Genomic DNA, 56,962 nt, shown 5'->3' on the forward strand with positions numbered 1-56,962 from the left:
GAGAGCGTCACCCAGCGGTCGTCGGCGGTCCGGTAGGCGTTGCGCGGCGCGGTCCGCGGGGACCGGTTGCCCCGGCGTTTCTGCAGGATACCGAGCTGGTCGTACTCGATGACCTGCGGGCCGAGGATACCGAACAGGGGTTCGTACAGGCTCAGGTCCACCACCTGGCCACGGCCGTCGGGTCGGCTGTCTCGCCACCGCAGCGCCGTGAGCGCGGCGTAGGCACCGGTCAGTGCCGCCACGCCGTCGGCCAGGCCGAAGGGCGGCAGCGTAGGCGGACCGTCGGCGGCTCCGGTGATCGCGGCGAACCCGCTGAACGCCTCGGCGAGGGTGCCGAAGCCGGGACGGTCGGCGTACGGGCCGGTCTGGCCGAACCCGGTGACCTTCACCATGACGAGCCCCGGGTTGTCGGCCGCGAGCTCCTCGTAGCCCATTCCCCACGAGTCCAGCCGGCCGGGCCGGAAGTTCTCGATGACGACGTCGGCCCAGCGGCAGAGGTCCCGGGCGATCTCGCGATCGTCGGGCTTGTGGAGGTCGAGCGCGATCAGGTCCTTGTTGCGGGAGATCACCTTCCACCACAGCGGTACGCCGTCCCGCGCCTTGCCCCAACGGCGGGCGTCGTCGCCGCGGGGGTGCTCGACCTTGACGACGTCGGCGCCGAAGTCGCCGAGGATGGTGGCGATCAGCGGACCGGCGTAGAGCGAGGCCATGTCGACGACCCGCAGCCCGGCCAACGCGGCCGGGGCGCCCTCGGGTTCCGCGGCGCTCACGCTCCGGCCTCGGCGATGATGTCCCGGGCGCGATAGAGGATCGGGTAGTCGACGAGCTCGCCGTCCACGCCCACGGCGCCCTTGCCGTGCGCTTCCGCCTCGTCGAACGCCGCCACCAGCCGGCGTGCGCGTTCGACCTGCCGGGTGCTCGGCCGGTAGACCTCATCGATCACCGGGAGCTGGGACGGGTGGATCGCGTGCTTGCCGAGAAAGCCCAGGCGGCGGGACTCCGTCGCCTCACGGCGCAGCGCGTCGAGGTCGTCGTACCTCGGGTACACCGAGTCGTGCGGCGGCTCCAGCCCGGCCATCCGCGAGGCGAGGACCAGCTGGCTCTTGGCGAACAGCAGCGTCTCGCCGGTCACACCGTCCTCGTGCGGCCAGTCGACGCCGACGTCCAGGGAGAAGTCACCCGCACCGAAGCAGAGCCGCTTCAGCCGGGGCGCCGCGGCGGCGATCTCGAACACCTGCCGTACGCCCTTGACGGTCTCGACCGTCGCCATGATCTCGATTTCGCCGACGGGCAGGCCGGCGCGGCGTTCGAAGGCCTCGATCAGCCGGTCGACCACCTGGATGTCGGCGGCGCTGGTCGTCTTGGGCAGGTTCACCCCGGTCAGGCCCGGGCGAACGACCGCCTCAAGGTCGTCCACAAGGTAGGGGCTGTCCACGGGGTTCACCCGGACGTGCAGGCGCGCGTCGACGCCGAACTCGTCGATGGCCCCGGCGACGAGCGTCCGGCTCCCGGCCTTCTCGCCCGGCGGCACGGCGTCCTCGAGGTCGAGAATGAACGCGCGAGCGGGCAGTTGCGGGATCTTAACGAACTTCGCCTTCTCGGTCCCCGGGATGAACAGCATGGTGATCGGCAAAGGTGCCGTCTTCACGTGGATGACTCCTCGTGCGGGTCAGAGCTGGTTGGGTGGGTTGGCGGCGGTCCAGCCGTCGTAGCGACCGGTGTCGCCGCCGAGCAGGACGGTCAGGTCGCGGGCCGCGCGCAGCAGCATCGGCAGCATCGCCTGCCGCGCCGCGGCGTCGAACCGCGAGCTCGGACCGGCCAGCGTTAAAGAGCCGTAGACGCCACCGCGGTCGAACAGCGGAGCGGCGATCGCACCGACGCCCGGCGTGCGGTCGCCGTCCGTGGACAGATATCCGGTCTTGCGGATCTGCCCCAGGTGGTCGTGCACCGTCTGGTGCCGAGCTTCTTCGAGCCCGGCGAACGCCGCGGTCGTCGTCTCGGTGTCCGCGAACGCCAGGATGGCTTTCCCGGAGGGGCCCGCGGACAGCGGCATGGAGCTCCCGATGGGCAGACTCCGGCGGAGTGAGTGCTGACTCTCCAGGCCGGCGACGCAGACCCGCAATGTGCCGAAGCGACGCTGCAGGCTCACCGTTTCGCCGGACGCCTCGCGCAGCTCGTGCAGCAGCGGGAAGAAGTGCAGCCGCACCTGGTCGGGCAGGCTCGCCGACATGCTGATCCCCACCAAGGTCGGTCCGACCGAGTACTTCTTCGTCTCGGTGTCACGGACGAGCCATCCCCTCGTGACCAGCAGTCCGAGCAGGCGCGAACACGTCGTCTTGTCCAAGCCGGTTCTCCCGGCGATTTCCAGGAGTCCCATGGGTCCCGACGCACGGGCGACGTGCTCCAACAGGATGAGGGTGCGATCTGCGGCTTGGCTCACTGTCTACGCCCTACTCTCATAGAGTGAGAATGCTTCTCGTAGATTGAGAGGGAGCCTAAGTTGCGAAGTCTGTCCGGTCAATACCTGGTTTGTCCGATGGCGGGCCTGCCACGGCTGCCGTCGCTTGATCGTCTGCAACGTGTAGGTCAGTCCCGCGCGAGCCGACCCGGATACACGCCGCCCGCCCCCTGGCCGCCTGCCGCACACCGCAGGCCGCCCCCCTGACGACCGGGTTCGGCGGGTTCGCGCTGGATGGGCCTGCGCTTCAGACCGCGTCGAGCAGGTGGCGTGAGGGCCCGTAGCCGATCTTCCAGCTCGCGCAGTAGCCGATGAGGCCGTCGGCCGTGCATCGGACCGCGATGCCGACCCAGCGGATGTCCGGGGTCGGCGAGTCGTCGTAGAAGTTGAAGCCGACCGCGGCCGCGAATTCGTCGGAGCCGCAGGTGCATTCGACGACGTACCGGGCTTCGGCCTCCTCGTCCGTCGCCGGCCAGTACTCCTCGCTTTCCAGCATGGAGATGGTCCGGTCGCGGCCGGCGCAGGTGCGGCGCACGCACGTGGACGACCGTGCGGCGACAGGAGCGGCCGGGGACGCGGGCAGGCGCCCTTCGGTCGCCCGCCGAACCGGCCCTGACCGAAAGTGGCCGGGGAGAACCCGGCGTCGCGGCAGGAGTGCGCTGTGCTCCTGATCTGTGATCAGGGCCAGTGGCCGATCACCGTCCCTGCCGTGGCGGTGATGGCCGCGCGGCGGGGAGCAGACGATCATTCCCTTAATGATCTTGGGACGGTAGCGTCGCCTGTGCCGATTCGGCGCCTCCTGGGACACGTTGCCCGGCCGGGTGGCGGCGTCCCCTGTGGAGACCCCCATCGAAGATGAGGAAAGACGCACCGTTGAAACGACTTTCCAGGTCAGTGGTGGCCGTGGCGGCCACCGTGTTCGCCTGTACCTTCTCGGCTCAGTCCGCCTTCGCGGATGGTTCTGACCCGGCCAGTGTGGTTCCGGTATCGGGTACCAGTGCACTGCCGGCGGGTTGCGGGATGCCCGAGGGCGACGGTTATGTACTGAACCCGAACACCGAGGTTCAGCCCATGGTGGCCCGGGACCCGAAGCGACCGGGGCATCTCGTGGCGGTGTACCAGCAGGACCGGTGGAACCGGTACGGCAGCAACGGAGCCGTCACCGCCGTGTCCGACGACTACGGCGCGACGTGGCACCCGTCGGCGGACCAGCCCGCGTTCTCCCGGTGCAACGGCGGTACCGCCGCGGGCGGCGGGGACTACGACGTCACCACGGACCACTGGGTCACGGTCACGCCGTCCGGTACGGCGGTGGCCGCGTCGTTCTCGCTGTCGCGTACCGGCGAGGTGACGGCGATGCTGGTTTCGCGGTCCGGTGACGGCGGCGAGCACTGGGACGCCCCGGTGACCCTGCAGCGGGACGACGACCCGGAGTTCTTCAACGACCGCCCGTCGATCATCGCCGACCCGTACCACCCGGGCGTGGTCTACGCGGTCTGGGACCGGGTCGACACCCAGGCGAACGGAGACTGGGTCCAGCCGGTCTACCTGGCGAAGTCGACCGACGACGGGCGCACCTGGACCACGAAGAAGGTGTACGACTTCCCCACCGACAGCGGCGTCATCGGCACCGTCCTGGAACCGCTGGCCGACGGGACGCTGCTGATCGGCATGCACCAGGAGACCAACACCACCGCCGCCACCCAGGTCATCCGCTCGACCGACGGCGGCGCCACGTGGTCGGCGCCGACGCTGAACGTGGCGGCCCCGTTCACCGTGGGCACCAAGATCCCGGACCCCGACAACTCGGGTGACGCGGTGCGCAACGCCACGCTGCCCCTGCTGGCGGCCCGGCCGAACAGCAAGGTGGTGAACGCGGTCTGGCAGAGCCAGAGTGCCGACGGCACCTTCCACGTCGCGTACGCGCGGTCTTCGGATGACGGGAAGACCTGGTCCGGCCCGGTCCGCGTGGACAAGACGCCCACGGGTTCGGCCGCGGTACCGGCGATCGCCGTGTCCCCCGGAGGCACGGTGGCGATCACGTACTACGACTTCCGCAACAACACCTCCGCCGCCACCCTGCCCACCGACTTCTGGGCCGTGACCTGCGGAAATGACTGCACGAAGCCCGCATCGTGGCGCGAGCGGCACATCGAGGGCCCGTTCGACGCGCGGACGGTGCCGTCGACGAGCTCCGGCCGGATGATCGGCGACTACACCGGCCTGGTCTCGACCGGCTCCGCCTTCGTGGCCGTGTACGGCGTGGCCACCGGCAACACCACCGACCCGGTCGACATCCACAGCGCGACCTTCTACAACTGACAGTGATGATGTAGATGAGCGCCTCCCGATTGGGTCTGACCCTCCAACTGACTGACTTCGGGTCCTCAACCGGATCTGTCGGCCCGGATCGGGAGGCGCTCATCTGCACTCACCGGACGTGGCGTAGTGACCTCATAGGAGCCTGGCCAGAGGCCCCATCACTGTCTTGTCCAACGCCTGGCTGGTGCGTGCCGCCCTTCCCGATCGATGAGAACAGGACGGCCATGCCCACCATTACACCCCATGAGGTCCAGGTCACCGGCGGCGTCGACATTCACAAGGACACCCACACCGCAGCCGCGATCGATTCGGCCGGCCGGATGCTGGGATCGGCGCAGTTCCCCGCTACCGGCGCCGGATACGCGGCGTTGCTGACCTGGCTTCAGGCGTTCGGGGTCCTGGTGCTGGTGGGCATTGAGGGCACCGGCGCCTACGGAGCCGGGCTGGCCCGCTACCTGTCCGGGCAAGGCGTGGCGATGGTCGAGATCGACCGCCCCGACCGCAAAGCCCGCCGATGGCAAGGCAAATCCGACCCCGTCGACGCCGAGGCCGCCGCCCGCACCGCGCTCGCCGCCCACCGCACCGGGCGACCCAAGACCCGCGGTGGCCAGGTCGAAGCGCTTCGCAACCTGCGGGTCGCCCGCCGCAGCGCGATCGCCGGGCGCGCCGACGCCCAACGGCAGATCAAAGCCTTGATCATCACCGCACCGGACCAGCTACGCACCCGGCTGCGCAAGCTGAAGAACCGGGAATTGATCAAGATCTGCGCCACGGCCCGCCCCGACCCCACGCTCGCCGGCGACCCCGCCACCGCAGTCATGCTCGCCCTGCGCGCCCTGGCCCGTCGCCACCAGCAGCTGACCGTCGAGATCACCGACCTGGACGAACTCATCGAACCCCTGGTGACCGCGATCAACCCCACCCTGCTTCAACTCAACGGCGTCGGCCCCGATATCGCAGGCCAACTGCTGGTCACCGCCGGCGACAACCCCGACCGGCTCCGATCCGAAGCCGCCTTCGCCATGCTCTGCGGCGCCGCCCCCCTGCCCGCTTCCTCCGGCCGCACCCACCGACACCGGCTCAACCGAGGCGGGGACCGGCAAGCCAACTCAGCGCTGCACCGGATCGTGGTCTGCCGTCTGCGCTGGGACCCCCGCACCCGCGCCTACATGCAACGACGCACCAAGGAAGGCATGTCCAAACCCGAGATCATGCGCTGCCTCAAACGCTACATCGCCCGCGAGATCTACAAGATCATCTGCCCGCCAAGTCCCAACGACGTCACCGCCTCAGCGGCTTGACATCCATAGGAGCATCCGGACGACGCGGACTCGCCGGCGCGCCGGAAGCGCCGGCGAGTCACCGGGCGTCGAGCGCCGTCTCTCGCCTAATGAGGTTTCCAGGGGACGACCTTGTCGATCGGGCCGCCGATCCCTCTGTCCGGCAGTCCGGGAGGGCAACGAAGGTCCGAAATCTCGACGCGAGGAGCTGTCGAGGAGAGACGGGATGTCAATCGGGCGCACATGCGCACCGTCTTCTCGGTGTATCCCCCACCGAACCCGTTGTCCCCTCCTCCACGTTCGGTCGTCGTGACATCGTAGGTCTGAACGCTTTCGGAGAAGTGGCTCTGGAGCAGGGTCATCCGAGCCACGAACGTCCGTTGTGTCAGGTTCTTCTTCGCGAGTTCGTAGTTGGCGTGAGCATCGGCTGACGATGTTGACCAGTAGCCCAAGAACCTCGCGGCCCGTTCGATGTCGCCGCGGGCCAGCTTGGTCGCGCCGGCGATGGCCTCGTCATCGGCGGATGGCGAGGAGCACCCGCACAGCGCGGCGGTGGCGAGCAGCCACGCGAGCCCGCCCGCCACCGCCCCGAGGTGTTTCATTCCGACTACATGCCCATCGTCCGCAGCGTCGCACTGAACACTCTGGAGTAGGTCGTCGCTCCAGCGATCTTCGGATGGAATGATTGGGCGGAGACGGCCGGAAGTCCGGGAATTCCAAGGACGGGATCGCCCGTATCGCCCGGCGTCTGATCAGTCACGACCCCGTGGATCGTCTCCGGATCACCGCAGATGGCCTGTCCGGCGAACGAACTCCGCGGATCGGCGAAAGTGACCGGTGCGCCGTCCGCGGTGGCGTCGGCGGCGGCTCCACTCATCTGCTCATCCAGCAGGTCGGCCATTTGGTTCATCCAGGGAGCCTCGGCCGTACCGATTCCGACGATGCACTGGCCGTTGTCGTCCAGCAGCCGGGGGTAACCCATGAACAGGATCTTCGCGTTGGGTGCCTGGCGATGGATTTCCAGCAGAACCGTCTTCATCGCATCGCGCACGGGACCGTTGATGCGTGCCGGCTCAGCCGAACTGAGTGGCTCCGTGTCGCCCGAGAGAGTCGAGTCCTGGCAAACCTCCGGCCCCGCCTTGTAAATGCACTGTTTGACGATATCGGTGAAGCGTGCGTTGTTCCCGCCGATCGAGATCGTCACCAGCGTGGTGTTGACGTCCAGATACCCCTGGGACAGCTGAGGGAGCTCACCGTACTCATCCGATCCTCCGGAGATGCCTGCGACATCGCCGGAGAGAACGTTGCCGGTCTTCGCACCAGAGCAGGCGATGAGGTGGTAATCGAGTGCCGGGTCCCAGTGATCGGATCGATAACCCACGCTGTCGCCGTCGTCCGCGAGGGTCCCCTGCCGGGACCATGCGTTGGGCGAACGGTGACAGGCGTCCCGCCAGGGTGCCTTGTCAGGGCCGTCGACATCGGTCTCCTTGTAGTAGTCGCTGGGGTTGCTCTGCGCGGACGCTCCCTCGCCGGAGGAGTAGGAGTCACCCAGCGACACCACGACGTTCTTCGGCTTGGCCGACAGTGGCTGGATCGCGATGGAGTCCCACGCGAGGTCTTCGATACCGCTGCCGTCCTCGGTCTCGTTCTCCAGCGTGACCTTGGGCGTGCCGGCGAACTTGAAGACTCCCAGGGACACCCACTTGTTGACCTGGGTGCGTTGCTCGACCACTCGGTGTGAGTGCAGAACGTCGTTGAGCACGTAGTCGGCCTGACGGGTGTGGGCGCCGTAGTCCGGAGTGTGGATCATTACCCGGGCCCAGCCGTTGACCGCCTGGTTGAGGGTCCAGCTGCCTTTCACCGCGAATATGCTCCCGGACGGGCGGGTGTGAACGAGCCAGAAGTGCCCACCGCTACCACCGCCGAGCTGGTGCAGATCGATCTTGGAAGAGTACGTCGCGGGGTTGGTGTTGTTCGGGTCGAAGTCGAACGTGAACGTGCCGGAGCTCGCCACCGACGTGCCGCATCTCGGGATGTAGGTGCCGCCGGCCACGTCATCGATCACCAGCGCTCCCGAAGGCAGGCCCGCATGCTGGTCACATTGCGGCGGGTAGTGGGTGCCGTCGGGCTGTTCCGGATAGCCCGGATCGAAGCGGATCAGTTCGTGGCCGCACGTGTCGTCGCAGTCGCTCTTCCAGGTCGATGATTCATGGTAATAACAGTGCAGGTCGTACAGACCGTTGTACGTGTGCGCGCAGGGGCCGGCCGGCTCGCCCGACATCTCGGGATCGGTCGGCGGATATTTCTGCCCCGGCTCGCAGTCATCGGAGGCGTCGCAGAACTGGTTCACCGGCGGTGTCGCCTGCAGCCGTTGGGTTTCGGTGTTCCACCACGCCGGGCGGAAGCCCGGCCCGTCGGGTGTGTCGATCGACCAGGAGGCGAACCCCAGGACCTTCTCGGGATAGGTCCAGCGTTCCGGATGCGCCGCATCGGCCCAGGAATTGTTGTAGAGGAATGGAGCCCGGTCGGGATCGTACCGCGGATTGGCCGGATTGTTGAACCATCCCAGTCCCCAGACGCCGTGGTTCTCCGCGGCTTCCGCCTGCGTGTGAAGACCGCTGTTGTACGCCCAGGTGGCGAAGTACCAGTTCTCGATACGCGTGGGATCGGCGTTGTTCACCGTCATGATCGGGTACAGCTGGTTCCACTTGTCCGACACCAGCTTGAGACCGGCGGCGATGTTGGCGGCATAATCCAGGGCGATCGCTCGCTGCTGCGTGAGCGGCAAGGCCGTTTCACCGGGCTTCTCGTGGCCGGCCATTCGCATACCGTCGGTCATCTGGGAGATGCCGTAACCACAGTCGACGGCTTCACCCCAGTGAATGGTCCAGTCGGTGATCTCACCGGTCTTGTCGTCTCTCGTGAGGCCGTAGAAGTTGCCGATCAGCGGATTGCTGTACGCACCCGACTCCGAGTAACGGTCCGCCTGCCACAGATTGGATTCCTGGGAGAGGATTCCGAGGAAGATCTGCGGTGGGACGTGGCCGCCGCCGGAGAGCGCCGGGACAGGGAACATTCCCTGAGGTGTGTAGCTCGGCAGCCCGAACCCTCGATAGTTCGCCGGGCGGGTCACGTTGAGTTGCCCGAGCACCGCGAGATCGACAGCCCACTCGACCTGACGTGCCGTCGGTTGATAGGCCTGTGACTTGACGTCGTTACGCGGCACCGAACACCACCGGTCGTCGTCCACGGGGTTCGACGACGATCCCGCGACCGCGCGTCCCATCTTTCGATCCGGTGCCGCACCGGCCAGGCGGACGGGCTTGCGGCCGTCGGCGTACCGCCCGCTCACCCGTTCCCCGGGCCGCACGTCGAAACCCACCGTCTTCCCGGTCGCCGGGACGACCGCCCGCATCCGTACGATCTCCGGGCGGTCGGCCTCGACCGGAGCGCCCACCTCGCGCATGGCCGCATAACTCGAATCCACACGTGTCAGGACGAGACCGCCGCGGGTCGACACCTGAGCGGTCGTCGACACGTTCAGATGCCGCACGGCCGACGGCAGGGCGGCGAGGTTCGAGGGGCTCCCGGTAATGAACACCTTTCCGCTGGTGCCCGCCTGCAGCCCGACCTTGCCGAGGGCACCGTTCGCGAGCGTCGAGGTCTTCTTTCCGACGGTCCGCTGGACCCGGACCTGGTTGTTCAATCGGTCCAGATAACTCACGCCGCCTTGCCCGTCGGCCCGCAGGTCGAACGGAACGTTGGCGGTGGCCGCCAGTGGCGTCATCTTTCCGGTTGCACTGAACCGGGCGAGAAGGTTTCCGTACGCCGCCGTGATGCCGCTATCGGTCGGTACGGCCGACGTGACCTGACCTTTGATCTTCAGCGCCTTGCCGGTCCGGGCGGTCGCCGCGTCAAGACGGACCAGCCGGGTGGCACCGAGATCCTCATCACCTTCCTGAGTAAGAATGGCGGACTCGCCCGTCCCACACCCCGGATTGAAATAAGACAGACTCGTGGTGATCGGGAGTTTCCTCACCGCCCCCGACCTCATGTCCACTACCGCCGTAAAGGCTCCCCGGCGGGCGAGTTCCGCCGTGTTCGTGAACGTCCGCGGGGCGTACACGACGACAGCCCGTCGCCCGGAGGCCGTGAGGCAGGCGTTTCCGATCCACTGATCGACGTCAAGCCCGGGCTCCGCCAGCGTGGCGACGGTGCGCCAGGTGTAGCCGCTGGACGCGTCCGCCGCCAGCAGGTGCAGCCCGGTCGCATCACCGGCCGTGGTCCACGTGACGTCGCCCGAGGTGCGCCATCCCTTCGGTAACACCGAGTCCCGCTGCCGCGCGTCGATGGTGCTGCCCAAGACGGACGGCGTCGCCTTCTTCCCCGCACCGGTGGGCTTGGGCGTCGATGCCGTGGCCAGCGTCACCGGCAGGCAGAGCGAACAGACCATGCTCAGGCAGACGAGTAAGATCCAGCGTCGATGAAGTTTCATTTGGCACCTTTTCGGCCATGCAAAATGAGGCGGACGTCAGGCCGCCGGCATCATGCACTTCCAACGGGAGGACCGTTCCAATAAGGAACGGCGATTCGGCCAGCGCCGGCGCGGATCGATATCTGGCGGGATCACGGCAGCAGACAAAGGCCGTACGACAACGGAGGGAGGGACTAGGCCGGTGACTTCACGAATCCGACCATGACGGCAACAGAGTGTGGGCCGACTTCCGCAGAAGACACCCTTTGGAATTCCTACCTTTCAAACGGATAATCGAGTATCTCCGGGTTAAGAAAAGCGGTCAAACTACACTACGCTTCCATTCGTTACTCTCGGCAATCAGATTGTCCAGCTCTGCATGACTTCGCAGGTAACTGCTTTTAGTGGGTAGGACCAACTGGGGCCGTCGTCCACATCAGGACACGGTTCGGGAAACCATTGGAAGCCGTGACGGTCCCGACCGCGAAAGGGAATCAGCCGACCGGGAACTCGGGGCCGAGCGGATGTCGGTGAGTGGGCGGCACGCAGCGCCCGCCGCCCCATGAAAGGACGGCGGGCGCGATGGGTGGAGCGGGCGCGTCAGGGGGCGTCGACGATCAGGGCGAGGCTCGCCGGCGGCACGGCCGCGGGGCTCGCGTAGTTGGCGTCGGCGGCGGCTCGTTCCGCGGCGTTCGGTGTCGCGTTCGTGCAGGACACGCCGCCGGTCGAGCCGGACATCAGGGACGAGCACGGGCCGGGCTTGTTGTCCGGCAGGCCGAGGCTGTGGCCCAGTTCGTGTGCGGCGATGCGGATCGTGTTGTAGCCCTCACTCACCGCCTCGCGGCCGAAGTAGACCGTGCTGCGCCGGCCGCCGGGGCGGGCCGGGCCGAGTGTCGTCTCCGGCCAGCCGTCGTAGGCGATGATCTTGATTTCGGCGGTCTGGCCTGCGGTGGCCTCGACCAGGCGCACGTTCTGGACGCTGGCGTTCCAGGAGTTCGCGCCGGCGACGACGGCGCTGCGGAACTCCGCGGCCTGGCTGTCGTCGTAGTGCAGGACGATCTGTGTGAGGGGGGGTGGCGCGGCGTGGGCCGACGGGACCACGACCGCGGAGACGGCGAGTGTGGCGGCGCAGGTCAGTGTGCGGACGGGGATGCGGTGGGCCATGGCGGGGGCCTTCCTCGGTGGGAGATGAAAGTGCCGGATCCCAGGGGCAAGGTCCGCCTCAGACTATTCATGACACAGGCCCGTAACAAGCAGCAAAGGCAAGCGTCACCGGATGCGGTCAGGGGCCGGTCCCGTCGAGCCGCGGGACTACTCGCCGGTGTGAGTGCCGCGGCGGCGGCGCCAGGCCGCCGCCGCGGTGTCGTCGTCACTGGCCAGCACGATGCGCAGGAACTGCCGGGACACCGGGCTGGGCCGGCGCGCACAGGAGGCGGCGAGGGCGATCTCGTACGTCGGCGGGCGCGGGCGTACCGGGACGAACCGCAGGTCCTTGACGTCCTCGGTGATCGGGACCGGCACGAATGCGATGCCGACCCTGAGGCGTACGAGGTCCAGGATGCTCGACATGTCGGCCGTCTCGAACGTGGTGTGCCGCTGCTGGATCCCGGCGGTGACGAACGCCCGGTCGACCACGCCGCGTACGCCCCAGCCGGGCGGGAAGTCGATGAACGTCTCCTCGATCACGTCGTGGAGATCGATGGACCGGGCCCCGGCGAGGCGGTGGCCGGGCGGACACGCGAGCACGACCTCACCCGTCGTCAGCGGGTACAGGTCGATGCCGGGCACCGCGCCGATGGTGATCAGCACGGCCAGGTCCATGCTGCCCTCGCGCAGCCGCTCGATGTGGCCCACGGTCCCGCGCGCCTCGGGCGCCCGCAGCCGGATGTCCACCAGGGGGAACCGCTCGCGGAACACGGCCAGTGACTCGCGGATGTGATCGGGGGTGACGCCGAACAGCACGCCCAGCTCCAGCGTGCCGCGCAGTCCGCCGCCGGCCTCCTGCACCGCCTGCCGCGCGTGCCGTGCGGCGGACAGCACCCGCCTCGCCTCGGGCGCCAGCGCCCGCCCCGCCTCGGTGAGGGTGACGCGCTGCTTCGTGCGGTCGAACAGCGGCGCCCCGAGCTCACGCTCGAGCGACCGCACCGACGTGGAGACGCCCGACTGCACGATGTGCAGGCGTTCGGCCGCCCGGGTGAAGCTCCGCTCCTCGGCGACGGCCAGGAACACCTCGAGTTTCCGCGTGTCCATGTGGTCCCGTCATCTCTGATTCAGATCGAGCCATCCGACTTTGATGTTGGACATCGATGGACAGGGGGGCGAAACATTGGAGACGGCACAGGAACTCGTCGCCCGGGGTCACGGCGGGGCAGACCGGCGCACACCCTGATCCACCTGGAGGAACATGTCCACCCTACTCATCCGCTCCGGCCATGTGACCAGCCTCGATGAGTCGATCGGCGAGATTCCCGACGGCGACGTACTGATCGACGGCGACACGATCAAGGCGGTCGGCCGGGGGCTGGAGGCGCCCGGCGCCAGGATCGTCAACGCCGCCGGGAAGATCGTCGTTCCCGGCCTGGTCGACGCGCACCGCCACGTCTGGCAGAGCGCGATCAGTGGCGAGACGTCCCCGGAGAACTGCCTGGGGACCGTGCTCGCCGAGCTTCCCGACCGGTACGGGCCCGAGGACGTCTACGCGGGTGTGCTCTGGGGCGCCCTGCGGGCGATCGACTCCGGGGTCACGACGGTCGCCGACTGGTCCCACATCATCACGACACCGGCCCACGCCGACGAGAACGTGCGGGCCCTGCGCGACTCCGGGATCCGGGCGCTGTTCCTGTACGGGCCGCCGATCGGCGAGGACGTCATGAAGTGGTTCGTGCAGAGCACGGTGCCGCACCCGTCCGACGTCCGGCGCGTACGGTCCGAGCTGCTCGGCGACGACACCGCGCGGGTCACGATGGGCCTGGCCCTGCGGGGGCCGGAGTCCTCCACCCCGGAGGTCACCGCGGCCGACTTCCGGCTGGCACGCGAGCTGGGCGTACCGATCAGCATCCGCTCCGGGCTCCCGGCGTACCTGGCCCGGTCGCGGACCATCGAGACCCTCGACCGGCTCGGCCTGCTCGGCCCCGACGTGCACCACGCCCACGGCACACGGCTCTCCGCCGCCGACCTGGACCGGATCGCGGCCACCGGCGGCTCGGTCGTCGCGTGCCCGACGGCCGACGTGTCCATGGCCAGGGCGACCGGGACGAATCGGTTCCCGATCACCGGCCGCGCCATCGCGCACGGGCTGCTGCCGGCCCTCGGCACCGACATGGCGGCAGGCGGTGCCTCCGGGCTGTTCGCGGAGATGCGGAGGGCCCTCGCGAGCGAGCGCGAGCGCGCGATCGTCGCCAGGTCCACGCACGGCGAGACGCCGGTCCATCTCACCGCCCGGGACGCGCTCCGGCTCGCGACCGTCGCCGGCGCGGCGGCGCTGGGCCTCGCCGACCGCATCGGCACCATCAGCCCCGGCAAGCGCGCCGACCTGGTGATCGTGGACGGCCCGATGGCGTCTTGGCGGGATCCTGCCGCCGTCGTACTCGAGTCGGACGCCGCCGACGTCGACACGGTGATCGTCGACGGTGTGGTGGTGAAGCGGGCCGGCCGCCTGGCCGGGCCTGTGGCGCGCCGGGCGGCGGCCCTGCGGGAGGCGTCGCGGCGGCGGCTGTCCGCCTGGACCGGACTCGTCCCCGCATGAGACACGCCCCTGTGGTCACCCTCCCCGACGCAGGAGGGCTCATGACCGAGCGAAGCGAGGGAATCAATAGACGCGCCCCTGTGGTCACCCTTCCCGACGAAGGAGGGCTCATGACCGGCCGGGTGCCGGCCGGGACGGGTCAGGCCGGTTTGACGGCGCTGACGGCGCGGGTGCTCATCCACGGTCCGCCCCACCACATGCGCCACCCCAGCGGGCGGAGGCGGACGTCCGCCAGGCCCAGCTCCGTCAGGCGGCGCCGGTACGCGTCGGCCGCCGAGATATCGGCGATCAGCAGCCGCCCGCCGGGCCGCAGCACGCGTACGGCCTCATCGATGGCGCGCGCCCGGCCGTCGGCGCCCTTGATGTTGTGGACGGCGAGGCTGGAGACGATCACGTCGAACGACGCGTCGCCGAACGGCAGCGCGGTCATGTCACCGGTCCGCAACTCGACCCGGTCGCGGACGCCCTCGGCCTCGGCGTTGCCCTCGGTGACGGAGATCGCGTTGCCGGACTGGTCGACGCTGCGCCACAGGTCGACGCCGACGGCGCGGCCCTTCGGGAGTCGCTCCGCCGCCAACAGCAGCACCGCTCCCCTGCCGCAGCCGAGGTCGAGCAGCCGCTCGTCGCCGCGCAGGCCGAGATCATCGAGAAGCCCGTGCCAGACCGCGAACTTCCCTCGCCAGGTCGCGTGGAGGTACAGCGCCACGCTGACCAGATTGAACGCGGCGACCGCGAACGGAATCCAGCCGAACTCGATGCCCACGCCGAACGTCACGCCGATCCCGGCGAACACCGTCCCGACGACCGCGCACGCCAGACCGAACAGCGCGTACGGCGCGTCCACACCGTACGATCCTCGTCTCCGCACCATGATCACGAACGGCACCGTACTGAGAACCGGCACCGGGCGCACCCGGCACGGCTCCGGCCGTCACCGAATCGAGTTTGTTGCCGTGTGACAATAAACGAGGCATGCCGGGGTCATCACGCGCCGGTACGCCCATAGAATCGGTCCGACCGCGCCGGATGACACTCGTCGCCGGCGCGCCCCCATACCCGCTGTGGGCTCGCGGTGTGAGCCCGCCAGGACAGGAGTCGCGATGGCCGCCCAGGCACCGGTACGCCCCTACCGCATCCTCCTCGTCGAGGACGATCCCGCGGACGCGCTGCTGGTCGAGGAGGCCCTGCTCGACGGCTCCGAGGGGGATCGGTCTCTCGTGCAGGTGCCCGACGGCGTCGCCGCGCTGGAGCACCTGCGCGATCCCGGCCAGCCGCGCCCGGACCTCATCGTCCTCGATCTCAACATGCCGCGCATGAACGGCTCCGAGGTGCTGAAGATCCTCAAGCAGGAGCCCGCGCTCAAGGCCATCCCGGTGGTGGTCCTCACCACGTCCGCGGCGGATGAGGACGTCGCGACCGCGTACGCCACCCACGCGAGCGCGTACGTCGTCAAGCCCGTCAACCTGGACGACTTCATCAAGGCGGTGCGCAACATCGACACCTTCTACCGGGAGTTCGCCGAGCACCTGCCCAACGACCCGTCCGCCGGCGGCTGAGGCTCAGTCCTCCTCCGCCGTCTCCGGCTCGCTCGCCTGGGCCGGCAGGGTGAAGGTGATACTGGCGCCGGGCTCGTGGGCGGGGTCCACCCCGATGGTGCCGCCGTGGAACTCGACGACCTTCTTGCACACGGCCAGGCCGATCCCGGTGCCCGGGTAGGCCTCTCGGGTGTGCAGGCGCTGGAAGATCACGAACACCCGCTCGGCGTACTCGGGACCGATCCCGATGCCGTTGTCGGTGACGGCGAAGTGCCACATGTCGCCGTGCCGCTCCGCGGTCACCCGGATCTCCGGCGTCCGGTCGGGTGAGCGGAACTTGACGGCGTTGGACAGCAGGTTCTGCAGCAGCAGGCCGAGCTGCCCGGGGTCTCCGGTGACGGTGGGCAGCGGGTCGTGGGACAGCCGGGCGCCGGCCTCCTCGATGGAGAGGCTCAGCGTGCTGACCGTCGTGGCGTACACCTCTTCGAGGTCCACGTCGACGCGGGCCTCGTGGACCCGGCCGACGCGGGAGAACTGCAGCAGGTCGTTGATCAGCGCCTGCATGCGGTTGGCGCCCTCGATGGCGAAGTCGATGTACTGGTTGGCCCGCTCGTCGAGCTGTTCGCTGTAGCGGCGCCGCAGCATCTGGCTGAAGCTCGCGACCTTGCGCAGCGGCTCCTGCAGGTCGTGCGACGCGACGTAGGCGAACTGCTCGAGCTCGGCGTTGGAGCGCCGCAGGTCCTCGGCCTGGTCGGCGAGCTGGTCACGGGCCTCGCTGGAGAAGGCGAGCTCCTCGGTGAGCCGCTGCCGCATCGCCTCGACGCCGGTGGCCAGACGCCGCAGGTCGGCCGGGCCGTGGCCGGTGATCGGATGGCCGAAGTCGCCGTTGGCGACCTGCCCGGTGTCGGCGGCGAGCCGCTCCAGCGGCATCGTGATCCCGCGCCGCAGGCCGACGAACACCAGCACGGCGATCGCGAGGATCACCACCGCGATGCCGAGGAAGACCGCGTTCCGCTCGGTCCGCACCGTGTGGAGGTCGGCGCGCCCGTCGGCGCGTGCCTGCGTCAGGTGCCGCTGCTGGGCGGTCATCGCCGCGCGCAGCGCGTCGAACTCGGCCTTGCCCTCGGCCGCCCGCTCGCTCGCCGGGCGCGTCACCGCGTCGCCCTTAGCGGTGGAGAGGGGGTCGGCGATCCGCGTCCGCCAGATCTCCGCCCGTTGCGTCACCAGTGCCAGGTCGGCGCGCTCCCGCGGGGTCACGGACAGCGCCCGCAGCGCCCGCAGCGCGGTGGCCTCCCGTGCGCGGCCCTCGTTGTAGGGATCGAGGAAGTCCGAGCGGCCGGACAGGCCGTACCCGCGGATGCCGGTCTCCTGGTCCAGCATGGCGGCCTCGTAGCGGATCGAGGCGACGAGCGCCGACGACTGCCGGTCGACCAGCTGGTCGGTGACCGCACCCTCGTGGCTCAGCACCCAAACGCCCAGGACGCCCAGGATCGCCAGCACCGCCAGGGCGGCGCCCACGCCGATCTGCAGCCAGCGCCGGGTGGTCAGCCTCGACCGTGCCGCCGGATCGGGAGCCGGCCGGTCCGCGCCGGACCTCGGCGCGGTGGTCTCCTCCGCGGGCGGGGCGCCCGCTCCCGCGACGGGCTCCGCAAGGGAGGACGAGCTGGATTCGGGGGGCATGAACGCTTCGCTTCCAGCGGCCTCAGCCGCGCGCCCCCACCGCGGCGTCGCCGTCGCGGACGGCCTGGACGGCCGCCTCGGCGGTGTCGTAGATCGGCAGGACCCGGACCAGCTGGGTGATCTCAAAGACCTTCCGCGCCTGCGCGGACGGCGCCGCGATCGCCAGCGAGCTGTCGTGCGGGCGGAGCCGGTGCACCACGCCGACGAAGACGCCGAGGCCGATGGAGTCGACGAAGTCCACGCCGCTCAGCTCCAGCACCAGGCGGTGGTGACCCTCGTCGATGAGACGGATCAGCAGGTCGCGCACCTGTGGAGCGGTTGCGACATCGAGCGCCCCGGCGAGCGTCACGCTCACGATGCCGTCGTCCGTCACGATGTGCTCGACGCTGAACTCCATGCCGTCCTCCAATGGCTCCCGGCACCTCACTGACGATCCGCGCCGCGCAGGTGTTCCCGGGGAGGTCGCCCCGAATCGTTCTCCGGCGACATCTTCTTCTCGCCTGGTCACACATTATGACCGCCAAGCCGATGCGCCGCGACGGGTCGAGTGCCGCAGCTCATGGCCGCCTCCGCGCGCACGGGGCGAGACGGCACGGCCCGAGGAGGTAGGCGCCGGTTCCGGGCGCGAACGGGCCAGGCCGCCCCGCCTGGAGAGGCGCCCTACCCGGAGAGATCGCGAATACACGGAGAAGGCAGGTCCCGTCACCTTACGTGACGAACCGCCGGCCGGGGAGTCGGTGGTAATCCCACGGTGGGTCGAGGGGAAACTCTTCCCGAGGTTCCTGATCAACGGAGTCCCCGGTAGACCCAGTCCGGCAGTATCTCGACCAGGTAGAGCCATGGGCCGGGCGCGATCGCGGGTCCGGCCCGTCCCATGTCGCCGCGGCCGTTGCGCGCGGCCACGACACCGCCCGTGATCGCGCAAACGGTGTCGACGTCGCCGAGTCCCTCCGCGGCCGTCCAGAGCGCGTCGGTGAGGCTGTGCAGGTGATGCGCCGCGCACCACAGGGCGAACGGGACCGTGTCCTCGGCGCGGATGCGCTGCCCGTTGCCGAGGATGTCGGCGGCGCGCCAGGCGGGGGTGTCGCCCGGCAGGTCCGCGGCGCGCAGGATCCCCTCCCGGGTCGGCCCCGCGGGCGTGTGCGCCGCGACCGCACCGAGCAGGTCTGCTCCATAGAGCGCACCCTCCCGGTACGTGGGCATCGGCGGCCGGCCCGGCTTCTCTCTCCACCGGGCCTCGTGGTCGGTCCAGCCGGCCACGGCGAGGGCCGCCGCCACGGCCACGGCGACGGCACCCGCGATGCCCTCGGGGTGGGCGTGGGTGACGTGCGCGGACCGTCTCGCCTGCTCGACGGTGGCGTCGAGGTCCGGGCCGAACCAGGCGCCCAGCGGAGCGGCCCTCATCGCCGCGCCGTTGCCGAGGCTGCCCTGCCCGTCGAACAACGCCTGCGCCGCCGTACGCCACGCACCCGGCTCGGCGCCCAGGCGCGGGAGCAGTTCGTGCATCCCGGCGCCGTACCCGCGGCCCGGATCGGCGGCGTACGTGTCGGCGAACGTACGGGCCAGCTCTTCTTCGACGATCTCGCCGTGCCGCAGGAGCACTCGTACGACGCCGAGCGCCATCGCGGTGTCGTCGGTCCAGTGCCACACCCCGTCGGGCCCGTGGTTCTGGCCGGGCCCGGGTCCATCGGGAAGGCTCCGCGCGGCGATCTCCCGGCGGGCCTCGGCGCCGGACCGGAAGAACCACCGCTGGCCGAACGCGTCTCCCAGGGACAGCCCCATGACGCAGTCGAGGACCGCACGGGAATTCACGATCATGACCACAGCATTCCAGACGTCCGGGACGACGCGGCATCGCGGCGAGCCGTTCGCACGCCGCCGGTTCCTGCGGACCGGCGGCAGGGCGCCGCGGCCCGGCCGGGCGTCACGCGGGGTGGGCCAGCGGCTCGCCGCGCAGATGGCGGGCGACGTCCTCGGCGAGGATGGTGGCGGCGTTGACGGCGGTCTGGCGGCTGGCGCCGGCCAGGTGCGGCGTCAGGGTCACCCCCGGCGTGGACAGCAGCCGCGACCCGGCCGGGATCGGCTCTTCGGGGAACACGTCGAACGCGGCGCCGAACAGGTGCCCGCCCTCGATCGCGTCGCAGACGGCGTCGTAGTCGAGCAGGGCGCCGCGGGCACAGTTGACGATGATCCCGCCGGCCGGCATGGCGGCGATCTGCGCGGCGCCGATCATTCCGGTGGTCTCCGGCGTGACGCGGGCGTGCAGCGAGATGACCTGCGAGCGGGCCAGCAGGTCGTCGAGGGAGACCAGCTTGGCCACCGTCGACTCGGTCAGGTACGGGTCGTGGATGAGGACGTGCGCGCCGAGGGCGGCGAGCATCTCGGCGACCCGGTTGCCGACCGCGCCGCCGCCGATCAGGCCGATGGTGCTGCCGCGCAGTTCGATGCCGACCTCGTCGTAACGGTAGTAGTCGCTCCGCCACCGGCCGGCGGTCAGCTCGGCGTGGGTCTGCGGGATGCGGCGCGCCGCGGCGAGGATCATGCCGAGGGTGTGCTCGGCGGTGGCGCCCGCGTTGCGGCCCGGCGCACAGCAGACCGCGACGCCGTGCTCGGCGGCGGCCTCCAGGTTGGCGTTGACCGGACCGCCGCGGCCGATGCCGATCAGCCGCAGCTTCGGGCTCGCCTCGATGACCCGGCGGGTCAGCGGCGCCATCTGGGTGAGGCAGATCTCGGCGCCGGCCAGTGCCTCGATGAGCTGGTCCTCGGTGCCGGACGCCTCGTCGACCTCCGCCACCCGGCCGAACGGCACGATCGGCCAGTCGAGGGTGAGCTCGGTGAACTCCAGCTCCTCCGGCACGCGCTCGCGCACGGCGTCGATGAGAAGGCGGTTGAGGACGAAGTGGTCTCCGGCCGCGAGCACGCGGGTCGTCATGAGATCTCCTGGACGGCGGTGATGCGTTCGATGGGCGTGTTGAACTCGAGGAGGGCGGCCCCGCCCTGCCCGCCCGCCAGCCGGACCTCGGTCAGCGCGCAGTTGCGCAGCGACGGGAAGACCCGGCGGTAGTCGCGCAGCGGTACCCCGATCAGCTCACACAGCGCGAGCCGGATCGCCGTGGAGTGCGCGACGACGAGGACCCGGTCGTCCGGGTACCGCCCGGCGAGGTCGTGCAGGCAGCCGGTGAACCGGCGTGCCGCGTCGGCGGGATCCTCCCCGCCGGGCAGGTGGTCGGTGACCGGGTCGGCGCGGAACGCCCGTAGCGCCTCGGGGAACCGCTCATGCATTTCCGCGGAGGTCATGCCCTCGCCGTGACCGAAGTCCAGCTCGCGGAAGCGTTCGTCCACGTTCAGCGGCACGCCGGCGGCCTCCGCGCAGGCGGTGGCGGTGAGCTGGGCGCGGGTCAGCGTGGAGGTCCAGACCGCGGCGAGCCCGGCGGTCGCGGCCCAGGCGGCGAGCTGTTTGGCCTGGTCGAGGCCGCGGGAGGTGAGGGCGATGTCGCTGACACCCGCGTAGCGGTTCTCCGCGTGCCACTCCGACTCCCCGTGGCGGACCAGGACGAACTGCGTCATGAATCTTCCTTCGTCGGAGAGAGTGACCACAGGGGCGTGTCTTCGATTCCCTCGCTGCGCTCGGTCATGGTGACGTCCCTTCCTCGGTGCGGGTGCGTGCGTGTTCGGCGGTGGGCTCGGGCAGCCACCCGCGCCGCTCCAGCTCCGCCACGAACCGCAGGTATCCCTCGTCGAACCGGCCGTCACGCGGGCCCGGGTCGATCGTCTCGCGTACGGCGACCATCGCGGCGGCCACCTCGGCGACGCGGCGGCCGGGTGACGCGGCCAGTACGGCCGCACCGAGCGCCGCCTCGGGGTCGGCCGGGAGGATCACCGGCCGGCCGAGCACCCGGGCGCGGAGCCGGCACCAGTACGCGCTGCGCGCCGCGCCGCCGGTGAACGTGAGGTCGCCGTCCACCGGCGCACCGAGCAGGTCGAGATGGTCGAAGCACAGGCGCTCCAGGTAGGCGATTCCCTGGAGGAGCGCGGCGTAGTCGTCGCCCTCGTCGCCGGTGCTCCCGAGCAGGAAGCCCTCCGCGTCCGGCGCGGCGAACGGGAACCGCTCGCCGCGCGAGACCAGCGGGTACGCCAGGGCCCGCGCGGGTTCGTGGTCCGCGGCCCGCCGGTCCAGCTCCGCCAGGTCGCGGCCGGGGAAGTCGCGGGAGATCGCGCCGGCGCCCGTGCTGGAGGCCCCGCCGGGCAGCCACGCGCCGTCCGGCGCCCGGTGGGAGTACACCACGCCGTACGGGTCGTGCAGCGGCTCGCGGGTGACGCCCTTGAGCACGAGCGTGGTGCCCAGCACGGAGTTCCACGATCCGGGCGTGAGCCGGCCGGCGCCGAGCTGCGCGGCGCAGCCGTCGGTCATGCCGGCGACGATCGGCGTGCCCGCCGGGATGCCGGTGGCCTCGGCCGCCGCGGCGCAGACCTCGCCGATCGGCGTGCCGGAGCGTACGAGCGGCGGGAGTACCTCCGCGGGCACGCCGAGCGTGTCGAGGACGTCCGCCGGCCAGTCCTCCTCGACCAGGTGGGCGCCGGTCTTCAGCGCGTTGCTCAGGTCGGCGGGGACCGCGTGCCCGGCGAGCCGCCGGTTGACGAAGTCGGCCTGGTGGGCGAGGTGGACGGGACCCTCGTGCCGATCGAGCAGCCACAGCAGCTTCGGCAGCGCCCAGGCGGGCTGCATGCGGCGGTAACCGAGCTCGTCCCAGACCGCGGCGCCCGCCTCGTTGACGCGCCGGGTCTCGTCGGCCGCACGCGTGTCGTCGTACATCAGGCCCGGGGTGAGCGGCCGTCCGTCGCCGTCGGTGAGCAGGATCGTGCCGGAGGTGGCGTCCACCGCGACCGCCTGGACCGCGCCGCGCGGCACGCCGCCGAGCGCGCTCCGGCAGGCCGCGGCGGCCGCTCGCCACCACTCCTCCGGGTCCTGTTCGTGTCGTTCGCCCTCGCGACGGCCGGTCAGCGGGTGCGATCCCCGGCCGGCGATCACGCCGGAGGCCGTCACGGCGAGTGCGCGCACGCTCTGCGTGCCCAGGTCGATGCCGAGCCAGATCTCCTCGCCGCCCGTCATGCCGCTCCGTCGCGGAGGGTCGCGAGCGTCGGCCAGGACCGCGCCGTCGCGGCCCGCACCGTGAGGAACGCCTCGTACGCGGCGGTGTAGTGCGCGACGTTCGCCGGGTCGGGTTCGAAGGTGTCCCCGGGCCGGATGTAGGTCGCGGCGGCCTCCCGCTCGCTCGCCGCCCGGCCCGTCGCCACGGCCGCGACGAGGAACGCGCCGCGCGCGCCGGCCTCGGCGTCGGCGGTGCGGACCACCGGCACGCCCGTGACGTCGGCGAGCATGCGCAGCCAGTGCGGGCTGGCCGACCCACCGCCGCTGACCCGCAGCTCGACCGGCCGCGCCCCTGATGCGGCCAGGCAGTCGCGGATCACCAGGCACAGCCCTTCGAGGACCGCGCGGGCGAGGTGCTCGCGGTCGTGGTCGACGGACAGGCCGAGGAAGGAACCGCGCGCCCGCGTGTCGAGGAACGGCGCCCGCTCCCCCGCCGGAGACAGGTACGGCAGGAAGACCAGGCCGCCGGCGCCGGGCGCGGACCGGGCGGCCAGGTCCGACAGCGCGGCCGGGTCGTCGCCCAGGCCGAGCATGCGGCAGGCCCAGTCGACCACCTGGCCGCCGGCGAGCGTCGGGAAGGCCCGCAGGTAACGCCCGCCGAGCGCGACCGTCAGCCCCGACGGCGCGCCGTCGAGCTGCGGCTCCTCCAGCACGATCTCGGTGCAGAGCGTCGTGCCGAGGATCGTGCACGCCTGACCGGGGCCGACCGCGCCGACGCCGATCGCGGTGGCGGCCACGTCGTACGGCGCGAGGACGACGGGGATGCCCTCGGGCAGGCCGAGCTCGGCCGCGGCGGAGGCGGTCAGCGGCGCGGCGCGCCGGTCGTCGCCGCGCAGCTCGGGCAGCAGGGGCCGCGCCCACTCCATGTCGTACAGGCGGAGCAGGTCATCGGAGTAGCGGCGCGCGCGGATGTCCATGAACGGCGCCGAGCCGTCGGACTCGTCGGCGACCAGCTCGCCGGTCAGCCGGGCGAAGATCCAGCCGCCGCAGGTCAGCGAGGCGGCCGAGCGCGCCAGCCGGTCCGGGTCGTGCTCACGGAGCCAGCTGAGGATCGCGTTGGGCAGGCCGGCGAAGGTCAGCGAGCCGTTGCTGCGGAAGGCGCGTTCGAGCACGCCGTCACGGGACCACCGCTCGACGAGCGGGCCGGCCCGCCCGTCGTTCCACAGGATGGCGGGCCCGGTCGGCTCTCCGGCGGCGTCGACGAGCCAGCTCCCGTCGCCCTGCGCGGTCAGCGCCAGGTGGGTGACCGGCGCGTCCAGGCGCCCGGCCACCTGCCGCACCCCGCGGACGACCGCCTGCCAGACCTCGGCCAGGTCCTGCTCGGCGTGGCCGGGCGCCGGGTTGCGCACGGTGGTGGCCTGGCGCTCGACCGCGAGCTCGGCGCCGTCCTCGCCGTACCCGACCGCCTTGATCATCGTGGTGCCCGCGTCGACACAGACGACGGCCATGGCTCCTCTTCCTCTCGTCGGATCGTCAGGCGCGGCCGTGGGACGCGCGGGATCGGCGGGCCACCGCGTCGAGCGCCACCGCGAGCAGCAGCACCGCCCCGGTGACCATGTAGCGGTAGGAGGAGTCGAGGTTCAGCAGGGTGAGCCCGCTGGAGATCGACTGGATGACGACGATGCCGAACAGCGCGGCGAACGCGCTGCCCCTCCCGCCGAACAGGCTCGTGCCGCCGATCACCACGGCGGCGATCGCGTTGAGGTTGACGTCGCCGCCGCCGCTGCTCTGGTTGGAGGCGGCGAGCCGAGCCGCGGCCAGGACGCCGCCGATCGCGGCGAGCGTCGTGCACAGCACGAACGCCGAGGTGTAGACGGCCTTGACGTTGATGCCCGCCCGGCGGGCCGCCTCGACGTTGCCGCCCACCGCGTAGATCGACTTGCCGTACTTCGTGCGCGTCAGCACGTAGTGCGTCACCAGGACCAGGGCGAGGAACAGCACGAACATCCAGCCGACGCCCCGCGTGCGGCCGAGGTACCAGACGGCCACGCCGGCCCCGATGAGCAGCAGGACGCTCCGGACCAGCAGGCCCTGGGTCGACGCCGCGGCGAGCCCGGCCCGGCGGCGCTCGCGCGCCCGCAGGTAGCCGCTGGCGAACAGCCCGGCCGCCGCGACCACGGTCAGCGTGTACGACAGCCACTGCGGCACGAAGTCGAGCTGGGCGAAGGTGACCAGCCCGGAGTCGAACGGCAGGTTGATCGAGCCCGCGGCGCCGAGCACCCACAGCTGGATGCCGAGGAACCCGAGCAGGCCGGCGAGCGTGATGACGAAGCTGGGCACGCCGAGCCGGTTGAACACCTGCGCGTACAGCCAGCCGACCACCGCCGAGATCGCCACCGCGGCCGGCACCGCCAGCCACGGCGACAGCCCGTGGCCGACGAACAGGATCGCGGTGACCGCCGCGGCCATCCCGCTGAGCGAGCCGATCGACAGGTCGATCTGCCCGACGAGCAGCATGAACCCGACGCCGAGCGCGATGACGCCGACCGGCACGCACTCCAGCGTGAGGTTGACCAGGTTGGTGCTGGACAGGAAGACCGGGTTGAGGATCTGCATGACCGTCCAGATCACCACCAGGCCGACGACGACCGGCAGCACGCCGAGGTCGCCGCCGCGGAACCGGCCCGTCAGCGCGCGCAGCCCGCCGCCGTACTCCTCCAGCGGCGTGTCGCGCCGCGTCGGCGCGGGCGCCGTGCCGAGGTCACTCATCGTCGGCCTCCTCGTTCACCGGGTCGGCGGCGCGCCGCCCGCGCCGGGCGCGCCGGGTCACGGCGTTGTCGGCGGCGCCGGTGATCGCCGTGACGATCTCCTCGGAGGAGGTCTCCAGCGCGTCGAAGACACCGTTGTTGCGCCCCAGGCGCAGGACGGCCACCTGGTCGGCGACCGCGAGCACATCGGCCATGTTGTGGCTGATCATGATCACTCCGTGGCCGCGCTCGCGCAGCCGGTCGATCAGGTTGAGCACCTCGGCGGTCTGCGCGACGCCCAGCGCGGCGGTCGGCTCGTCGAGGATGACGACCTTCGGGTCGCCGAGCAGGGACCGGGCGATCGCGACGGTCTGCCGCTGGCCGCCCGACAGCGCGGCGACCGGGATGCGCACCGTCGGGATCTTCGCCGAGAGCTGGTCGAGCAGCTCGCGGGAGCGCACCTCCATCGCCACGTCGTTGAGACGCAGCGCGCGCAGCTCGCGGCCGAGGAACAGGTTCTCGATCACATTGAGGTTCTCGCAGAGCGCGAGGTCCTGGAAGACGGTGGCGATGCCGAGCTGCTGGGCCGCGGCCGGACTCGGGATGGTCACCACGCGGTCCTCGAACGTGATGGTGCCCGCGTCCGGCGCGTGGACGCCCGACAGCACCTTCACCAGAGTGGACTTCCCGGCGCCGTTGTCGCCGACGACGGCGACGACCTCACCGGCCGACACGTCGAGGTCGACGTCGGTGAGCGCGGCGACGGCGCCGAAGGTCTTGGTGATACCCCGCAGGGACAGCAGCGTGCCCGCTTCGGAGGGCATTGTGGACATGGCGTTTCCTACTGGACTCCGACTCGTCTCGCCTACTTGATGCCGAGCTTGGCGCAGGCCGCCGCGTACGTCTGGGTGCAGACGGCGGAGGGCTTGAGGGCGCCGCCCGGGCCGAGCAGCACCTTGGCGATGTTGTCCTTGGTGACCACGGTCGGCGTGAACAGCTGCGACGGGGTGTTGAACAGGGTGGTCTGCGCCGCGGGCGGCTTGCCCTGGATGAACTGGTACGTCACCGTGGCTGCGGCCTCAGCGACGATCTTGATGGGCTTGGAGATCGTGTTGTACTGGTCGCCGGCGATGATCCGTTGCGCGGCGGCGAGCTCGGCGTCGTTCCCGGTCACCGGAGGTACGGTCGCGCCCGCGGCCTTGAACGCGGCGATCGCGCCGCCGCCGGTGCCGTCGTTGGCCGCCACCACACCGGCGATCTGGTCGCCGAACTTGCTGATCTGCCCGCTCACCCAGTCCTGAGCCTTGGCGGGGTCCCAGTTCGGCGTGTCGTACTCGGCGAGCAGCTTGAGCCCGCTGGTGTCGACGGCGCTGTGGATGCCCTTCTTGATCAGCCCGGCGGCGGCGTCGGTCGGCGAGCCGTTGACCTCCAGGATCCCGCCCTTGACCTTCTTCTCCTTGAGGTGGTCGACCAGCGACTGGGCGATCAGGGCGCCGATCTTCTGGTTGTCGAAGGAGACGTAGTAGTCGGCCTTGGTCGCCGGGATCGGCCGGTCGTAGGCGATGACCTTCACGTTCTGCGACTGCGCGTTCCGCACGATGGTGGCGGCCGCCGCGGAGTCGACCGGGTCGATGACGATGGCCTTGACGCCCTGGGCGAGCACCGAGTTGGCCTGCTGCTGCTGCTTCGCGGCGTCGGCGCCGGCGTTCTGGTAGAGCACGGTGCAGCCGGGGCAGAGCTGTTTCATCTTGGCCTTGAACAGCGGCGCGTCGTACAGCTCGTAGCGGGTCGACGCGATGTCCGGCATCAAGAACGCGATCTTCGCGTCCTTGCTACCACCGGATCCGCCGGATCCGTTCGACGAGCAGGCCGCCGCCGCGGTGAGCGCGATCAGGGTGGCCGCGGCGGCTGCGGCCGTTCTGGGCAGGAGCTTCTTCACGTTCTCCTCCGGCGAAGGGGGACGAGGAGGCACGGCGGCCATCGGGTCACCGCCTGTTGACGTGATGAACACAACACCTCAGGCGCGAAGAATGTCAAGATTCTCGGCCTACTTAACACTGATCGCTGTTAATAACTGTTAAGAAGCGGAACGCCGGGATCGCTACGAGAGGTGGCCAGCACGCCATATCCGCGCTGTGACCGCGAAGCGGGGTGTATGTTACTTTCCACGCCAACATCACACTGCGGCGTACACGGGGGAAGGAGCCCAGGTGGCAGAGGACGCGACGGCGCCCGCCGGCAGCGACGGCGCGGCCTCGCGTGAACGCCGGGAGAAGATCCGCCAGCGCGTGGCGGACGAGGGGTTCGTGCAGATCAAGGCGCTCGCCGAGGCGTACGACGTGAGCGTGATGACCATCCATCGCGACCTCGACGTCCTGCAGAGCAAGGGCTGGCTACGCAAGATCCGCGGCGGCGCCACCGCGCAGCCGTCGGCCATGTACCACGGCGACGTACGGCACCGTCTCCAGGCGATGGCCGAGGCCAAGCGGAAGCTCGCCGACGCGGCGGTCGGCCTGGTCTCCCCCGGCGCCTCGATCATGATCGACGAGAGCACCACCGGGCTGTCGGTCGCCGAGCTGCTGCCGTCGCGCGGTCCGCTCACCGTGATCACGAACTTCCTGGCCGCGGTCAATCTGCTGGCCGGCAAGCCCGACATCGACCTGATCGCGCTCGGCGGCGCGTACTACCCGGCCTACGACGCCTTCCTCGGCCTGCGCACCTGCGACGCCATCCGATCGCTCCACGCGGACGTGCTGTTCATGTCCACGACCGCGATCACCAACGGCCACTGCTACCACCAGTCGCAGGAGACGGTCGCGGTCAAGCTCGCGCTGATGGACTCGGCCGACAGACGCGTGCTGCTGGTGGACCACAGCAAGTTCACCAAGAACGGCCTGCACCAGCTCGCGCCGCTGACCGCCTTCGACCTGGTCATCGTCGACTCCGACACGCCGGAGGAACAGCTCACGGCGCTGCGCACGCGCGGCGTCCCGCTCCACGTCGCCGGCTCCAACGCGCCGCTGTCGTGACCGAGTGCCACCCGCCGCACGCCCGGACCGTACCAATGAGCGAGTTCCGTACGCATAGGCTCTGTTTCAGGGAGACCGGGAGGTGCACATGAGCGGCGAAGCCCCACGAGGACCCGGCGGCTTCGACACGACCGTCGCCAACATCGCCCGTATGAACGACTACTTCCTCGGCGGCAAGGACAACTTCGCCGCCGACCGGGAGGCGGCCGACCGGCTCTTCGCCATCGCTCCGGAGATCAAGGACATGGTGGTGGAGAACCGCCGCTTCCTCGGCCGCGCCGTACGGTATCTCTGCGCGCGGGGCGTCCGGCAGTTCATCGACGTCAGCGCCGGGCTGCCCACGCGGAACAACACCCATCAGGTCGCCCGGTCACAGGATCCCCGCAGCGTGACGGTGTACGTCGACGACGATCCCGTCGTCCTGTCGCACGCCCGCGCCATCCTGGTCGACAGCGCGTCGAGCTCGGTGATCGAGGGCGACATCCTGCACCCGCGCGAACTGCTCGACCGGTGCCGGGACGACGGGTTGATCGACTTCGACCGCCCGGTCGCGGTCATCATCCTCGGCGCGCTGCAGTTCATCCCGCATTCGGACGAGCCGTTCAAGAGCGTCGCCCTGCTGCGCGACATGCTGCCGGGCGGCAGCCATCTCGCCCTGTCCCACGCCGTGTTCGACAACCGCCCCGACGCCGTCACCCCGGTCGAGGACGTCTACCGGGCCCTGCTGAACCGGCCGGGCGAGAACGCCGCCCGTACGCTCGACGACGTGCGCCCCTTCTTCGACGGCTTCGACCTGGCGGAGCCGGGCCTGGTGCCCCTCCGCGCCTGGCGTCCCGACAGGCCGGTGGACACCGCGCCGCCGAAGGGCATCTGGATGGCCGGCGGCATCGGCCGCAAGCCGTAGAGACCGCCCTGCCCGTCTGCGTCTCTCCACGGCTTCAGCGTGACCTCGTCATGACCGCCGTTCGGCGGTGAGCAGGATGAACAGGGCGGTCGGGAAGCCCGCTCGCCACCACGGGTCGGTTCGCAGCCGGTTCTCGTCCGGGCGGGGTTCGCGGATGTCGGTGATGACGAACCCGGCGTCGCGCAGCGTCGTGGAGTAGTACTCCAGCGGCCGCAGCCATGACGTGATGACCGAGGGCGACTCCAGCCCGTCCACCACGAAGTGCTGGTCGATGCCGCGCGCCGCGAAGTACCGCGACGCCGGCACGCTGTCGGCGGCGCCGCGCTCGGAGGCCTCGTTGTAGAAGCACGGATGCAGCGTGAGGATGACGAGCCGCCCGCCCGCGCGCAGCACCCGGCCGAACTCGCCGATCGCGCCCGACGGGTCCGGCAGGTGGCTGAACAGGTGGTTGCAGACGACGAGGTCGAGGGTCCGGTCGCCGATGGGCAGGGCGTCGACGCTCGCACACGCGTACGCGCCGCCGAGCCCGGCCGCGGCCTCGACCAGCCCGTGGCAGATGTCCATCCCGGCGACCCGCGCGCCGCGTGCCGCGAGCCGGCGCGTGAGATACCCCTCGCCGCACCCGGCGTCGAGGACCCGCAGCCCGGCGCACTCGCCGACCGCGTCGAGGAGGGCGTCGTCGGTGAGCTCGGTCCGGTAGCGGTCCCGCCCCTCCCGGATGATCTTCACCCAGTACGCGGCGTTGGCCTCCCACCGTTCACGCGTCAGCTCCGTGCCCGCGTCCACCCGATCGCCTCCCCATCCGCCTCGGCACCCGGCCTGCCAAGATCAGGAAAGTCGGAAACCGCCGGTCTGTCCAGGAGGCCGTCCAGCGCGCCGGACCGCGGGCTCCCGCGGGCCGTACGCGGGTCACGGCGCCCGTGAGTCCGGGTGGCACATACGGTGCGGTCTGTTGTCGCCCGGCAATTACGGCCGGTATCGTGGCACATCACCATCGAAGCGGGCTTCCCGCTCAAGGAGCGGGAGTGTGGGACAGTGACCACGGTTCGCGGGGCGGACGGGACGTCAGATCCGGCATCACGGTCGGCTCGTGAGAGGCCGAGACCCCGGTGAAGACCCTTGGCGCGTCGTCGTCGGCGGGCGTTCCGGTGGTGGGGCGGGACGCGCTGCGGATCTTGTTGATCGAGGACGACCTGGGCGACGCGGTGCTGGTCCAGGAGTTCCTCGACGAGGCGGACCTGGACGCGGGCCTGACCGTCGCCCGCAGCCTCGCCGAAGCCCGCGACCTGCTGGCCGGCTCCCCGTCCTTCCATTGCGTGCTGGTGGACCTGTCGCTGCCGGACGCCGACGGCCTGGACCTGCTGCGGAAGGTCCTCTCGCTGGCCCCTCGTGCCGCCGTGCTCGTGCTGACCGGCCTGAACGACGTGCAGGTCGGGGTGGCCGCGGTCGCCGCCGGCGCCGAAGACTACCTGGTCAAGCAGGATGTCGAACCCGCGCTGCTGGCGCGGGCGCTGCGGTACGCGCTGGAGCGCAAACGCGCCGAAGAGTCCGAGCGCGAACTCGTCGAGGCACGCCTGCTCAGCCGGGAGAACACCCGGCTGGCCCAGGGCCTGCTGCCGGTGCCACGGCTCCGTGACGACCGGCTGCGCCACCACACCCGCTATCGCCCCGGCCACCGCCGCGCCCTGCTCGGCGGGGACTTCTACGACACCATCCAGACCCCCGACGGCGCCGTCCACCTCATGATCGGTGACGTCAGCGGCCACGGGCCCGACGAGGCCTCGCTCGGCGTACGGCTCCGCATGGCCTGGCGCACGCTCGTGCTGACCGGCCTCACCGGTGGCGACCTGCTCAGCACGCTCGACGAGGTCCTGACGCTCGAGCGGTGGACCGAAGAGATCTTCACCACCCTCTGCATGATCACGATCGCGCCCGACCAGTCCCACGCCACCGTCTACCGCGCCGGTCATCCCCGGCCCCTGCTGTTCGACGCCACCACCGTCGAGGCCCTTCCGGAGGCCGACTGCGGCCCCGCGCTCGGGTTGTTCCCCGACGCCGAGTGGCCCGCGTCCACCGTCGCGCTGCCCGGCGCCTGGGCGTTGATGCTCTACACCGACGGGCTCATCGAAGGACGCGTCGGCGACGGCCCCCGGCGTCTCGACACCGAGGGCCTGCTCGCGCTCGCCCGCGACGCACTGAGCAACGGCCTGACCGGGCAGGACCTGCTCGACGCCCTCGTCGCCGAGGCCGAGAGCCTCAACGGCGGCGGGCTCACCGACGACGTCGCCGTCCTCCTGGTCAGCGGAGAACGGCGGTGACGGCGTCCTGAACGCCCACGGCCCGTGCGCGTACGTCACCGCGCCGGTGGGCCCCGGCGACGTCATCGGCATCGCCCGCCTCTCCGTGCCGGTCGCCGAGCCGCACCGCTGAGCGACACGGCGCACCGGCCCTGGGCGCGTCCGCTTTCCGCCGATCCCTCGATCACCGGCGCGCCGGGTGGAATCATGTCCGCGGATGAACGTGCCCCGAGGAGGCGACGGTGAGCCAACCCCCCGGCGAGTCTCCGGCCGACGAGTCCCCATCGAGCGGGTTCACCGGCGGTGAGCCCACGTCCGGCCGTACGAACGAACCCGGCGACGGCCCGGCCGACGCGACCCGGACCGACCGTCCGCGCGAGGCCGCCTCCGGTGAGCAGGCCGGGCCGCGCGCCTCCGCACCGGCGGGCGTACCCCAGGGGCAGGGCGCGGCGCCGTGGTGGGCGCAGCAGCGGCCGGCGGCTCCCCCGCCGTCCGGCATGCCGCAGCAGCCGCCCCCGCCGCCGTACCACCCGCAGCAGCCGCGGCAACCGCCCTGGGCCTACGGACCCCAGGCTCCGCCGGCACGTCCCGGCGGACCGGTCGCGCCGGACGCGCCCGCAGGCCGCGACCGGCTCCTTCCGCACCTGGTCTGGGAGGGCGTGCTGCTGGTCGTCACCGCCGTCCTGATGATCGGCGTGGCCGCCGGCGCCTCCGGGCACGGCGTCGAGTCGGCCCTGAGCCAGGCCGGATACCTCGGTCTGCTGGCCGCCGGGCTGGCGTTCTCACTGCGCACCGGTTCCCCGAACCTCGCGGCCGGGACCATCACCGCCTTCAGCGGCACGCTGGCCGCCTATCTCGCCACCGGGCACGGGTGGGGGACGTTCGCCGCCCTGCTCGTGGCGGTCCTCCTCGCCGCGTTCATCGGGCTTTTGCTCGGCGCCCTGGCCGTCCTGTTGTCCGTGCCGTCCTGGGCACTGACCCTGGGGGCCGCCGCCGTCCTGCAGGCGATCATGCTCAAGATCACTCACGGCATGCTGATCCCGATACGGTTCGGCTCGTACTCCACCGCGATGTGGTACGGGATCTTCTTCGTGGTCTCGGTGGGCGGCGGGGCGCTGTGGCTCGTACCCGGCGTTCGCGGGGCGCTCGGCGGTGCCCGCAGGACGGGCGACCCGGCGCGGTGGACCGACCCTCGCGGCGGTCTCGGCGTCCTTGCCGGGCTCACCGGCTCGAGTTTCCTCGCCGGGCTGGCCGCCGTTCCGCTGCTCATGTTCTTTCGCCAGGCCGAGCCGGACACCGTGACTCTGACGACGCTCCCGCTCGCCGCCGTGCTGCTGGGCGGGGTGAGCGTCTTCGGACGGCGGGCCGGGGTGTTCGGCACCCTGCTCGCGGTCACGATCCTCGCGCTCATCCACTGGATCATCGCCTACAACGGCGGTTCGTCCTGGATCGGCACGCTCGTCGTCGGCCTCGCGGCGGTCGTCGGCCTCGGCGTCAGCCGGGGGATCGAGAGCATCACCGACACCCTGAACCGGACCCGTCCCGCGACCGCCGCTCCCCCGCCGCCGTTGCCTTCGCCGTACGTCCCGCCACCGCCGCCGCCCGTCCGCTGAGCGGCCGTCTTACGGGCCGCGCTCAGCGGGGCAGGACGCGGCGAAGACGGCGGCGCCACCGCGCGGAGTAACGCCGCCATCCGCGGACGTGACGGTCCGCGGCCAGCTCGGCGAAGAGGTGTTCGTACCGCTCGACGATGGGCCCGGGGTCGAAGCGGCGGGCGGAGACCAGCGCGGCCTGCCCCATGTGACGGCGGGCGGTCTCGTCGGAGACGAGTTCGAGGAGCGCTTCGGCCAGGGCCCCGCCGTCGCCGACCGGGACGAGCAGGCCGTCGACGCCGGGCGTGATGATCTCCGCGGGGCCCAGCGGGCAGTCCGTGCTCACCACCGGCACTCCGCAGCGCATGGCCTCGGCCAGGGTCATGCCGAAGGACTCGGCGGAGGATGCGGACGCGACGATGGACGCCTGCGCGAACTCGGCCTCGATCGGAGAGCGCGCCCCCATCAGCCTCGCCTGGCCCTCGAGGCCGCGCTCCCCGATCAGCTCTTTGAGCCGTTCCCGCTCCGGACCGGCGCCGTAGATTCGCAGGGTCCACTCGGGGTACTTGGCGGCGACCTGAGCGAACGCGTCGATCAGCAGGTCGAAACGCTTGCCGGGGACGAGCCGCCCGGCCGCCGCGATCACCGTCGCGGTGCCGTCCGACGGCGGGATCGGCGGCTCGGGCACGATGTTGGGCACGGCCAGCACGCGGACGCCCGGCAACGGCATCCGGGCCCGGTAGACGGCGGCGTCCGCCTCGGTCGTGGTGACCACGGCGTCCAGCTCGGCGTAGTGCCGGGCCAGCTCGGCGCGCAGCCTCTTGCCGTGAGCGTCGTGGGTGAGGTGCTCCTGCGCGATGCGCAGGGCACGGCGCGGGCCGAACCGGGCGAGGTAGACGTTGATACCGGGGCGGGTGCCGATGATCACGTCGGCCGCGCAGCGGCGCAGGTGTTCCTCGGCTCGCAGGTCGGTGAGCCGGCTGTACTGCCGGTACCGCTTCTCCGCGGCCGGGAAGACGACCGCGGGCTCGCGCAGCAGCGGGTCCGCCATGTCGGGTGAGCCCTCGCGCAGGTCCACCAGCGGAACCAGCCGTACGCGCGGATCGACCTCGAACCGGGGGTGCGCGCGGTGGCGGAGCATGGAGACGATCTCCACGTCGTGGTGGTCGGCGAGCGCGGCGGCCAGGTTCCACGTCGTACGGACCGTCCCGCCGATGCCGTAGGCGTTGTGGAGCAAAAGTGTGATCTTCACCGGCCGTGTTCCGGTCCTCTCCCGTCCGTGCCGCCCTCCCGGGCTCATGACACACTCGACGCCTCTTCTACAATGCAATAGAATTTCTACATCACTGTAGAAGGTACCCCAGGGAAGCACAAACCATGACCCATCCCCACGATCAGGGCCGACGACGCGCCAAGGGCCAACTCGAAGCCGAGATCCTCACCGTGCTGCACCAGGCCGACGGACCGATGACCACCGGACAGGTCATCGAACGCCTCGGCGGCGGCCTCGCCTACAGCACCGTGGTGACGATCCTCACGCGCCTGCACGCGAAGCGGCAGCTCACCCGCACGCCGCGCGGACGCGCCTACGCGTACGCCCCCGTCGCCGACGAGGCGGGGCTCGCCGCCCGGCGCATGCGCGGCTACCTGGACGGGCGGCCGGACCGCGCGGCCGTGCTCACCCGTTTCGTCGGCGACCTGACGGCCGACGACGAGGACCTGCTCCGGCAGCTTCTCGACACCGGCCACTAGGACCGCCATGCGCGTCGCCGTCTACCTGCCGCTGCTGCTCACGCTGCTGGCCACGCCCGGCGCCCGCCTGCTCGCCGCACGCTGCGAACCCCGGCTGGCCACCTGGCTGCTCACCGTCTCGGCGCTCGTGCTGGCCGCCGCCGGAACCCTTTCGCTGGCGCTGCTCACCCTCACCGGCCTGCTGCGCGTCCCGGTGCTGGCCGCCCTCGGGCAGTGGTCGCTCCACCTCGCCGCACGCCGGGACCCGGTCGAGCTGTCGGTCGCGGCCGCCGCGGGCCTGCTGCTCGCCGTGGCCACCGTCGCCGCCGTACGGGTCTTCGCGATCCGCTGCCGGTCCCTGGCCCGCGCCGCCACGGACGCCGCGTGCCTGGCCGCCACGGACGGCCTGGTGATCGTCGACGACCCGGTGCCGGACGCGTACGCGCTGCCGGGGCTGCCCGGACGCGTCGTCGTCTCCACCGGCATGCTCGACACCCTGGACCCGGGCGAACGCGCCATCCTGCTCGCGCACGAGCGCACCCACCTCGCGGGCCACCACTACGCCTTCGTCGCCCTCGCCCAGCTCGGCGCCGCGGCCAATCCCCTGCTGCGCCCGCTCGCCACGGCCGTCGCCTACACCGTCGAACGCTGGGCCGACGAACGCGCCGCGGCGGTCACCGGCGACCGCCGGCGCGTGGCGCGCACGGTCGGCAAGGCGGCACTGGCCGTCGGCCGTGCCCGCTCGCGGGAGGCCACCCTCGGGATCCGCGGCGCCGGCCCGGTCCCCCGCCGCGTCGCCGCCCTGCTCGGGCCGCCGGCGGCCATGCGCGCCACCCCGGCCCTGGCGACCGCCGCCGTGCTGGGCACGGCGGTCTGGTCCATCTCCGAGGCCGTACAGGACCTGCACGTGCTGCTGCGCTTCGTCGGCGCCTGACCGTGGGATCGGCCGGGCGCCCGGTGGCCGGCCGGGCGACGGCCGAGCCCGGCGCTCGCGGTCGGGCTCAGCCGGTCGTGTTCGCCCGCCGGTCACGCCCGGCCGCCGTACTACGCGTCTCCGCGTACGCCCGCCCGTCACGCCCCGCCGCCGTACTACGCGTGTTCTCGTACGTCCGCCGGCGGGCCTGTTTCGCCGTACGCACATCCACGTAGGTTCGGTGCCGCTCCGGAGCCGACGCCCGGCGGCACCCCCGTGGCCACGATAGGGCGCGTGAACACCGATGACCCGCCCACGGGGAGAACCGCTCCGGCCCGGACCGCGATCGGCCGGGCCCATGGCCGGCACCGCGTATTCCTGATCGTCACCTGCGCGGCTCTGGTCCTGGCCGCCATCGGTGACGAGGCTCCCGGCTATGACGGGCCCGGCCCGTTCATCGACCTGGCGTTCGCCGTGACGGTGGCGCTGGTCCGGTGGAGGTTCGCCCCACTGGTCATCGCCGCCATGACCGCCTTCTTCCTCTTCGGAGGACTCGCCGCAGGCGGGTTCGCGCACCGGCTGATCCAGCCGGACCGCGCCTTGGACTTCACCGCCGGCTGGCTGCAGATGCTCGGCTTCGCCGCCGCCGTCGTCTTCGCCGTGGCCTCGACCGTCCACGCCCGCCGCCCATCCCGCTGACCCCATCGCGAAGGGATCAATCATGCTTCGTCAACGTCGTCTGAGCCGCAGCACGCTCATCTCGTTCGCCGGCCTGCTCGTCGGTGTCGGCGGCCTGGTCATCCAGTGGATCGCCGACCCGCCGAAGTTCGCCGACGCCCAGCGCTCCTTCGGCGTCGCCTTCCCGCCCGGCATCGCGTTCATCGTCGTGGCCGGCCTGCTGACGCTGGTCACCGCACGCTGGTGGTGGCATGCCGTCTTCGGGGTGTTCATCGCGTTCTGGATCGCCGGCGTCGGCACCCTGGCCGGCCAGCTGACCCCCAATCTGACCTCGCACAACGCCGGTACGGTGGCCGGCAACGTCGTCATGACCGCGGGCCTCGTACTCGCCTTCGCCGCCGGCGTCCACAGCATGGTCACGGCGTTCCGCACCCGGCGGACCGTCCGGCGTGAGACCGACCGCGTGCCTCAGGGGTGACGGGGCCACGCCGCGCCCGGCAGCGCGTCGCCGGCGTGCTCGGGAAGCGCTCCCGAGTGAGAGGCGACCAGAGCACCGAGTGCGTTGGCCCGCCGGAGGATCTCCGCGGCCGGGAGGCCACGGTGGATCCCGTCGACCATGGCGGCGGTGAAGGCGTCTCCGGCTCCCACCGCGTCGACGACCGTCACCCGCGGCGGAGCCTGCTGCACGAACACGCCGTCGAACAGCAACGCGCCGCCGCGGGCTCCGCGGGAGCAGGCGACGGCGCGCATGCCGTAGCGGCCGGCGATGTCGCGCACGGCCTCCTCGATGCCCTCGTGTGACCGGCTCAGGTGGGGCAGTTCGCGTTCGCTGACCTTCAGCACGTTGGCGGTTCGGGCCAGGCCGTCCACGAGCCGGGGCGTCCAGCAGCCGGGCCTCAGGTTCACGTCGTACACGCGCAGTGCGTCCGGGTAGCGGGACGTCAGCCGGGAGATCGCGTCGAAGGTCGCGGGCCGGCAGGCCGCGAGCGTGCCGTAGACCAGGACATCGGGGGCGTGATCCGGTGGCTCCACGGGCCCACCGGCGGCCAGCAGGTCGTACGCCGCCGGCTTGACGATCTCGAAGGTCGGATCGCCGGACGGATCGAGGACCACCTCGGCGCGGCCGGTGGGGACTCCCGGCGCGGTGCGCACCCGCGAGGTGTCGACTCCCAGCTCCCGCATCCGCGCGAGCGCGGCGCGGCCGGGCTCGTCATCGCCGACGGCGGTGAGATAGGTCGCCGTGAAACCCATGCGGCGCAGCTGGGCGGTGACGTTGAGCGGTGCCCCGCCCAGACGTCTCCCGGACGGCAGCATGTCCCACAGCACTTCCCCGATCCCCAGGACCGACGCGTTTTCGATTCCCTCGCTCCGCTCGGTCATGAGAACTCCATCCGGCTCAGTGTGGCGCGTGTTCCGCGACCACGTCGATCTTCGCGGGGCCGTGCTTCACGTCGCCGATGAGGTCCTGCGCGCTGAGGCCCGAGCACAGCAGCAGGCCCAGAGCCGCCACGGTCAGGCCGATGCGGCGGCGGGGCGGCGGGCGCAGCAGCGCGGCGACGCGGCGGGGCACCGGTCCGGGGCGCGCGGCGCCGATGCCCATCCGGACGGGCGAGGCCCCGCCCGACGCCAGGGCGACCTTGCCGATCACCCGTGCCGCCATGACGCGGTCACCGACGGCCGTGGCCGCCCGTTCGTCGGCCCAGCGCTCGGTGGCGTACCAGAGTGCGCGCCGCATCGGCCACAGCAGCGGGTTGGCCGCCGACGCGACACGGACGACGGCGCGGAAGAGGTGGTGGCGCCCGCTCAGGTGGGCCGTCTCGTGCGCGAACAGCACCCGCCGTTCGTCCGGGTCGAGGGCGTCCAGCATGCCGGTCGACACGACCACCCGGCCGGGAACGGAGTAGGCGTCGATCCGGTCGTCGGCGACCACCGCGACGACGCCGTCGCCGGGCAGGTCACGCGCCCGCCGGCGGGCCGAGCGCAGGGCGTGCGCCTGCCCGTACGCCGCGGACGCCGCCCCGGCCACCGCGGCCGCGAACGCCAGGGCGGCGAGAAGATGACCTCGGGCCAGGGCGAAGAGGGGAACCAGCGAGGCGACCGTCACCCCGGCCGCCAGGACGGTGAGCACCCAGGAGGCCGTACGGGGCGGGAGGCGCTCGGCGAGCGGGTGGGCGGCCAGGGCGACGACCGCCGGGAACACGAACGGCAGGTAGGCGTCGACGTCCATGGTCAGCGGCCGTCCAGCAGGTCGCGCAGCAGCTGCTCGTCCTGGTCGGACAGCGTGTCGACGAAGCGCGCGAGGACCGCCTGGCGATCCGGCTCGGCCGCCATGGTGCGGTGCATGCGGCGGGCGACCAGGCCCGGCTCGTCACTGACCGGCGCGTAGCGGAACGACCGGCCGTCCTTCTCACGCGTCAGCAGGCCCTTGGCGTGCATCCGGCTCAGGATCGTCACCACGGTCGTGTAGGCGAGATCATCGGAGAGCAGGGACTGCACGTCGGCGGCGTTCAGCGGCCGGCCGGCCCGCTGGAGGACGGTCATGACCTCGGCCTCGAGCGCGCCCGCGGCCCGACGCCCTCCGCTCGCCATGTCACCTCCGCGTTCGCCGACGACCGAGTATCAGTGTGCCACGGATCGCCCAGCGGCCGACCTGGTGTTACGCCGTCCAGGCGAGGAAGGCGACCCGGGGGCCCCGCCGTCGCGCGGCGGCGTCGCCCGTACGGTCGCCGAGGTCCGGCCGCGGCGGCGCATCCGGGTGCTCACGGACGTCCCAGGCCGTCTCATCCCGTCACCCCCGCAAGGGCACGACATACCCGGTGACCTGCGCGTTTCACCGTAGGGGTGGTCTTCGGCGCGTCCCATCCTCGTCCCAGCAGGACATTCGCCACGGATACCGGCACTATGAAAAGAAGCCCCGCTCCACCACGTCCGCGCTGGAGAACAAGGAGCCTGGTCATGCGTGTCGGTGCAGCCGCGTCCGTCCTGGACGACCCCGAGGAGCTCCAGCAGGCGGCCTCCTCGATCTTCGTTCCCCTGAAGATCGAGACGCCGGTGGAGGAGCGCTTCGAAGCGGGCGTCGACAGCGCGCGGATGGGACCGGTGGTCGCCGCACGGATCACGAGTACCCCCGCGATGGTGAACCGCAACGCCCGATGCGTGACGTCCACCGACGCGGAACTGCTCAAGGTGACCCTCCATCTCAGCGGCTCGATGATCGTCACGCAGGACGACCGTCAGTGCCGGGTCCGGCCCGGCGACCTGGTCGCGTACGAGACCTCCCGGCCGTACCGGCTGATCGGCACGGACGTGTGCGACATCGTCGTCGTCGGGATCCCGCGTGCGATGCTGGGCCCCAGCGCCGACCTGATCGGCCGGCGCACGGCCGTCGCGCTGCCGGGCGACCGCGGTGTCCACGCGGTGATCGCGGCCTTCCTGTACGGCCTCGGCCGCGACGTCGGCGCCCTGTCCGGCCCGAACGGGCTCCGCCTCTCCGACGCCCTCGTCTCACTGATCATCTCGGCCTTCAACGACACCGCGCCCGAGCGCGCGGAAACCTGCGACCTCGCCGATCGGATCCTCGCGTACGCGGCGGCCAACCTCTCCGACCCCGGTCTCTCGGCCGAGACGGTCGCGCGCCGGCACGGCATCTCAACGCGCTACCTGCACAAGGTCCTCCATGAGCGCGATGTCGCCTTCGGCGCCTGGGTCCGGCGTGAGCGGCTCCACCGCATCCGCCGCGACCTGACCGACCCCGCGTTCGCCAACCGGACGATCGCCGCCATCGCCGCCGGCTGGGGCATGACCGAACCCGGCCATCTCAGCCGCGCCTTCCGCGGCGAGTTCGGCCGCACACCGCTGGACATCCGTCGGACGGGACTCTGAGCGAGGGAGATCGGCGCCTTCACGTCACAACGCGGCGGTGACATGATCGCCAGCGGTACGCCCGGCGCGGAGCGTCACGCCGGGGCTCACCGTCCGCGGACACGAGGAGTCGCCCAGTATGGACATCGCCGTCGTCGGAGCGGGAATCGCCGGACTCGTCCTGGCACTGAGGCTGCACGAGGCAGGCGTGCCCTGCCGGGTGTACGAGGCCGCCTCGGAGATCAAGCCGCTCGGCGTGGGGATCAACATCCTGCCGCACGCGTCGGAGGTGCTCAGCGGACTCGGGCTCGAGGAGGCGCTGACCGCGGAGGCCGTGCTCACCGCGGAATCGGTGTTCTTCAACCGGTTCGGCCAGCTCATCTACCGCGAGCCCAGCGGGCGGGCGGCCGGCTACCGCTATCCGCAGTACTCCATCCACCGGGGCAGCCTGCACGCCGTGCTCCTGGCCGCCGTACGCGACCGGCTCGGATCCGGCGCCGTCGCGCTGGACCACCGCTGCACCGGCGTCGCGCAGGACGAGGACGGGGCGTACCTGACCTTCCGTACGACGACCGGCGACGCCCCGCTCCCCCGCGTGCGCGCCGACGGGGTCGTCGCCTGCGACGGCGTGCACTCCGTCATCCGGCGGCAGTTCCACCCCGGGGAGGGCGAGCCGCGCTACTCGGGCGTCAACATGTGGCGCGGCACCGCGGTCGGCCGGCCCTTCCTGTCCGGCGCCAGCATGGTCCGCGTCGGCTGGCTGGACCGCGGCAAGCTCGTCGTGTACCCGATCCGCGACGACGTCGACGGAGCCGGCAACCAATTGATCAACTGGGTGGCCGAGATCGAGACGCCGCACCACGTCACGCGCGACTGGAACCGCCGGGGTGAGCTGAACGACTTCATCGGCGCGTACGAGGACTGGCACTTCGACTGGCTGGACGTGCCCGCGCTGCTGCGGTCCAGCGACGCGGTGCTGGAGTACCCGATGGTCGACCAGGAGCCCCTGGACCGCTGGTCGTTCGACCGCGTCACGCTCCTCGGCGACGCGGCGCACCCGATGGTGCCGCGCGGCTCGAACGGCGCGGGCCAGGCGATCCTCGACGCGAAGGCGCTGAGCACGATCCTGGCCGGCGCGAGCGACGTCTCGGCGGCCTTCCGTGCGTACGAGGACCGGCGCCGCCCGGCCACGACGAAGGTGGTGCTCACCAACCGCCGCACCCCACCGGACGTGATCATCCGCGAGGTACGGGACCGTACGGGCGACCGGCCCTTCGACCGCATCGAGGACGTCATCAGCCAGGAGGAACTGGCCGCGATCTCCCGCCGCTACAAGGACGTCGCCGGCATGTCCGCCCGGAGCCTCATGACCGGCGGGTGACGGCCCGTGCGGCCGCGGCGTCCGTCGCGGGAACGTGCGGTTCGCCGTGGCTCTGCGCTCGCGATGTCCGTGTGTCCATGGCCCTTCGCGGACGGGTCAGGCCGAAGCCGCGGCACTACTGGATGACGACCCAGTCGCCGGGTCGCGTCGTCCGGCCCAGATAAGGACGGCCGTACGTGGCGATGCTGACCCATCGCCCCCAGGTCTTCTCCCATCGCCCGACCCAGCGATCGAGCCCGGGAGCGACGCGGTCGAGTAGGTACGGGTTGTACCAGTCACCCTTGGTGTAGAGGCCGAGCGTCCGATTCGCGCGCCAGTACGCCTCGAAGCGCTCGGCGAGCGTATCGCTGCAGAGCTGGAAGTCGTAGTCGCTGGGCCATTTGGACAAACCCAGCTTGTACCTGCTGTCGAAGAACGCCACGGCGGGCTTGGGTCCGTCCGTGGCGAACCCGGCCTGCCGGTAGGCCGCCACGACGTCCTCGATTCGCGGTAGCCGGTGTGACCCGGAAATGAGGCGATGGGCCTCGGCCGCCATCGACCGGAGTTCGTCTTCGGTCTGCGGGAATCGCTTCGCGGGATCCCCTGAGTAGAATTTGGCCGATGTCCCCTTCAGACGCATGTCCGCGTCCGTGATGCCCTCGTCCTTGAGCGCTTGACGCAACTCGGTCACGGCCGCACGCCACTGCTCCGGCCACGTCCCCAGCGGCGCACGCAGCTCCTTCATGTCCTCCAGCTGCTTACGCGAGATTCCGGAGAAGGCGAACTCGCGGTCGGTGGCCACGTAGCCCGAGCTGTCGACGACCGTGAATTCCCGGCCGCGCAGGGCGTCCGGCCTCCGCACATCCTGCGCCGCCTCGCGCAAGTACGGCAACGCCTTCGCGAGAATGCCGGATTCGGCATCGACGAGTTTGCCGCCAGCCATTTATTAACGGCCCAGACGAATCGTGTGCAGGCACGGACGGCGCACCTCCACTGGGATTCGAGCGGCTCCGATTCTCGAATTTTACCGTGCCCGCCGTCACTCGGCCCAGAAGTCGATCAGTTCCTGCTCGGTGAGCAGCCACGGTGGCCTGTCCGGCAGGACGCGACCGGTGGACAGGGCCCAGACCGTCATCAGCATCAGGGCGAGATGCTCGTCATTGGTGAAGCTCTTCAGCTCGTTCATGGTTCTCCGTCGGATGCGGAGGGATGCCGGGTGATGCCGCGGCCCCTGTCGTACACCGGGCAAAGGCCCGGGCCGGTCCGGAACACCCCCCACACATGTCCCGGACCGGCCCGGACGGTGCCGCCCCTCCGGACAGCCCCGGTGGGCCCGGGCCTGGTCGGCACCTTCGGTACGTCAGGCGGGCAGGTGGCCTGAGCTCCCTGCCACACGAGAAGCCAAGCGCGGATCCGGCCGTACGGCCATCCCCGGATTCCGGGATGTCCGCGCGGTGAGCCTCCGCTCTACACTCGGCGGCCATGAGCAGGGTGGCTTCGCCGGCCGGGACAGGACGGTCATGACAGCGGAGGCCGCGCCGTCCGTGGTGGCGCGCGTCGTCTCGTCGTCCGGCACCGTCGTGGAGGTGGTGGAGAACCAGCGTCTGGTGTTCGGGCGGGGGCCCGATGCGGACCTGGTGATCGCCGCCGACCGGGGGCTGTCCCGCCGCGCCGGGATGCTCGGCGGGGTACGCGGCGGCGCGTGGGTGGCGAACCTCAGCCACACCCACGCGTTGTACGCCGAGGCCGACGGCTACCAGATCCGGCTGCCGCCGATGGAGGCGCCGGGCGACCCGGCCGGCGGATGGTTCATGCGGGCGGGCACCACGCTCGTGGGGTCACGGGCCATGCTCGACGCCGGCCGGCCGCTGCGAGTGACGATCATGCCCGCGGCCGGCGGGCCGATCGGGGCGCTCGGAGACCGGCCGGCGCGCCCGGACGAGGACTCCACGCTGCTCCCGCTGCACCTGGATCCGAACACCAAGTTGTTCCTGGTCGCGCTGCTGTGGTGCCGGCCGTGGCTGATCGATCCGACGCGTACGTCGCCGCTGCCCCGCACCCCGGAGATCGCCCGCGCCGCGCTGGAGGTGACCGACGCGCACCACCAGCTCGAGCGGTTCGACAACGATCCGGTGTTCCGTGACCGGCTCGCCGCGCGTGTCGGGGAGCACGTGAAGGTGTTGCGACGCAAAATCAATATCCGGGGGCTCGTACGCAGCGGAACCCGGCTCTCGGACGAGGTGGTCGTCGGCGTGCTCATCGAACACGCGATCATCACGTTCGGCGATCTGGGCCGGCTGAGCGACCCGTCATGGTGTTCTCGACAGGAGGATCTCTGGTGGGACCGTACGTAGTGAAGTCCGGCGTTTCCTGGAACCGCGCAGGTCACAGCCTGTTCACGGTGAAGGCCGCGGCCAGCTGACGGCTCGTGCCGGCCACGGTCACCGTGACGTGGTGGGGACCGGGCGGGATCTTCCCGGGGAAGAACTCATGGCTCTGGTTGAGCGTGTAGTTGAACGCCCCGCCGAAGTCGACGACGGGCGGGTACGGGGACGCCGGTCGCGTGTCGAGGCGGATCGTCACCTCGCGGCCGGGCGCGAAGCCGGTGCCCGAGACGACGAATCCGGTGTCGCCGTCGCCGTAGGTCTGGTTGAGCGTGATGGCCGGGCGGCCGGACGCCTGCGGCGGGCGGACCGCTCCGGGGGGCGGGCCGCCACTGGGCGGAGAGCCGGTCGGCCTGCGGTCGCCCGGTTCCCGGCCCAGCACGACGCCGAGCATCAGGACGGCACCGGCGGCCCCTAAGATCGCCGCGGCGACCGCGATGACGCGCGCCGGCCGGCCGCCGTCGAAGCGCGCTTTTCCGGTTCGGCTCTCGGCGGGCGCCGGGCGCGACAGCCCGGCCGAGGTCGGTGAGTCCAGGGTGCGCTCGACGGGTCCGTCCTCGGGCTCGGGCGGCCGTGTCCCCTGCCGGTACTCCTCGATCAGCTCGGGCGCCGCCGCCGGCAAGGGCGCAGGGCGTACTCCCCGCCGTGCTCCTCCAGCTCCTCGGCCAGTGGCGCGAGCAGGGCGGCGGCGGTGGGCCGGGCGGCCGGGTCGCGTTCGAGGCAGTCGAGCATCAGCTCGGCCGCCTCGCCGGGCAGGCCGGTGAGGTCCGGCGGCTCGGTGGCCGGCCGGACCAGCACGTCGGTCACCGAGTCCCCGGCGTACGGCGGGTGGCCCGTGGCCGCGTACAGCAGGGTCGAGCCGAGGGAGAACACGTCGCTGGCCGCCACCGTCCGCCGGCTGTCGCGTGCCTGCTCGGGCGCCATGTAGGCGGGGGTGCCGCCGGCCTGGTGCGTCGCGGTGACCGTGACGCGTTCGGTCGCCCGTGCCACGCCGAAGTCGATGACCCGCGGCCCGTCCGCCGCGACGAGGACGTTGGACGGTTTCAGGTCCCGGTGCACGAGGCCGGCCTGGTGGATCGATGCCGGCGCCTCGGCGCAGCCCGCGGCCAGCCACCGCAGCGCCCCGGTGGGCAGCGGCCCGCAGGTCCGTACGAGCTGTCCCGGCGAGGGCGCCGCGATGTAGGCGGTGGCCAGCCAGGGGATCTCGGCGTCGGGGTCGGAGGCGACCACACCGGCGGTGTAGACGCCACTGACCCGGCCGGCGGCGGTCACCTCATGCGCGAACCGCGTACGGAAGTCGGCGTCGGCGGCGTACTCACTCCTGATCGTCTTGACCGCGACGAGACGACGGAGGCCGACCGGCCCAGATAGACGCGACCCATCGCCCCGATTCCAACGCATGCTCGGCACCGGATGGCGGACTGGGCCGCGATCACCTTTGACCTGGGCAGTCGTCAACAGGCGCCCGCCTTTACATTGTAGATCATGCACGACTTCCCCGGAATAACGCCGACGGCCTGCATGATCCCGCTCACGATGGCTGGAAGCGGAGATTTGAGAAGCGGCTCCGCCTGTGGTCCTCATGCGTCCTTGGCGCCTTCGCCGCGACGACGACCTTCAGCGACGTGGCGTGATGTCGATTTTGCGCCTACGAGCTGGAGCAACGGCCAGACCGGCTCCACGGGCGCCGGCTACGGACTCCGAATCTCCACTAGTGATCGCGATCAATGGTTTGACCGGTCATGGAGTCACGTAGTGATCGTGCTAGACGGGAACTCCGTCGCCACCGTGCGGCTTTCGGCGTCGTTTTGGCGTTCGTGCACAGAGTTGCGCAGTGCCGTGATCGGAAGATGGCTTCTTTCTCGACACCTGGCTCCATGGCCGAAAGGCAGGCCACCGGTCCTTACGCTACGGCCGATGAGTAGTAACAGATTCAAACTGCTGACCCCCGTCGCCGGATAGGTGTGACCACCGCTTGGCCGACCGTACCCATCTGCCGCAGACGGCGTGGGGGCGTCGGCCCTCGAGAAGTAGTTGACGTGACACGCCACTGTCCTGCCGTATTCGACGCGGCGGGCCGGCCTGATCGCCACGGCGATGCCGGAAGGCGTGCATTCCCGGCGATTCGAGTGGTTGTCCGGGCGGCGGCCCGGCACGCCGGACGTGCCGGGCCGCCGCCCGCTCGGTGGATCAGGCCGTCAGATGCGCTCGGCCACGACGAGCTGGAACTTCTCGAACGTCAACTGGAGGGTGTCGTGCCGTGAGTCGGCGACGCCCAGGACGGTGCCGTTGAACGGGTCGGTCAGCCGGTACCGTCGGCCCCGGTCCAGGCCGCGCAGCTCGACCTTTCCGTTCCACCGGTCCGCGTAGAAGGCGTAGTGCAGGGTGGAGTCCTTGGCGATGACGTGGGCCTCCGGCTTGTCGAATCCGATGTCGTACAACTCGCCGCGGTACTCCCCGGTGGACAGCATGTACTTCTTGTACAGCGCCACCCACTTGCGCCAGAGCACCTCCTTCTCCGGCGTCAACACCACCACGTCCTCGGGCTTCGTCCCGGGCGCGTCGCTCGGCCAGGTGAACTTGGTCGACAGCACCGCTCCGACGCCGTAGCTGGAGGCGAAGTCGTCGCCTCCGTCGCTCAGCTCCACGTGGTCGCCGGCGTAGCTGCTGCCGTGCCCCATCAGCGCCTTCATCGACTTGCCCTTGCTCCGCACCTGGTACGACGACGTCGGGTCCGAGGCCGGGTACTGGTCGACGTACGGCAGGTTGTGGAAGGCGAAGGCCGTGCCACACGGGCAGAGCTCGCACACGGCATCGCGGTTCGCCCCGTGCGCGGCGTCGTGGATCGCCTTCCAGAACAGCGCCAGCCCCTCGGTCGACTCCTCCGGCCGTGCGTGCCGGTGAGCGGGGTTGTAGCAGGGTGCGACCGCGTTCAGGTGCTGACCGTCGGTCTTCAGCCCCTCGTATCCCCAGTCACCGATGAACTTCCGCGCCAGCCCGGCGAAGTAGTCGATGGTCGGCTGGTACGCCGGGCACAGTGTGTAGGAGTCCCACCAGCTCACGTTCTGTTTGTTGCCGTCGGCATCCAGCAGCAGCATGTCCGGATGTTCCTTGTACAGGTCGCTGTCGGGGTCCGCCGCCAGCGGTGCCCACCAGAGTCTCGGCAGCAGCCCGGCGTTCCGGATCTTCTGGGTGAACGCCCGCATGTCCGCCTCGCCCCGCGGGAACTTCGCGGGGTTGATGTCCCAGTCGCCCTCGTTGGTCTGCCAGCCGTCGTCGAGACCCGCCCACGTGAAGCCGACGTCCTGCACCTTGGGCAGCGTCCCGAGCACCTGCTCGACGGTGAAGTCGCGCTGGTAACCCCAGGCGCACCAGACCGGGGCGAACGCCGATTCCGGCACCTGGGGGGCGCGCAACCCGATGTCGCTCATGTAGTCGCGGTAGCGCTGGAGCGGCACGAAATGGTCGCGCTGGTGCACGGCCAGGAACGTGGTGTCGGTGGTCAGCTTCTGGCCCGGTTTCAGGGTGACACGGGTGTCGCCCTCGATCGCGATGCCCGCCCCGTGCTCCGACTTGCGGACCGGCATGCGCAGAATCCGCGCCACGGGCTCGACATGCCCGACGGACACGCCGGCGCCCCGGCGCCAGACGGACGCCAGCGGGGTTCCACCGCCGTAGTCGGAGGCGTCCATGCCCAGGGAATTCTCCTGGAAGAAGCCGTCGGACACGGGTTGCACCCAGTCGCGGCGGTCCTCATGGGTGGAGCCTGAGAAGGTGTAGAAGCCTCCTGCCGTCTCCAGCAGTTCGTGGGCTCCGTTACGCCACCCGGTGACGTTCAGCGGTTCGCGCGACAGGTTGGTGTACGTCACCTTCATCACGGTCATTCCGTCCAGCCGGCGGTAGGTGGTCAGTTCCACCGTCTTCCTCACCTGATCGCTGGATACGCCCTGGATGGTCACGACGACGCCGTCTCCGTGCCGGGCATGCCGGATCTTGCGCGTCTGATGGCCGCGGTAGCTGAAGGTGTCGATCGTCGCGTCGCCGAGGACCAGCACCTCACCGGCGTCGAACCGCGTCACCTTCTGGCCGTCCACGGAGACCCTGCTGTGCAGGCGGTCGTCGAACTCCAGAGTGATGGAGTCGTCACCGACCCCGACGAGCTTGGGCCCGGGGTTCGAGGAGGTCGCGGCCTCGGCCGCGGGCAGGCCTCCCGTCACGGCCGGCAGGGCGGTCAGACCCGCGCCCCCCAGCGCCACTTTCAGCACGGTGCGCCGCGTCATGTCGGTCATCTAGCACTTCTTTCGTCGAGGGCCGTTATCGCCGATGAGAGGGCCGATTCGTGGTTCGCTCGAAAGCTGGGTCGTGCGCCGCTGCGCACACTCATGCACGCGAAATCGCATGGCCGTCCCGCGTCATCGGCGCAGGGACCTGGGGAGCAGGTCGCGGTGTGCGTCGAGGAGTTCGTCGCACAGTGCCTCGGCACGGCGAGTGGTCAGGACGCTTCCGGCGTTCGGATCCAGGAGAACGGCCTGGTAGACATGGCGGCGGTCGCCGTCCAGGACGGCTCGTACGGTGAGTTCCACCACGTTGAGGAAGGTACGGTTCAGGGCGGCCAGCTGCGGCGGCAGGGCCCCGATCGGCTGTGGACGCGGGCCCGATCCGTCGATCAGGGCCGGGACCTCGACGCAGCATTCGTCGGGCAGGTTGGTGATCAGGCCGTCGTTGCGGACGTTGAGGTAGATCTCCCGTTCCCGGCCGGTCTGGTGGGCGTGGATGAACTCCGAGGCCAGTTCGGACGTCGCCTCTAGGGTCAGCGGCCCCTCATCGGCGAGTTCCCGGCGGGTCGACTCGTACTCCTCGATGTTGCGCTCCGAACGCCGAAGGTATTCACCGACCGGGACTCGGAACTGCTCGATCTCCTCGTCGTGGCGCATGAACCAGGGCACGTATTCGGCGCTGTGCTCGCTGGACTCGGTAGGAAAGTAGCCGAAGCGACGGAACAGCTCGACGCGGACCCGGCGCTGGAGCTCCGGATCGGCGTCGATGGCCGCGCGCAGCGCCGGGTACAGATCCTGACCCTCGTGCTCGAAACGGAGGACGAACGCCTGGTGGTTGAAGCCGGCCGTGCGGAAGTCGATCTCCGCGAGCGGTACACCGACCAGCTCGGCGAGGAGCCGGTGCGTGTCGCGGACCGAATGGCACATGCCGACGACCCGCTGGAACGGTGAACCGGCGTAGACGGCCCACGGCAGCATCGCCATCGGGTTGCTGTAGTTGAGCAGGTAAGCGTCCGGCGCGACCTTGGCCAGGTCCTCGCCGATCTGGATCAGCACAGGGATCGTGCGCAGGCCTCGGAAGACGCCTCCGATGCCGATCGTGTCCGAGATCGTCTGGCGTACGCCATAGCGGGCCGGAATGTCGAAGTCGGCGCGGGTGGCGCGGTAGCCGCCGACCTGGATCTCGTTGATCACGTAGTCGGCACCTTCGACGACGGTGAGCCGGTCGGTGCTGGAGCTCACTTGGGCGCCGGCGCCGGTCTGCTCGTTGATGCGGCGCACCAACGCTTCGGCGTAAGCGAGCCGGTCGGCGTCGATGTCGTGGAGCGCCAGCTCGAACCGGCCGTGCAGCTCGGCGAATCCGCACAGGTCGGTGACGACGTTACGGGTGAACTCGACGCTGCCGGCGCCGATGAACGCTACCTTCGTCATGATCGGACTATGACACCGACGCGGACGAACGCACAATGATAAGCAGGAAACGCGCAATTTTCGTGTGCGTGGTTGCGCGAAACGTCAGACGAGCGTGACCTCGCAGTCCCGCTCCCGGATCTGTTCGATCTGCGCCTCGGCCGCCCGCTCGTCCGTGATCAGGAGGTCGACCGACGTCATCGGGCAGACCTGCGCGAGCGCCACGCGGCCGATCTTCGTCGCGTCCGCGAGCACGATCGTCTTGCGGGCGCGCTGGAGCAGGGCGGCGTTCACGCGGGCGCCGGCCGGGTCGTAGTTCGTGCATCCCGCCGACGCGTCGACGCCGTCGACCCCCACGAAAGCGACGTCGACGTTGTACTCGGCCAGGAACTCCTCCGCACTGTGTCCGACCGTCTCCTGGCTACTGCTCCGCACCTCACCGCCCGCGGTGAACACGCGGAGCCGCGGATTGTCCAGCAGGTGGAGCGCGACATTGAGGGCGTTGGTGACCACGGTGAGACCGTCGGACTCCAGCAGCAGATGCGCGAACTCGGTCACCGTGGTGCCGCCCGTCATGCCGATGACCCGGGCGCCGGCGAGGTGCCGGCGGGCCGCGTGCGCGATCCTGCGCTTCTCGACCAGGTCCTGGGTCGTCTTGTAGCTCAGCGGCATGTCGTTGAACGCGGCGTGGGTGGTGGCACCACCACGGGTGCGGCTGACCAGACGTTGCTGTTCGAGCACCTCGAGATCGCGCCGGATCGTCGCATGCGACACACCGAACCGCTCGGCGAGCTCGGGCACTTCCAGCGACCCGTGCGCGACGATCGCGGACAGGATCTGGTGGATGCGTTGGTTGCGTCGCATGCCCCGAGGCTAGCGCACGAACGATCAGATTGCGCATTAGATGCCCTGGCTGCATGCAAACTGCGCGTACCCGGTGAGGCGCGGGAGCATCTGTCCATGACCGGAAAATTTCGTGAACAGGACTGTTGACGCACGGTGTAACAAGGTGCCAAAGTCTCTGCCACATCAAGCATAGTGATCGATATACGCGCAGTGGACTGTTCACACACTGCGCGAAACGTTCACGGACGATGATCGGATTGTCCGTCTCGTCCGCGAGCTTCCCGGCCCGGCTGGTGCCGAACCACCGCCCGACGCGGGGTTCCGGGCACCCGCAGCGACGGGTCGTCTTTTGGAAGAGAGGCGTAGCCATGCTTTCCATTCGACAGGCCAGACCCGCCGCGGTGGTCGGCGCGCTGTCATGTCTGGCTCTGCTCGCCACCTCGTGCTCCGGCGGCGGCGTCTCGGCCTCGTCCGCGACCAGCGGCGTGACGATCAATGTCTCCCTGGCCATACCGTCTCCGCCCAAGGCCTCGCTGGACGCGTTCACCAAGTCCACCGGCATCACCGTCAAGTGGACCGACATCGACTGGGACAGTCTTCAGACGAAGATCGCGGCCGGATCGACCGCCAAGACGTACTTCGCGGACGCGACCGACGTCGACTGGTCTCGGGTGGGCCAGCTGGGGAAGCTCAACTGGTTCTACCCGATGGAGCGCTACGTCGACACCAAGTCGCTCGCCGCGGACATGCCGCAGCTGTCCTCGTTCACCATCGGCGGCCACGTCGTGGGCATCCCGTTCGACGCGTCCTTCCTGGTGACCACCGTGAACAAGAAGATGTTCGCCAAGGCCGGCGTGACAACCATGCCGAAGACGATCGACCAGTACACCCAGGACCTCAAACAGATCAAGACGAAGGGCGTCGTCCAGTACCCCTTGAACATCCCGTTCGCCGCCGCCGAAGGTCTGTCGACGTACTGGTACCAGACGACGGGGGCGTTCGGCGGGACGATCCTCGACGGCCAGGGCAGACCGCAGTTCACGAGCCCTGACTCACCCGGGTACAAGGCCGCGCAGTGGATGGTCGACGCGTTCAAGCAGGGCCTGGTCCCGCCCGGCAACATCAACGTCACCGACAGCCAGGGCCAGCAGAAGCTGATGGCGCATGGCCAGGTCGCGAGCGTCTTCGGCGACTACTCCGGCAACGTCGGCAGCCTGTACGAGGTGCCGTCCTCCTCGACCGTGGTCAAACAGGTCGACTACCTCCGCACTCCGGGCGTGACGGGGCCGGGGCCGAACCTCAGCAACCCGGACGGCATCGGCATCCCGCGTACGGCCAAGCACCCCCAGGCCGCGGCGAAGTTCATCCAGTGGTTCACCGAAGGCGCCAACCAGGCCGACTTCGCGGGTCTCAACGGGCCGGACAAGGCACTGCCGAGCTACAACTTCCCGTCCCGGCTGAGCGTGGTCGACCAGCTCGCCGCCAAGGGGAAGCTCATCGGCGGCTCCTCGCTCGGCGCGATGCTCAAGTCCAGTGCCCGGCCGGTGTTCCCGGCGGGAGCGCCGACGTGGTATCCGCAGTTCTCCAACGCCGTCTACACGAACCTGCATTCGGCCGCCACGGGTTCACTGACCGTCGATGCCGCGATCAAGGCGATCGCCGGCGCCGCGAACCGGCTGGCGAACGGCGGGTGACCGGGTACTTCGCGACTACGAGGTGTCTTCCATGACGGGACCACGACTCGATACGCCACCGGTGACGGCACCGGCCGGCGGTGACGCCGCCGGGACGCCGGGCGGCCGGCGTCGCCGCCGCCGGTTCGATCCGCTCCCCTATCTGCTCGTCTCGCCGTTGGCGCTATTCATCGTCGGCCTGGCGCTGGTGCCGGCGGCCTTCACGATCGTCGAGGCGTTCTTCCGGGTCGACAGCCTCGATCCGCCGACGCGCTTCACCGGCCTGGGCAACTTCCGCCGGCTGTTCGGCGATCACACCTTCCGGATCACCGCGGAGAACACGCTGGTCTACGTGGTGATCGGCGTCGGGCTGTCGACGATCCTCGGCATCGCGATGGCGATCACCCTGCAGCACAGATTCCGCGGCCGCGCGGCGCTGATCGCGGTCCTGATCCTGCCGTGGGCGCTGCCCGGAGTGGTCGAGGGAATCGTGTGGACCGGCATCTGGGACGCCAACACCGGTCTGCTGAACAGCGTGCTCACCTCGCTCCACATGGTCGATCACTACCACGTCTTCCTCGGCCGGAACCGCTGGCAGACGATCGCGCTGATCGAGATCGTCCAGGTATGGCAGATCACACCCCTGTCGGCGTTGCTGGTGCTGGCCTCGTTGCAGAACATCCCCGGTGACCTGTACGAAGCGGCGCGCCTGGACGGATGCTCCGCGTGGGGGGCGTTCCGGCGGATCACGCTGCCACTGGCCCGCCCGGGGATCGCGGTGGCCATGGTCCAGGCGGTGATCGCGACCCTGAACGTCTTCGACCAGCCGTACGTTCTCAACGGCGCCGCGCCGACCGGCTCGTCGGTGATGGTGCAGACCTACTCCGTCAGCTTCCAGAACCTGGACTTCGGCGAGGGGTACGCGCTGTCGCTGCTGGTCACGCTGGTCACGCTGATCGTGTCATTCTGCGTCGTCAAACTCGTGTACCGGGCGGTGGAGCTGTGAGTGTCATCCGCGGACGTCTCCGGATACGCGCGCGCTGGATCGGTGTGGCGTTCATCCTGTTGTGGTCGCTGGTGCCGATCTACTGGACGATCAACACCAGCCTGCAGACGGAGGCACAGGCCGGGAGCAAGCCGGCGCACTACGTGCCGCCGACCCCGACGCTGAAGCACTACATCACCCTGCTCGGCAGCGATGGAACGGTCCCCGACCAGATCCGCCGGTCGACGATCAACATCCTGGTCGAGTGCGGCGCCGCGACGATCGTCACCGTGGTGCTGTCCACGCTGGCGGCCTACGCGTTCGCGCGGATGCGCTTCCGCGGACGCAACCTGCTGTTCTACTCCGTGCTGGCCACGATGGCCTTCCCGGCGTACACGACGCTGATCCCGCTGTACCGGATCATGAGCGACTTCGGCCTGGTCAACACCTACACCGGCATCGTGCTGGTGTACGTCTCCGGCTTCCTGCCGCTGGCGACGTGGATCATGCACAACTACCTCGTGAGCCTGCCGACCGCGATCGAGGAGGCCGGCCAGGTCGACGGGGCCGGCCGCATGCAGATCCTCTGGCACGTGCTGCTTCCGCTGGCCCTGCCCGGCATCATCTCGACGGCGATCATCACGTTCCTCTTCTCCTGGACGCAGTTCCTCTTCCCGCTGGTCCTGTCGACCGACCTGTCGACCCAGCCGCTCACCGTGGTCGTCCAGTCGCTGCAGGGACAGCACGTCGTGCCCACGACTCTGCTCAGCGCGGCCGGGGTGATCGCCATCGTGGTGCCGGCGGTCATCGGGCTGACGCTCAACCGCTACATCGTGAACGGCCTGCTGACCGGGAGCGTGAAGTGACCCCGGCACGCGGTGCGGCCGACAGGGGACTCGTGCTCATCGGGGCCGGCAGCACGGTGTTCACGCCCGGGCTCCTGCGCGACATCACGTCCTCACCGGCGTTCGAGGACTACACCGTGCACCTGGTGGACACGAACGGCGAGGCCGCCGAGACCATGGCGGCGATCGGCCGCCGGCTCGCGGCGCGGCGGGGCCACGGCGTACGGATCGAGGCGCACACGGACCGGCGCGCCGCGCTGCCCGGCGCGAGGTTCGTGATCACGACCATCGCGGTCGGCGGGGCCGGCGGATGGCGGGCGGACCTGGAGATCCCGGCGCGGTACGGGATCCGCCAGACCGTGGGCGACAGCGTCGGCCCCGGCGGTGTGCTGCGCGCGTTGCGCCACGTGCCCGAGCTGGTGGCGATCGCCCGCGACGTCGCCGACCTCGCGCCGCGGGCGTGGCTGGTCAACTACAGCAATCCCCTCACCGCCAACGTCCGTGCGATCACCGGGCAGACGGGGGTACGCGCGATCGGCCTGTGCCACGGCACCATGCACACCAAGATGGCACTGTCGGCGGCGCTGAGCCGCGATCCCGATGACGTGCACGCGGTGTTCGCCGGCCTCAACCATCTCTGCTGGCTGCTCGACATCCGGTCCGGCGACACCGACCTGTACCCGCGGCTGCGGGAGCTCGTCGAGGCCCACGCCGGCGGCCGGGACGCCTCGTCCTCGCGCACCGAGGGCGTCCACGCCGCGGTGTCGGCCGACCTGATGCGAACCTTCGGCCGCTACCCCGCGCCGGGTGACCGTCATGTCGCGGAGTTCTTTCCCCGATACCTGTCCGCGGCGGGCTCCGGTGGGCTGGCGTGGGGACTGCAGGGCGGCCAGGACATGACGCACGAGTACATCGACGACAAGAGCCGGCTCTGGGACGACCTGCGAGCCCAGGCGAACGGCGACGTTCCCCTCCAGATCTCCTCCGGCCAGGAGGCCGAGCGCGTCGTGAGCATCGCCGCGGCCCTGCTCTGCGACCGGGACATCGTCGAACCGGCCGTGAACCTGCCGAACGAGGGCAGCCTTCCCGATCTGCCGGCCACGGCCGTCGTGGAGGTGCCCGCGGTCGTCGGCGCCGACCGGATCACCGGCCTGGGCATCGGCCCGCTGCCGCCGGCCATCGCCGCGGTCCTCGCGGCACGCGCCGGGCAACAGGAGCTGACCGTACGGGCGGCGGTCTCCGGTGACCGCGACACGGCCGTCCAGGCGCTGACGCTCGACCCGCTCGTCGGCGACGCGTCCACCGCGCGGGCCATCCTCGACGACGCGGTCGTCGCGCACGCACCGCTCCTGGACCGGTTCGGCACCGTCGACGGCCACGACCCCCAGAACCGACGTCCCAGAAAAGGGGAACTCTGACATGCCCGGAACCACACCAGCCCTCGGGCGGATCACCTCTGACGAAATCGCCAGCCAGCCCGGCTGCTGGATCCGCGCCCAGGAGCAGAGCCGTTCCGGGCCTGGTGGGTTGCCGGAGGCGGGCGAGAAGGTCCTCGTCCTGGGCTGCGGCACGTCCTACTACGTCGCCGCGGCGTACGCGTGGCTGCGTGAGCAGCGCAGACACGGACCGACTGACGCCGTCATCGCATCGGAGCTGCCCGAGGTGCTCCGCCCGTACGACCGGGTGGTGGCGATCAGCCGGTCGGGCACCACCACCGAGGTCCACCGGGCACTGCGGCGGCTCGGGGGCGACACCCCGATAACGGCCGTACTCGGCGCTCTCGACACGCCGATCGCCTCTCTGGCCACCGACATCGTCGACCTTTCGTACGCCGACGAGCGAAGCGTCGTGCAGACCCGGTTTCCGACGACTCTGCTGGCTCTGCTGCGCGCCCGGCTCGGCGACGACGCGCGGGCCCAGGCGGAACTCGTCGACAGCGGCGAGCGGGCGGTGAACGCCGAGGTCACCGAGGCACTGCCCCGGCAACTGGTCGTCCTCGCCTCGGGATGGGCCGCCGCACTCGCCCAGGAGGCCGCGCTGAAGTGCCGCGAGTCCGCGGGTATGTGGGCGGAGGCGTACGCGACCGGCGAGTACCGTCACGGACCGATCAGTGTCGCCGGACCGGACACCCTCGTGTGGGCGATGACCCCGCTGTCGGCCGTGGAGATCACCGCCATCGAAGCGACCGGGGCACGCATCCACCACGGCGGCACGGAGCCGCTGGCCGAACTCGTACTCCTCCAACGCCACGCGGTCGCCTGGGCGGCCTCCGTAGGCCGCGATGCCGACCTCCCGGTCCACCTCACCCGCTCGGTCGTGGCCCTCTGAACCATCGCGGGCGCCCGCCGAGCGGCCGGCAAAGCCGACCCGACAGCTGACCTGGAGGCCCTTCTGTACCGGCCCGTTCCCGCAGGTCGCATCTTCGTGGAGCGACCAGAGCGGGTGCCGCCGGAATAGGTCCTCCATTCGGCTTCGTGCGATTGGATGAGAAGTAGCTCTGCGTGACAATGGGAAGAGCCCGGATCTGCGAGGATTCTCTTCCTCCATGAGGCAGGGTCAGGTCGCAGTGCTGCAGCTTTGGGTAAGCGAAGGGTTTTGGTAGGCAGCGGCCAGGCATCTTCCCTGGAACTGCTGGGCGAAGGCGTTGGGGTGCAGTGACTCCTGCTGGTAGCCCTGGCTGATTTTCATTCCGGCGGTGCCGTAGCGCACCCACTCCATCTGGCTGCCCAGTTTGCCGGCGTCTTCGCTAGGACCTGCCTGGCGGGTGCCGTTCTCGCAGAGGGCGTGGCCGTCCAGCGCGTGGAGCATGCTGAGGAAGGTCACGTTTCTGTCGATGGCGACCTTGTG

At 70.6% G+C, this 56,962-nt stretch carries 52 protein-coding genes (2 of these 52 cut by a window edge); 20 read left to right on the top strand and 32 right to left on the bottom strand.

Features of this window, described 5'->3' with window-relative positions; genetic code table 11:
• The 4 genes from OG417_RS33770 to OG417_RS33785 form a co-directional block, all read right to left on the bottom strand.
• Positions 1–770 carry the 5' portion of a CaiB/BaiF CoA transferase family protein gene (locus OG417_RS33770; protein ID WP_329237291.1) on the bottom strand. The gene continues 427 nt to the left of window position 1, outside the view, so 770 of the gene's 1,197 nt are visible here — the first part of the coding sequence; its start codon is at positions 768–770; its stop codon lies beyond the left edge, outside the window.
• Entirely contained in the window at positions 767–1,648 is an 882-nt protein-coding gene (locus OG417_RS33775; RefSeq protein WP_329237294.1) for an HpcH/HpaI aldolase/citrate lyase family protein, read from the bottom strand. Before OG417_RS33775 ends, OG417_RS33770 begins: the two co-directional genes overlap by 4 nt.
• 21 nt (positions 1,649–1,669) lie before the next feature.
• A complete protein-coding gene (locus OG417_RS33780) occupies positions 1,670–2,440 on the bottom strand; it encodes an IclR family transcriptional regulator (RefSeq protein ID WP_329237297.1) in 771 nt (256 codons plus the stop codon).
• 265 nt (positions 2,441–2,705) lie between these two features.
• Positions 2,706–2,954, bottom strand: a complete 249-nt coding sequence (locus OG417_RS33785; RefSeq protein ID WP_329237300.1) for a hypothetical protein — start codon at positions 2,952–2,954, stop codon at positions 2,706–2,708.
• 524 nt (positions 2,955–3,478) lie between these two features.
• Between OG417_RS33785 and OG417_RS33790 the strand changes: the two genes are divergently transcribed.
• Together OG417_RS33790 and OG417_RS33795 are read left to right on the top strand one after the other, a co-directional pair.
• On the top strand, positions 3,479–4,780 hold the full coding sequence (locus OG417_RS33790; RefSeq protein ID WP_329237303.1) for a sialidase family protein: 1,302 nt from the start codon (positions 3,479–3,481) through the stop codon (positions 4,778–4,780).
• 224 nt (positions 4,781–5,004) lie between these two features.
• Entirely contained in the window at positions 5,005–6,081 is a 1,077-nt protein-coding gene (locus tag OG417_RS33795; RefSeq protein WP_329262787.1) for an IS110 family transposase, read from the top strand.
• A gap of 86 nt (positions 6,082–6,167) precedes the next feature.
• Here the strand turns inward: OG417_RS33795 and OG417_RS33800 are convergent, their stop codons facing one another.
• From OG417_RS33800 to OG417_RS33815, 4 genes are all read right to left on the bottom strand, one after another.
• Positions 6,168–6,662: a hypothetical protein gene (locus OG417_RS33800; protein WP_329237306.1), complete on the bottom strand. Its 495-nt coding sequence runs from the start codon at positions 6,660–6,662 to the stop codon at positions 6,168–6,170.
• A 5-nt stretch (positions 6,663–6,667) separates the two neighbouring features.
• On the bottom strand, positions 6,668–10,555 hold the full coding sequence (locus tag OG417_RS33805; protein ID WP_329237309.1) for an SGNH/GDSL hydrolase family protein: 3,888 nt from the start codon (positions 10,553–10,555) through the stop codon (positions 6,668–6,670).
• A gap of 579 nt (positions 10,556–11,134) precedes the next feature.
• Positions 11,135–11,698 (bottom strand): snapalysin family zinc-dependent metalloprotease, encoded by a 564-nt coding sequence (locus OG417_RS33810; protein WP_329237312.1) that lies wholly within the window; start codon positions 11,696–11,698, stop codon positions 11,135–11,137.
• A gap of 147 nt (positions 11,699–11,845) precedes the next feature.
• Positions 11,846–12,784 carry a LysR family transcriptional regulator gene (locus OG417_RS33815; RefSeq protein ID WP_329237315.1) on the bottom strand — a complete coding sequence of 313 codons (939 nt, stop codon included), beginning with the start codon at positions 12,782–12,784 and terminating at the stop codon, positions 11,846–11,848.
• Positions 12,785–12,938: 154 nt separating this feature from the next.
• On the opposite strand from OG417_RS33815, the gene OG417_RS33820 reads away from it, so the two are divergent.
• A complete protein-coding gene (locus OG417_RS33820; protein ID WP_329237317.1) occupies positions 12,939–14,279 on the top strand; it encodes an amidohydrolase family protein in 1,341 nt (446 codons plus the stop codon).
• A 139-nt stretch (positions 14,280–14,418) separates the two neighbouring features.
• On the opposite strand, the gene OG417_RS33825 is transcribed toward OG417_RS33820, so the two are convergent.
• The gene (locus OG417_RS33825; protein ID WP_329237320.1) at positions 14,419–15,183 is read right to left on the bottom strand and encodes a class I SAM-dependent methyltransferase; all 765 of its coding nucleotides are present in this window, start codon (positions 15,181–15,183) and stop codon (positions 14,419–14,421) included.
• Positions 15,184–15,379: 196 nt separating this feature from the next.
• Here OG417_RS33825 and OG417_RS33830 point away from each other — a divergent pair, with 196 nt between their 5' ends.
• Positions 15,380–15,835, top strand: a complete 456-nt coding sequence (locus OG417_RS33830) for a response regulator (RefSeq protein ID WP_329237323.1) — start codon at positions 15,380–15,382, stop codon at positions 15,833–15,835.
• Between the two features lie 3 nt (positions 15,836–15,838).
• Here OG417_RS33830 and OG417_RS33835 read toward each other — a convergent pair whose 3' ends face one another.
• From OG417_RS33835 to OG417_RS33880, 10 genes are all read right to left on the bottom strand, one after another.
• Positions 15,839–17,494: a sensor histidine kinase gene (locus tag OG417_RS33835; protein ID WP_329237326.1), complete on the bottom strand. Its 1,656-nt coding sequence runs from the start codon at positions 17,492–17,494 to the stop codon at positions 15,839–15,841.
• A 22-nt stretch (positions 17,495–17,516) separates the two neighbouring features.
• The gene (locus tag OG417_RS33840) at positions 17,517–17,891 is read right to left on the bottom strand and encodes an STAS domain-containing protein (RefSeq protein WP_329237328.1); all 375 of its coding nucleotides are present in this window, start codon (positions 17,889–17,891) and stop codon (positions 17,517–17,519) included.
• 389 nt (positions 17,892–18,280) lie between these two features.
• The gene (locus OG417_RS33845) at positions 18,281–19,312 is read right to left on the bottom strand and encodes an ADP-ribosylglycohydrolase family protein (protein WP_329237331.1); all 1,032 of its coding nucleotides are present in this window, start codon (positions 19,310–19,312) and stop codon (positions 18,281–18,283) included.
• A 106-nt stretch (positions 19,313–19,418) separates the two neighbouring features.
• The gene (locus OG417_RS33850; protein ID WP_329237333.1) at positions 19,419–20,426 is read right to left on the bottom strand and encodes a 2-hydroxyacid dehydrogenase; all 1,008 of its coding nucleotides are present in this window, start codon (positions 20,424–20,426) and stop codon (positions 19,419–19,421) included.
• On the bottom strand, positions 20,423–21,061 hold the full coding sequence (locus tag OG417_RS33855) for a histidine phosphatase family protein (protein WP_329237336.1): 639 nt from the start codon (positions 21,059–21,061) through the stop codon (positions 20,423–20,425). The genes OG417_RS33850 and OG417_RS33855 overlap by 4 nt, the downstream gene beginning before the upstream one ends.
• A 64-nt stretch (positions 21,062–21,125) precedes the next feature.
• A complete protein-coding gene (locus OG417_RS33860; RefSeq protein ID WP_329237340.1) occupies positions 21,126–22,604 on the bottom strand; it encodes an FGGY-family carbohydrate kinase in 1,479 nt (492 codons plus the stop codon).
• Positions 22,601–24,091, bottom strand: a complete 1,491-nt coding sequence (locus OG417_RS33865) for an FGGY-family carbohydrate kinase (RefSeq protein ID WP_329237342.1) — start codon at positions 24,089–24,091, stop codon at positions 22,601–22,603. Before OG417_RS33865 ends, OG417_RS33860 begins: the two co-directional genes overlap by 4 nt.
• Before the next feature lie 25 nt (positions 24,092–24,116).
• Entirely contained in the window at positions 24,117–25,352 is a 1,236-nt protein-coding gene (locus tag OG417_RS33870) for a sugar ABC transporter permease (protein WP_329237344.1), read from the bottom strand.
• Positions 25,345–26,163 (bottom strand): ATP-binding cassette domain-containing protein, encoded by an 819-nt coding sequence (locus tag OG417_RS33875; protein WP_329237347.1) that lies wholly within the window; start codon positions 26,161–26,163, stop codon positions 25,345–25,347. The genes OG417_RS33870 and OG417_RS33875 overlap by 8 nt, the downstream gene beginning before the upstream one ends.
• Positions 26,164–26,195: 32 nt before the next feature.
• A complete protein-coding gene (locus OG417_RS33880; RefSeq protein ID WP_329237350.1) occupies positions 26,196–27,269 on the bottom strand; it encodes a substrate-binding domain-containing protein in 1,074 nt (357 codons plus the stop codon).
• A gap of 271 nt (positions 27,270–27,540) precedes the next feature.
• Here OG417_RS33880 and OG417_RS33885 point away from each other — a divergent pair, with 271 nt between their 5' ends.
• Together OG417_RS33885 and OG417_RS33890 are read left to right on the top strand one after the other, a co-directional pair.
• On the top strand, positions 27,541–28,359 hold the full coding sequence (locus tag OG417_RS33885) for a DeoR/GlpR family DNA-binding transcription regulator (RefSeq protein ID WP_329237353.1): 819 nt from the start codon (positions 27,541–27,543) through the stop codon (positions 28,357–28,359).
• Between the two features lie 88 nt (positions 28,360–28,447).
• Entirely contained in the window at positions 28,448–29,263 is an 816-nt protein-coding gene (locus tag OG417_RS33890; protein ID WP_329237356.1) for an SAM-dependent methyltransferase, read from the top strand.
• Between the two features lie 48 nt (positions 29,264–29,311).
• On the opposite strand, the gene OG417_RS33895 is transcribed toward OG417_RS33890, so the two are convergent.
• The gene (locus OG417_RS33895) at positions 29,312–30,049 is read right to left on the bottom strand and encodes a class I SAM-dependent methyltransferase (protein WP_329237357.1); all 738 of its coding nucleotides are present in this window, start codon (positions 30,047–30,049) and stop codon (positions 29,312–29,314) included.
• A 323-nt stretch (positions 30,050–30,372) separates the two neighbouring features.
• Between OG417_RS33895 and OG417_RS33900 the strand changes: the two genes are divergently transcribed.
• On the top strand, positions 30,373–31,581 hold the full coding sequence (locus OG417_RS33900; protein WP_329237360.1) for a PP2C family protein-serine/threonine phosphatase: 1,209 nt from the start codon (positions 30,373–30,375) through the stop codon (positions 31,579–31,581).
• A 221-nt stretch (positions 31,582–31,802) separates the two neighbouring features.
• Entirely contained in the window at positions 31,803–33,173 is a 1,371-nt protein-coding gene (locus OG417_RS33905; RefSeq protein ID WP_329237363.1) for an ABC transporter permease subunit, read from the top strand.
• A 22-nt stretch (positions 33,174–33,195) separates the two neighbouring features.
• Here OG417_RS33905 and OG417_RS33910 read toward each other — a convergent pair whose 3' ends face one another.
• Positions 33,196–34,404 carry a glycosyltransferase family 4 protein gene (locus OG417_RS33910; protein ID WP_329237365.1) on the bottom strand — a complete coding sequence of 403 codons (1,209 nt, stop codon included), beginning with the start codon at positions 34,402–34,404 and terminating at the stop codon, positions 33,196–33,198.
• A 125-nt stretch (positions 34,405–34,529) separates the two neighbouring features.
• Between OG417_RS33910 and OG417_RS33915 the strand changes: the two genes are divergently transcribed.
• From OG417_RS33915 to OG417_RS33930, 4 genes are all read left to right on the top strand, one after another.
• The gene (locus tag OG417_RS33915; protein ID WP_329237368.1) at positions 34,530–34,904 is read left to right on the top strand and encodes a BlaI/MecI/CopY family transcriptional regulator; all 375 of its coding nucleotides are present in this window, start codon (positions 34,530–34,532) and stop codon (positions 34,902–34,904) included.
• A gap of 7 nt (positions 34,905–34,911) precedes the next feature.
• Positions 34,912–35,817 (top strand): M56 family metallopeptidase, encoded by a 906-nt coding sequence (locus OG417_RS33920; protein WP_329237370.1) that lies wholly within the window; start codon positions 34,912–34,914, stop codon positions 35,815–35,817.
• Between the two features lie 273 nt (positions 35,818–36,090).
• Positions 36,091–36,495, top strand: coding sequence for a hypothetical protein (locus tag OG417_RS33925; RefSeq protein WP_329237374.1), 405 nt, complete (start codon positions 36,091–36,093; stop codon positions 36,493–36,495).
• A 22-nt stretch (positions 36,496–36,517) separates the two neighbouring features.
• Entirely contained in the window at positions 36,518–36,952 is a 435-nt protein-coding gene (locus OG417_RS33930; RefSeq protein ID WP_329237377.1) for a hypothetical protein, read from the top strand.
• On the opposite strand, the gene OG417_RS33935 is transcribed toward OG417_RS33930, so the two are convergent.
• From OG417_RS33935 to OG417_RS33945, 3 genes are read right to left on the bottom strand one after another with little or no spacing between them, the layout of a single operon-like run.
• Entirely contained in the window at positions 36,943–37,854 is a 912-nt protein-coding gene (locus OG417_RS33935) for a carbohydrate kinase family protein (RefSeq protein WP_329237380.1), read from the bottom strand. The genes OG417_RS33930 and OG417_RS33935 overlap by 10 nt on opposite strands.
• A 16-nt stretch (positions 37,855–37,870) precedes the next feature.
• Positions 37,871–38,701, bottom strand: a complete 831-nt coding sequence (locus OG417_RS33940) for a M56 family metallopeptidase (RefSeq protein ID WP_329237383.1) — start codon at positions 38,699–38,701, stop codon at positions 37,871–37,873.
• 2 nt (positions 38,702–38,703) lie between these two features.
• The gene (locus tag OG417_RS33945) at positions 38,704–39,063 is read right to left on the bottom strand and encodes a BlaI/MecI/CopY family transcriptional regulator (RefSeq protein WP_329237386.1); all 360 of its coding nucleotides are present in this window, start codon (positions 39,061–39,063) and stop codon (positions 38,704–38,706) included.
• Positions 39,064–39,429: 366 nt separating this feature from the next.
• Between OG417_RS33945 and OG417_RS33950 the strand changes: the two genes are divergently transcribed.
• On the top strand, positions 39,430–40,356 hold the full coding sequence (locus tag OG417_RS33950) for a helix-turn-helix domain-containing protein (protein WP_329237389.1): 927 nt from the start codon (positions 39,430–39,432) through the stop codon (positions 40,354–40,356).
• A 118-nt stretch (positions 40,357–40,474) separates the two neighbouring features.
• Positions 40,475–41,716, top strand: coding sequence for a flavin-dependent oxidoreductase (locus tag OG417_RS33955; protein ID WP_329237392.1), 1,242 nt, complete (start codon positions 40,475–40,477; stop codon positions 41,714–41,716).
• A 115-nt stretch (positions 41,717–41,831) separates the two neighbouring features.
• Here the strand turns inward: OG417_RS33955 and OG417_RS33960 are convergent, their stop codons facing one another.
• Together OG417_RS33960 and OG417_RS33965 are read right to left on the bottom strand one after the other, a co-directional pair.
• The gene (locus OG417_RS33960) at positions 41,832–42,638 is read right to left on the bottom strand and encodes a hypothetical protein (protein WP_329237395.1); all 807 of its coding nucleotides are present in this window, start codon (positions 42,636–42,638) and stop codon (positions 41,832–41,834) included.
• Positions 42,639–42,734: 96 nt separating this feature from the next.
• Positions 42,735–42,881, bottom strand: coding sequence for a hypothetical protein (locus tag OG417_RS33965; protein WP_329237398.1), 147 nt, complete (start codon positions 42,879–42,881; stop codon positions 42,735–42,737).
• A 334-nt stretch (positions 42,882–43,215) separates the two neighbouring features.
• Here OG417_RS33965 and OG417_RS33970 point away from each other — a divergent pair, with 334 nt between their 5' ends.
• Complete coding sequence (locus OG417_RS33970) at positions 43,216–44,049, top strand: hypothetical protein (protein WP_329237406.1); 834 nt, start codon at positions 43,216–43,218, stop codon at positions 44,047–44,049.
• 31 nt (positions 44,050–44,080) lie between these two features.
• Here OG417_RS33970 and OG417_RS33975 read toward each other — a convergent pair whose 3' ends face one another.
• The 5 genes from OG417_RS33975 to OG417_RS33995 form a co-directional block, all read right to left on the bottom strand.
• Positions 44,081–44,701 carry a hypothetical protein gene (locus OG417_RS33975; RefSeq protein ID WP_329237409.1) on the bottom strand — a complete coding sequence of 207 codons (621 nt, stop codon included), beginning with the start codon at positions 44,699–44,701 and terminating at the stop codon, positions 44,081–44,083.
• Positions 44,677–45,480 carry a serine/threonine-protein kinase gene (locus OG417_RS33980; protein ID WP_329237412.1) on the bottom strand — a complete coding sequence of 268 codons (804 nt, stop codon included), beginning with the start codon at positions 45,478–45,480 and terminating at the stop codon, positions 44,677–44,679. Before OG417_RS33980 ends, OG417_RS33975 begins: the two co-directional genes overlap by 25 nt.
• Before the next feature lie 797 nt (positions 45,481–46,277).
• Entirely contained in the window at positions 46,278–48,368 is a 2,091-nt protein-coding gene (locus tag OG417_RS33985; protein ID WP_329237415.1) for a glycoside hydrolase family 36 protein, read from the bottom strand.
• A gap of 123 nt (positions 48,369–48,491) precedes the next feature.
• On the bottom strand, positions 48,492–49,787 hold the full coding sequence (locus OG417_RS33990; RefSeq protein ID WP_329237418.1) for an alpha-glucosidase/alpha-galactosidase: 1,296 nt from the start codon (positions 49,785–49,787) through the stop codon (positions 48,492–48,494).
• An 84-nt stretch (positions 49,788–49,871) separates the two neighbouring features.
• The gene (locus OG417_RS33995) at positions 49,872–50,630 is read right to left on the bottom strand and encodes a DeoR/GlpR family DNA-binding transcription regulator (protein WP_329237421.1); all 759 of its coding nucleotides are present in this window, start codon (positions 50,628–50,630) and stop codon (positions 49,872–49,874) included.
• Positions 50,631–50,980: 350 nt separating this feature from the next.
• Between OG417_RS33995 and OG417_RS34000 the strand changes: the two genes are divergently transcribed.
• The 5 genes from OG417_RS34000 to OG417_RS34020 are packed head-to-tail and all read left to right on the top strand — an operon-like array spanning position 50,981 to position 56,443.
• Complete coding sequence (locus OG417_RS34000) at positions 50,981–52,306, top strand: ABC transporter substrate-binding protein (RefSeq protein WP_329237424.1); 1,326 nt, start codon at positions 50,981–50,983, stop codon at positions 52,304–52,306.
• Between the two features lie 31 nt (positions 52,307–52,337).
• Positions 52,338–53,291: a carbohydrate ABC transporter permease gene (locus tag OG417_RS34005; RefSeq protein ID WP_329237426.1), complete on the top strand. Its 954-nt coding sequence runs from the start codon at positions 52,338–52,340 to the stop codon at positions 53,289–53,291.
• A complete protein-coding gene (locus OG417_RS34010; protein WP_329237428.1) occupies positions 53,288–54,136 on the top strand; it encodes a carbohydrate ABC transporter permease in 849 nt (282 codons plus the stop codon). The genes OG417_RS34005 and OG417_RS34010 overlap by 4 nt, the downstream gene beginning before the upstream one ends.
• Entirely contained in the window at positions 54,133–55,533 is a 1,401-nt protein-coding gene (locus OG417_RS34015; protein ID WP_329237431.1) for a family 4 glycosyl hydrolase, read from the top strand. The genes OG417_RS34010 and OG417_RS34015 overlap by 4 nt, the downstream gene beginning before the upstream one ends.
• 1 nt (position 55,534) lies before the next feature.
• A complete protein-coding gene (locus tag OG417_RS34020; protein WP_329237434.1) occupies positions 55,535–56,443 on the top strand; it encodes an SIS domain-containing protein in 909 nt (302 codons plus the stop codon).
• A gap of 228 nt (positions 56,444–56,671) precedes the next feature.
• On the opposite strand, the gene OG417_RS34025 is transcribed toward OG417_RS34020, so the two are convergent.
• On the bottom strand, positions 56,672–56,962 hold the end of the coding sequence (locus tag OG417_RS34025; RefSeq protein ID WP_329237437.1) for a hypothetical protein. It continues 906 nt past the right edge of the window; 291 of the gene's 1,197 nt are visible here — the last part of the coding sequence; the start codon falls outside the window, past its right edge; its stop codon occupies positions 56,672–56,674.

Source organism: Actinoallomurus sp. NBC_01490 (assembly GCF_036227085.1).
In the GTDB taxonomy this organism is placed as follows: Bacteria; Actinomycetota; Actinomycetes; order Streptosporangiales; family Streptosporangiaceae; genus Actinoallomurus; species Actinoallomurus oryzae.

What these genes read in the sequence shown, in the direction of transcription:
- OG417_RS33850 (WP_329237333.1), bottom strand. Translation starts at nt 20,426, where the DNA reads ATGACGACCCGCGTGCTCGCGGCCGGAGACCACTTCGTCCTCAACCGC.
- OG417_RS33950 (WP_329237389.1), top strand. Translation starts at nt 39,430, where the DNA reads ATGCGTGTCGGTGCAGCCGCGTCCGTCCTGGACGACCCCGAGGAGCTC.
- OG417_RS33990 (WP_329237418.1), bottom strand. Translation starts at nt 49,787, where the DNA reads ATGACGAAGGTAGCGTTCATCGGCGCCGGCAGCGTCGAGTTCACCCGT.
- OG417_RS33960 (WP_329237395.1), bottom strand. Translation starts at nt 42,638, where the DNA reads ATGGCTGGCGGCAAACTCGTCGATGCCGAATCCGGCATTCTCGCGAAG.
- OG417_RS33855 (WP_329237336.1), bottom strand. Translation starts at nt 21,061, where the DNA reads ATGACGCAGTTCGTCCTGGTCCGCCACGGGGAGTCGGAGTGGCACGCG.
- OG417_RS33785 (WP_329237300.1), bottom strand. Translation starts at nt 2,954, where the DNA reads ATGCTGGAAAGCGAGGAGTACTGGCCGGCGACGGACGAGGAGGCCGAA.
- OG417_RS33985 (WP_329237415.1), bottom strand. Translation starts at nt 48,368, where the DNA reads ATGACCGACATGACGCGGCGCACCGTGCTGAAAGTGGCGCTGGGGGGC.
- OG417_RS33795 (WP_329262787.1), top strand. Translation starts at nt 5,005, where the DNA reads ATGCCCACCATTACACCCCATGAGGTCCAGGTCACCGGCGGCGTCGAC.
- OG417_RS33810 (WP_329237312.1), bottom strand. Translation starts at nt 11,698, where the DNA reads ATGGCCCACCGCATCCCCGTCCGCACACTGACCTGCGCCGCCACACTC.
- OG417_RS33830 (WP_329237323.1), top strand. Translation starts at nt 15,380, where the DNA reads ATGGCCGCCCAGGCACCGGTACGCCCCTACCGCATCCTCCTCGTCGAG.
- OG417_RS33965 (WP_329237398.1), bottom strand. Translation starts at nt 42,881, where the DNA reads ATGAACGAGCTGAAGAGCTTCACCAATGACGAGCATCTCGCCCTGATG.
- OG417_RS33860 (WP_329237340.1), bottom strand. Translation starts at nt 22,604, where the DNA reads ATGACGGGCGGCGAGGAGATCTGGCTCGGCATCGACCTGGGCACGCAG.
- OG417_RS33935 (WP_329237380.1), bottom strand. Translation starts at nt 37,854, where the DNA reads ATGACCGAGCGGAGCGAGGGAATCGAAAACGCGTCGGTCCTGGGGATC.
- OG417_RS33980 (WP_329237412.1), bottom strand. Translation starts at nt 45,480, where the DNA reads ATGCGTTGGAATCGGGGCGATGGGTCGCGTCTATCTGGGCCGGTCGGC.
- OG417_RS33800 (WP_329237306.1), bottom strand. Translation starts at nt 6,662, where the DNA reads ATGAAACACCTCGGGGCGGTGGCGGGCGGGCTCGCGTGGCTGCTCGCC.
- OG417_RS33870 (WP_329237344.1), bottom strand. Translation starts at nt 25,352, where the DNA reads ATGAGTGACCTCGGCACGGCGCCCGCGCCGACGCGGCGCGACACGCCG.
- OG417_RS34020 (WP_329237434.1), top strand. Translation starts at nt 55,535, where the DNA reads ATGCCCGGAACCACACCAGCCCTCGGGCGGATCACCTCTGACGAAATC.
- OG417_RS33940 (WP_329237383.1), bottom strand. Translation starts at nt 38,701, where the DNA reads ATGGACGTCGACGCCTACCTGCCGTTCGTGTTCCCGGCGGTCGTCGCC.
- OG417_RS33845 (WP_329237331.1), bottom strand. Translation starts at nt 19,312, where the DNA reads ATGATCGTGAATTCCCGTGCGGTCCTCGACTGCGTCATGGGGCTGTCC.
- OG417_RS33995 (WP_329237421.1), bottom strand. Translation starts at nt 50,630, where the DNA reads ATGCGACGCAACCAACGCATCCACCAGATCCTGTCCGCGATCGTCGCG.
- OG417_RS33835 (WP_329237326.1), bottom strand. Translation starts at nt 17,494, where the DNA reads ATGCCCCCCGAATCCAGCTCGTCCTCCCTTGCGGAGCCCGTCGCGGGA.
- OG417_RS33955 (WP_329237392.1), top strand. Translation starts at nt 40,475, where the DNA reads ATGGACATCGCCGTCGTCGGAGCGGGAATCGCCGGACTCGTCCTGGCA.
- OG417_RS34005 (WP_329237426.1), top strand. Translation starts at nt 52,338, where the DNA reads ATGACGGGACCACGACTCGATACGCCACCGGTGACGGCACCGGCCGGC.
- OG417_RS33805 (WP_329237309.1), bottom strand. Translation starts at nt 10,555, where the DNA reads ATGAAACTTCATCGACGCTGGATCTTACTCGTCTGCCTGAGCATGGTC.
- OG417_RS33820 (WP_329237317.1), top strand. Translation starts at nt 12,939, where the DNA reads ATGTCCACCCTACTCATCCGCTCCGGCCATGTGACCAGCCTCGATGAG.
- OG417_RS33930 (WP_329237377.1), top strand. Translation starts at nt 36,518, where the DNA reads ATGCTTCGTCAACGTCGTCTGAGCCGCAGCACGCTCATCTCGTTCGCC.
- OG417_RS34000 (WP_329237424.1), top strand. Translation starts at nt 50,981, where the DNA reads ATGCTTTCCATTCGACAGGCCAGACCCGCCGCGGTGGTCGGCGCGCTG.
- OG417_RS33890 (WP_329237356.1), top strand. Translation starts at nt 28,448, where the DNA reads ATGAGCGGCGAAGCCCCACGAGGACCCGGCGGCTTCGACACGACCGTC.
- OG417_RS33920 (WP_329237370.1), top strand. Translation starts at nt 34,912, where the DNA reads ATGCGCGTCGCCGTCTACCTGCCGCTGCTGCTCACGCTGCTGGCCACG.
- OG417_RS33875 (WP_329237347.1), bottom strand. Translation starts at nt 26,163, where the DNA reads ATGTCCACAATGCCCTCCGAAGCGGGCACGCTGCTGTCCCTGCGGGGT.
- OG417_RS33790 (WP_329237303.1), top strand. Translation starts at nt 3,479, where the DNA reads ATGCCCGAGGGCGACGGTTATGTACTGAACCCGAACACCGAGGTTCAG.
- OG417_RS33815 (WP_329237315.1), bottom strand. Translation starts at nt 12,784, where the DNA reads ATGGACACGCGGAAACTCGAGGTGTTCCTGGCCGTCGCCGAGGAGCGG.
- OG417_RS33840 (WP_329237328.1), bottom strand. Translation starts at nt 17,891, where the DNA reads ATGGAGTTCAGCGTCGAGCACATCGTGACGGACGACGGCATCGTGAGC.
- OG417_RS33865 (WP_329237342.1), bottom strand. Translation starts at nt 24,091, where the DNA reads ATGGCCGTCGTCTGTGTCGACGCGGGCACCACGATGATCAAGGCGGTC.
- OG417_RS33970 (WP_329237406.1), top strand. Translation starts at nt 43,216, where the DNA reads ATGACAGCGGAGGCCGCGCCGTCCGTGGTGGCGCGCGTCGTCTCGTCG.
- OG417_RS33945 (WP_329237386.1), bottom strand. Translation starts at nt 39,063, where the DNA reads ATGGCGAGCGGAGGGCGTCGGGCCGCGGGCGCGCTCGAGGCCGAGGTC.
- OG417_RS33915 (WP_329237368.1), top strand. Translation starts at nt 34,530, where the DNA reads ATGACCCATCCCCACGATCAGGGCCGACGACGCGCCAAGGGCCAACTC.